Below are 56,391 nucleotides of genomic sequence, written 5' to 3' on the forward strand. Positions count from 1 at the left end.
CCTTCTTGCATTCCATCATCGGGGCGTCGGTCTTGCCACGCAGTTCGGCGACCATGCTTGCGGTAATTGCAGTCATTTTCTTTACTCCGTCTTCAAATCAGTTCAATGGGGGATGGGGCTAAAAAAAAGGGGCAGAAGAGCCCCTTTCTATGCGCCCGGGGAAACTCAAGCGGAAGCGTTTTCCACTTCCACGAATTCGTCGGCGTCGTCAGCCGCCGCGACGGCCTTGACAACGTCTTCAACGGCGTTGGCGCGGCCTTCGAGGATCGCGTCGGCAATGCCGCGGGCATACAGGGTGACCGCCTTGGCCGAGTCATCGTTGCCAGGGATCACATAGTCGATGCCTTCGGGCGAGTGGTTGGTGTCGACCACGCCGATCAGCGGAATGCCCAGCTTCTTCGCTTCGGCGATGGCGATCTTGTGGTAGCCCACGTCGATCACGAAGATGGCGTCCGGAAGCGCGTTCATGTCCTGAATGCCGCCGATGTCGCGCTCAAGCTTTTCGATCTCGCGCTTGAACATCAGCTGTTCTTTCTTGCTCAGGGAGTCCAGGCCGGCTTCCTGCTGGGCCTTCATGTCCTTCAGGCGCTTGATGGAGGTCTTGACCGTCTTGAAGTTGGTCAGCATGCCACCCAGCCAGCGCTGGTCCACATAGGGCACGCCCGCACGTTGGGCTTCACCGGCGACCGTTTCGCGGGCCTGGCGCTTGGTGCCGACCATCAGGATCGTGCCGCGATTGGCCGACAGCTGCTTGGCGAACTTGGCCGCGTCCTGGAACATCGGCAGCGATTTTTCCAGGTTGATGATGTGGATCTTGTTGCGATGGCCGAAGATGAACGGGGCCATCTTGGGGTTCCAGAAGCGGGTCTGGTGGCCGAAATGGACACCGGCTTCCAGCATTTCGCGCATGGTGACTGACATGGTATTTACTCCAAAGGTTGGGTCTAAAATCCAGCCCATCCATCACAACTCGTGTGACCCTGCGTCACAGGGATAACAAGTTGCAACACCTTGTGGGGCTGGTTTGCGATTTGTCTTGACAGACGGCAAAACACCGTTCTTCAAAACCTGAAGAGTATAGCACGACCGACTGAACCCAATCATGCCCTCAGACCTCCTTGCCACCCGGCAGCGCATCCTTTCCGGCGAGTGGACCGCCTCCCGCGCCGTGGACGATGCCGTCGCCCGCGCCCAGTCGCCGGCAGGCCGTGATGCCTTCGTGTTTCCCCGGTTAGACGAGGCCCGCGCCGACGCAGCCCGGTTCGATCGCGAAACGGCACTGGCCGCGCATCGGCCATTGGCCGGGCTGCCCTTCTCCGTCAAGGACCTGTTCGACGTCGAGGGGCAGGTCACCGCAGCGGGTTCCACGGTCCTGGTCGACCACCCACCCGCGACGGCCGATTGCCCGGCCGTGGCGCGCCTGCGGGCGGCGGGCGGCAGCCTGATGGGGCGCACGCACATGGTGGAGTTCGCGTTCTCGGGCATGGGCACGAATCCGCACGTCGCCACGCCCGCGGCCTGGGATGGCCGGCACGACCGGCCGGTCGGCAGCCCTGACACGCCGCGGGTACCCGGAGGCTCGTCATCCGGCGCCGCGGTATCGGTGGCCACGGGCGCCGCGTTCATCGGGCTGGGCTCGGACACGGGCGGATCGATCCGGATTCCCGCCGCCCTGAACGGCATCGTCGGCTTCAAGAACACTGCCAGCCGGGTCCCGACCGCCGGCGCGGTGCCCCTGTCGACGACGCTGGACACGGTGTGCGCCCTGACCCGCAGTGTGCGTGATGCCATCCTTGCGCATGAGATCCTGGCGGCGCGCACGGTCACCCTCAGCCCGGCGCCCTTGTCTGCCTACCGGCTGGCTGTCGCCCGCACCGTGATGCTGGACGCGCTGGAGCCCGCCGTGGCCCGCGCCTTCGAGCGCAGCCTTGCGACGTTGCGTGCTGCAGGCGCGCAGATCGACGAGATCGGCCTGAACGAAACCGCCGAACTGGCCGCGATCCAGGCCACGGGTGGCTTTTCCGCCGCCGAAAGCTACGCCTGGCACCGGGAGCTGCTGGCCACACGGGCAAACGACTACGACCCGCGCGTGGCCACCCGCATCCGGCGCGGCGCGACGATGATGGCCCATGAATACATTGACCTGCTCCAGGCGCGCCAGCGCTGGATCCGCTCCATGGAACTGGCTTTGCGAGCGTATGACGCGGTGTTGTCACCCACGGTGCCCATCCTCGGACCGCTGCTGGCCGACGTGGCACCGGCCACCGGCACGGACCCTGCCGCCGACGCCGCGCGCGATGAGGCCTTCTTCCGGGCCAATGCCCTGCTGCTACGCAACACCAGCGTGGTCAACATGCTGGATGGCTGTGCCCTGTCGCTGCCTTGCCACACCCCCGACGAGCTGCCGGTGGGCCTGATGATCTGGCACGCCGCCGGGCGCGACGACCCGGTGCTGAACGTCGGATTGAGGATCGAAGAATTACTTCAAATACAATAGCAATTAATGACCAAATGACGCCGGGATCGTGGCGTTTTGACTGAAATTTCCATGAAAATTGCCATTGTGGGAGCCGGCATCATCGGCGTGACCACCGCGTACGAGCTTGCCGCCGACGGCCATGAAGTCACTGTTTTCGAGCGCCGCGGCACCGCCGCCGAAGAAACCAGCTTTGCCAACGCCGGTCTGGTCGCGCCCGGCTACGTCACCCCATGGGCTGCGCCCGGCATGCCGCGCAAGGTGTTGGGCCACCTGATGAGCCGCCACGCGCCGGTCAAGCTGGGTTCGGGCCTGGGCGCGTCCGAACTGGCCTGGATGTGGCGCTGGTGGCGCGCCTGCAAGCTGGAGACCTATCTGGCCAACCGCGCGCGCATGCAGCGCCTCGCGTTCTACAGCCGCCAGCGCCTGCACCAGGTCACCGCCGACTTGAAGCTCGAATACGACCGAAGCGACGGCTACATGGTGCTGCTGCGCTCCGAAAGAGACCGCGAGCTCACACGCCCCGGCCTGCAGGTGCTGCGCGACGCGGGCGTGAAGTTCCGCGAGATCGGCCCGGACGAGGCGCGCAAGGTCGAACCCGCGCTGAACCCGGACACCGACTTTGCCGGCGCCATACACCTGCCGGACGACGAAGTCGGCAACTGCCGGCAGTTTGCGCTGCTGCTGAAGGACGAGGCCCGCCGGTTGGGCGCCGTCTTCGAGTTCAACACCACCGTGGCCCGCGTCTCGGCAGACCCGAAGCCGACCCTGACCGTCGCCGGCGAGGCAGCGCCCCGCACCTTCGACGCCGTGGTGATGTGCGCTGGACTCGCTTCGGCGGCCCTGCTGCGCCCGCTCGGGCTGAAGCTGCCACTGGTGGCGGTGCACGGCTATTCGGTCAGCGCCCACATCCGCGAACCGCTCAATGCCCCGCGCAGCGCGGTCATGGACGAACGCTACAAGGTCGCCATCTCCCGCCTGGGCCTGCGCGTGCGCATCGCCGGCAGCGCCGAAGTGGGCGGCTCACCGACCGCCATGCGCGCGGCGTCGCTGCAGACGCTCTACAAGGTGCTGCACGACTGGTTTCCCGGAGCCGCCCAGCTTTCGGCCGGCGTGCAGGAGTGGAAAGGCGCACGCCCGATGATGCCCGACGGCCCGCCCCTGATCGGCCCGAGCGGCCTCCCGGGCATCTGGCTCAACCTGGGCCACGGCTCCAGCGGCTGGGCACTGGCCTGCGGCAGTGCCCGTGCCCTTGGCGACCTGATGGCCCAGCGCGCGCCCGAGGTCGATCTGGAAGGTCTGGGCATCGAGCGGCTGCGCCGCTGAGCGGGCGGTCGCGGCACAATGGCCTCCATGCACCGCGTCACCCCCGCCCGCCGTTTTCCGTTGCACACCATCGAGGCTTCGCGCCGCCTGGAACGCACGGCGGCGGCCGCCCTGCCCTCCCATACGCTGATGCAGTGCGCCGGACTGGCCGTGGCGCGGCTGGCACTGGCCCTGGCCCCGCATGCGCGCACCATCTGGATCGCCTGCGGCCCGGGCAACAACGGCGGCGACGGCCTGGAAGCGGCCGCGCACCTGCAGCGCTGGGGACAGCATCCGGTCGTCACCTGGTTGGGCGACGAGGCCAGCGTACCCGAGGACGCCCGCGCGTCCCTGGCGCGGGCGCGCAGCGCAGGGGTGACTTTCTCCGCCACACCCCCCGCGGGCCTGGGCCCTGACGACCTCTGCATCGACGCCCTGCTGGGCCTCGGTGCCGCCCGGGCGCCCCAAGGCCGGATGGCCGACTGGCTGCGGACCATGCGGGCCAGCCCCGCGCCCGTACTGGCGGTGGACCTGCCCTCCGGCCTGAACGCCGAGACCGGCAATTTTGCTCCTGACTCAATAGCGGGCGACGACCATACGACGCCGGGATCATGGCAAATTCAGGCTCAAAACACCCTCAGCCTGCTCAGCTGCAAGCCGGGCTTGTTCACGGCGCACGGCCGCGATGCCGCCGGCACCGTCTGGTTCGATGACCTGGGGGTGGATGGCAGCGCCGAACCCGCCTGTGCCTGGACCAACGGCATCCCACCGCGGATTCACCGGGCGCACGCGACCCACAAAGGCAGCCACGGCGACGTCGCGGTGATCGGTGGCGAGGGCCTGAATCGGCGCGGCCTGGGCATGACTGGTGCCGCCTTGCTGGCGGCGTCGGCTGCGCTGCACGGTGGCGCCGGCCGGGTGCTGGTGAGCCTGTTCGACGATGGCGCCATGACGCTGGATCCGGCCCTGCCGGAGCTGATGTTCCGCCGCTTTGAGGCGCTGGATCTGCGCCAGCTGACCGTGGTGTGCGGCTGTGGGGGCGGCGATGCGGTGCGGCCGGTGCTGCCGCAGGTGCTGTCCCAGTCCCCGCGCCTGGTGCTGGACGCCGACGCGCTCAATGCCATTGCCGCAGACACCTCCCTGCGCAGCCTGGTGCAGGCGCGCGCCCGGCGGGGGCTTGCCACCGTGCTGACGCCCCACCCGCTGGAAGCCGGGCGCCTGCTGGGCAGCGGCTCCCCGGCAGTGCAGTCAGACCGGCTCGCCGCGGTTCGACGGCTCGCGGACGACCTGGCTTGCACGGTGGTGCTCAAGGGCTCGGGCACGCTGATCGCAACGCCCGGAGAAGCCCCGGCCCTGAACCTGACCGGCAACGCCCGGCTGGGCACTGCCGGCACCGGCGATGTGCTGGCCGGCCTGATCGGCGCACGCCTGGCCGCGGGCGCCGCGCCCTTTCAGGCGGCCTGTGCGGCCGTGTACCAGCACGGAGAAATAGCCGATGCATGGCCGCCCGACGAGGCCCTCACGGCAGGTGCGCTGGCCCGCCGCCTTCGCGACTGATCCGGCACAGCCCGGGCGGCCCGCGGGTCAGCCGCGACCGGCAAACGGCATCTTCGTGGCCATCACCGTGTGGAACATGACATTGGCCTCCAGCGGCAGGCTGGCCATGTGAACGACGGATTGGCCCACGATGGCCACGTCCATCAAGGGCTCCACGGCGATGTCGCCGTTGGCCTGCGGAATGCCCCGCGCCATCGGTGCGGCCAGGTCGGTGGCGGCATTGCCGATGTCGATCTGCCCGACGGCGATGTCGTACTTGCGGCCGTCCAGCGACGCGGATTTGGTCAGCCCGGTGACGGCATGTTTGGTCGCGGTGTAGGCGATGGAATTCGGACGCGGCGTGGTCGCGGAAATCGAGCCATTGTTGATGATGCGCCCGCCCCGGGGCGTCTGCGCCTTCATGGCGCGGAAGGCCGATTGGATGCAATAGAACATCCCGCTCAGGTTGGTGTCGACCACCTGCCGCCAGTGCTCGATGGGCAGGTCCTCCAATGGCACGCCGGGCGCAAACACGCCCGCGTTGTTGAACAGCAGGTCCACGCGGCCCCAGGTACGGAGCACGGTGTCAAACAGGTGCTGAACCGCGGCCGGATCGGCCACATCGGTGGGCACGACCAGCGTGCGTGCCAACGCGCCCGATTGCTCCGCCACGGCCCGCAGGGCCTCCTGGCGGCGCCCCGCCAGGGCCACGTGCCAGCCCGCGTCGAGCAACGCAAGGGCCACGACTTTGCCAATGCCGCTTCCGGCGCCCGTCACGATCGCCGTCTTGGGGGATGTACTCATCCTCTGAACTCCTGAACAGATTGCAGGCGGCATCGACGAAAACCGTCAGCGCCGGGGTTTTCTTGCTTTGGGGTTGCCCTTGCTGGCTGCTTCGCGGTTGCCACCGGCGTTCCTGCCCTTGGACGATGCGCCCGCCTTGCGATCGGTGGCTGACGCACTGCGGTCGCCGCGCTTGGCCGCGCCGCGACCGCCCGCATCGGGTGCAGTCTGCGGCGCACCCTTGTCGCGCTCGCGCGAGGGGCGAGCCGACACCGGCTCGCCGTCGTGCACGAGGCGGAAGTCGATCTTGCGTCCGTCCAGGTCGACCCGGCTGACCTGCACCCGCACCCGCGTGCCGATCGCGTAGCGCATGCCACTGCGCTCGCCCCGCAGCTCCTGCCGCGCTTCGTCGAAGCGGAAGTACTCGCCCCCGAGTTCGGTGATATGCACCATGCCTTCCACGTACAGCTCATCGAGCGTGACGAAGATGCCAAAGCTGGCCGCTGACGTGACCACGCCGCTGTACTCCTCGCCCAGGTGCTCGCGCATGTACTTGCACTTGAGCCAGGCCTCGACGTCGCGGCTGGCCTCGTCGGCGCGCCGTTCGTTGGCACTGCAGTGCAGACCGGCCGCCTGCCAGGCCAGTTGGTCGGATGTCAGCTTCCTCGGTTTCTGGTCCGGTTCGCTGACCTTGCCAGCCAAGCCTTTCTGCAATCGCTTGGCCAATTTGGCGTGGGCCTCGCCGGGTGTTGGCAATTCCGGCAACTGGTAGCGCCGTTTGGCCAGGATGGCCTTGATCACGCGGTGCACCAGCAAGTCGGGATAACGGCGGATCGGACTGGTGAAATGCGTGTACGCCTCGTAGGCCAACCCGAAATGCCCGCTGTTGACCGGGGTGTAGATCGCTTGCTGCATGGAGCGCAGCAGCATGGAGTGGATCTGCTGCGCGTCGGGCCGCTCCTTCGTAGCCTGGGCGATCTTCTGGAATTCACCGGGCTTGGGGTCGTCACTGAGCGTCACGCCCACGCCGATCGCCTTGAGGTAGTTGCGCAGGATCTCTTTCTTCTCCGGCGTCGGCCCCTCGTGCACCCGGAACAGGCCCGGGTGTTTGCCTTGCGCAATGAAGTCGGCACTGCAGACGTTCGCCGCCAGCATGGCTTCTTCGATCAGGCGGTGCGCCTCGTTGCGCGTGCGCGGAATGATCTTCTCGATGCGCCCGCTCTCGTCGCAGACGATCTGGGTCTCGGTGGTCTCGAAATCCACCGCGCCACGCACAGTGCGCGCTGCGAGCAGCGCACGGTAGACATCGTGCAGATTCAGCAAGTCGTTGACCCGTTCCTGGCGCCGCATGGCTTCGGGACCCCGCGTGTTGGCCAGGATCGCGGCCACCTCGGTGTAGGTGAAACGGGCATGGCTGAACATGACCGCCGGATAGAACTGGTAGGCGTGGACCTCGCCGGCCGCATTGACCAGCATGTCGCAGACCATGCAAAGCCGCTCCACTTCCGGGTTCAGGGAACACAGCCCGTTCGACAGCTTCTCGGGCAGCATCGGAATGACGCGACGCGGGAAGTAGACCGAGGTGGCCCGGTCATACGCATCCACATCGATGGCGCTTCCTGTCTCCACGTAATGGCTGACGTCCGCGATCGCCACCAGCAGCCGCCAGCCTTTGGCCCGCCCGACGCGGGCCGGCTCGCAATAGACGGCGTCGTCAAAATCGCGCGCGTCTTCGCCGTCGATCGTGACCAGGGGAATGTCGGTCAGGTCCACGCGGTGCTTCTTGTCCTGGGGACGTACCTTGTCCGGCAGTGTCCGCGCCTGGGCAATGCAGGCATCCGAGAACTCGTACGGCACGCTGTATTTGCGGACCGCAATCTCGATCTCCATGCCGGGATCGTCGATCTCGCCCAGCACCTCCTTGACCCGGCCCACGGGCTGCCCGAACAGGGCGGGCGGCTCGGTCAGTTCGACCACCACCACCTGCCCCGGCTTGCCGGCGCCGGTGGCGGACTTGGGAATCATCACATCCTGGCCGTAGCGCTTGTCTTCGGGGGCCACGATCCAGATGCCGCTCTCGTGCAGCAGGCGCCCAATGATGGGATGAGCAGGGCGTTCGACGATCTCCAGCACGCGACCTTCCGGGCGCCCCTTGCGATCCTGCCGGGCGATCCGCACGCGGACCTGATCCTTGTGCAGCACGGCGCGCATCTCGTTTGGCGGCAGGTAGATGTCGGCGCCGCCGTCGTCGCGGATCAGGAAGCCGTGTCCGTCGCGATGTCCTTGAACGGTTCCTTCGATTTCATCCAGCAGACCGCTGGTGGTGTCGGTATTTTTGATATATAATCCTATCTTTCCTGAAATGCCCAGGTGGCGGAATTGGTAGACGCACTAGTTTCAGGTACTAGCGAGTAACTTCGTGGGGGTTCGAGTCCCTTCCTGGGCACCAAGTTTAAACAAGCCAGTGATGGCTGGTACCAGAAAAGCCGCTGACCCTTCAGCGGCTTTTTTGTTTCTGAATCCCGCTGCCCGGTAGCGGCACTTCGGCTGCTTGCCTGCCTTGCAGGCGATCCGGCGCAGGCGCATCCGTGTGCTCACAGTCACACCGGCAAGGCCACGAGATCGTGTCCCTGCGTTCCCACGATCCGTGCGCGGGTGAACGCCCCGACCTTGAGCGTCTTGCTGACCTTCTCCGGCGCCAACAGATGCACGACCCCGTCAATCTCGGGTGCATCGGCATAGCTGCGCCCCACCCCGCCCTTGCGACCCAGGCCCGGCGCAGAATCGACCAGCACCTGCATCGTCGCGCCCACCCGTTCATGCAGTTTGCGGATGGAAATCGCTTCCGCAACGGCCATGAAGCGCGCACGGCGCTCTTCGCGCACAGGCTCCGGCAGCATGCCGTCGAGATCGTTGGCCGCTGCGCCTTGAACCGGGCTGTAGGCAAAACAACCCGCGCGATCGATCCCGGCTTCGCCCATGAAATCGAGCAGATGCTGGAACTCCGACTCGGTTTCACCGGGAAAACCGGCGATGAAGGTGCTGCGGATGACAAGTTCAGGACACATCTCGCGCCAGCGCTGGATACGCTCCAGATTGCGCTCGCCGCTGGCGGGGCGTTTCATGCGCCGCAGCACGTCGGGATGGCTGTGCTGGAACGGGACATCCAGGTACGGCAGGACCTTTCCGGTCGCCATGAGGGGAATGATGTCGTCCACGCTCGGATACGGATAGACGTAGTGCAGCCTCACCCAGGCCCCGTGGACCTCGGCAATGTCGCCCAGGGCCTGCACCAGTTCAAGCATCCGCGTCTTGACCGGCTTGCCGTCCCAGAATCCGGTTCGGTATCGCACATCGACGCCATAGGCCGACGTGTCCTGGCTGATGATCAGCAGTTCCTTCACGCCGCCTTCGAACAAGGCCCTGGCCTCCTTCAGCACATCGCCGACAGGACGGCTCACCAGATCGCCGCGCATGGAGGGAATGATGCAGAACGTACAGCGGTGGTTGCAGCCTTCACTGATCTTCAGATAAGCATAGTGGCGAGGGGTCAGCTTGAGCCCGGCCGTGCCAAAACTGTTGGGCACGAGGTCCATGAATGGATCGTGCGGCCGCGGCAGATTTGCATGTACCGCGTCCATCACTTCCTGCGTCGCGTGCGGGCCGGTCACCGCCAGCACACTCGGATGCATCTGCCGCACCAGATTGCCGCCGGCGTCGCCGGTTTTGGCGCCCAGGCAGCCGGTCACGATGACGCGCCCGTTTTCTGCAAGGGCTTCACCGATGGTGTCCAGGCTCTCCTTGACCGCATCGTCGATGAAGCCGCAGGTATTGACGATCACGAGGTCGGCACCCTCGAAGGTCTTGGAGGTCTGGTAGCCCTCGGCGCTGAGCTGGGTCAGGATGAGTTCGGAGTCCGTCAGGGCCTTCGGGCAACCCAGGCTCACAAAACCGATCCGGGGCGCAACTCCGGCCGGGGACACGGTGGTGGCTGCAGCAGTGAATGCGTCGTTCATGCCTGCATTGTCCCAGTTCCGGACTGGCTTAACGCTTTAATCCGAACGCTCCAAACATCTGCTCCGCCTGTTTCTGCATTTGCTCGAACATCCCGCGGGACTGGTCCGCGTAGTTGCCCATCATGCCTTGCAGCATGGGCGACTGCAGGCTCATGAACTTGGTCAGCATTTCGGGCGAGAGACCCTTGGATTGTTCGGCCAACCGGGCCTGCATCTCGGTGAAGGCCTCGATGTTCTTCTCGAGATAAGAACCCATGAAACCTTGCATGGCGTGGCCGTAGAAACGGATGATGTTGGCGAGCACGGCCTCGGTGAACATGGGCGCACCGCCCGATTCTTCTTCAAGAATGATCTGCAACAGGATGCTGCGGGTCAGATCGTCATTGGTCTTTGCGTCGCGCACCACGAACGCCTCGCCCGACATCACCAGATCCTTGACCTCCGCCAACGTGATGTAGGTCGACGTTTCGGTGTCATACAGCCGGCGGTTGGGATACTTCTTGATGACGCGCAGCGAGGGCTGTCCACTGGCTGCTGATTTGGGTGACACTGAAAGACTCCTCGGTCGGCTCGCGGGATGGTGGGTGCGTGGTCGCATACTGCACCGCAACACATTCTATGAAAGAGCCAAAGACAAAACGCCCAAGGTTTACCCTGAGCGTCTGTTGTGTGCGAAAAGGAAATTGGTAGGCGCGATTGGACTCGAACCAACGACCCCCACCATGTCAAGGTGGTGCTCTAACCAGCTGAGCTACGCGCCTAAGTTTGTCCGAGACCGCAAGTATAGCAGGAAAGAATGATGCAGCCAGGCCGCGCCGATCTTTTTTCCCTTCACCGAACGAATGGCCTGGCGGCCATCATCGCCGGCGCGCCGAGCGCACGTTCGGCACTTCGCGAACCACGCCCAGCACCTTGGCAAGCTTCGCCGAGTCCTGCACCTCGACCGTGAAGGTCATCCACGCGGTGCCCTTGACCGACTGGGTCTGGACCCCGATCACATTCATCTTCTCCTTGGCAAACACCTCGGAGATGTCGCGCAGCAGCCCCTGCCGGTCGGCGGCCTCGACCGCCACATCCACCGGATAGACGGCAAGTTCGGCACCGCTCGACGTGCCCCATTCGACCGGAATCACGCGCTCCGCATGGCGTGCCGCGAACTCCCTGAAATTGCTGCAGTCGGCCCGGTGCACGCTCACACCCTTGCCCCGCGAGACAAAGCCGCCGATCACATCCGGCGGCGCCGGCTTGCAGCACCTGGCGAGCTGGGTCATCAGCGAATCGACGCCCACCACCAGCACGCCGCCCTTCGGCGTCTTCTCGCCATGGCGAGACTTTTTCAGCAGCAGATAGTCGTCTGGCGCCAGCACCGGTGCCGGCGGCCGCAGCAAGGTCTCGATCGTGCGCAGGGAAAACTCATCCTTGCCGACCACCTCGAACAGCGCATCTGCCGACTTGAAGCCCAGCTGGGTCGCCAGGTCCTCCAGCTTGAAGGCAGTCTTGCCCTCGCGCTGCAGCAGCTTCTCGACGGCCTCACGACCTCGGGCCACGGTCTCGTGCAGGACCTGGGCGTTGAACCAGGCGCGCACCTTGGCGCGGGCCCTGTGGCTGACGAGATAGCCCAGCTCCGCGTTCAGCCAGTCGCGCGACGGGCCGCCTTCGCGAACCGTGGTGATCTCAACGGTCTGGCCGTTTTGCAGCGGAGTGTTCAGCGAGACCATCGCCCCATCGACTCGCGCGCCTCGGCAGCGATGGCCCAGGTTGGTGTGAACCGTGTACGCAAAATCCACGGGTGTGGCCCCCTTGGGCAGCTCCACCACTGCGGCATCCGGCGTCAGCACGTAGATGCGATCGTCAAACAGGCCCTTGTCCTGCACCGAACCGGACAGGTCGCGCTCCCAGGCCAGCAGCTGGCGCAGGACCGCGATCTTGGCGTCGTATTCACCCGCGGCGGTCACGCCCGCGTAGCCCTTGGTGCCGGCCTCCTTGTAGGCCCAGTGCGCCGCCACGCCGTGCTCGGCATGGTCGTGCATCGCCCGCGTGCGGATCTGCACCTCGACCGGCTTGCCGGCCGCATCGCGCACCACCGTGTGCAGCGACTGGTACCCGTTGGGCTTGGGGCGCGCAATGTAGTCATCGAACTCGTTGATGACCGGCGTGAAGCGCGAATGCACCCAGCTCAGCGCCGCGTAACAGTCAGGAATGGTCGGCACCACCACCCGCAGCGCCCGGATGTCGAACACGCGGTCAAAGTCGAGCGCCTTGCCACGCATCTTGCGCACGATGCTGTAGATGTGCTTCGGCCGGCCCTGGACCGTTGCGCGAATACCCTGCCCTTGCAGCTCAGCGGCCAAGCCCTCCCGCAATCGCTCCACACCGCTCTCGCGTTCGGCGCGCTTTTCGTCGAGCAGGCGCGCCACCTGCCGGTACGTTTCGGGCTCGAGAAAGCGAAAGGCGAGATCTTCCATTTCCCACTTGATCTGCCAGATGCCCAGCCGATTGGCCAGCGGCGCAAACACCTGCAGGGATTCGCGCGCCAGTACCGGCGACACCGTCTGGCGGCTGGCAGCGTGATAACGCAGCGTCTGCAGGCGCGAGGCCAGCCGCAGCATCACCACCCGCAGATCGCGGCTGAAGGCCAGCAACATCTTGCGCACGTTCTCGGTCTGCAGCTTCGGATCGTCGACCAGCTGAGCATCGCTCTGCGCTTCCCGGGAAAGGCGCTGGACGCGCACCAGCTTGGCGGTCTCCACCGCCAGGCTGGCAAAGCTCTCGCCAAACGCCTTCGTGATCACTTCCAGCGGATGATTGAGATGTTCCCCCGCATACACCAGGTAGCTGGCCGCCTGCATGGCCTGCGAGCCGCCGATGGACCGCAGAATGGCGGCCACCGCATCGGCATGAGCCATCATGCTCTCGCCGGAATCCAGCGCCTCGTGCGCGATCAATGGCTCCGCAAAACTGCGCGCGCGTGCCAAGGCATCTGCGGATTCCGCCAGCGCGCCGGCCGTCGCCGCCAGCACCTGAGGCAGGGACCGTTGTGCGGACGCCTGACCAAGGGTCGACGGCGGGATTTGCACCGCGGGAATCTTCATGGCCAAACCCGCACTCAAGGATTCAGAAGGAACGAAGCGACCACGTCGATCTGCTCCTGCGCGATGAGCGTGGGCGCATGCCCGACCCCTTCGATCTCCACGAGCCGGGCCTTGGGGCCGCGCCTTGTCATGGCCTCGGCGGTCTGCCGCGACAGCAGATCGGACAGCGCGCCGCGCAGCAGCAGGGTCTCGGACGGCACCGCATCGTAGAGCTGCCAGAGCACCGCCTCGCCTTGCTGCGCCGCTTGCTGCGTCACGGTCCTCAGTGGCACGGCGATGGCGGGGTCGTAGTGAAGCGTGAACCCGCCATCGGGGCTGGGGCGCACCATGGCCTGCGAAAGCGCAAGCCACTGCTCGGGCGTGTGCGGGCCAAAGGTCGTGGACACCAGCCACATCGCATCCGCAGCCTGCTGCACCGAATCGAAATGGCCGACCTGGCCGATGTACTCGCCAATGCGCAGCAACGCCCGCCACTCGATCACCGGCCCCACGTCGTTGAGCACGAGACGACGAACCGGTGCCGGCCGCGGCAGGTCCGGCTGGCCCGCCAGCAGGAGTCCGATCAGCCCGCCCATGCTGGTTCCCACCCAGTCCAGGTTGCCGATCGGCGCCTGTTGATGCAGCTCTGCCAGAAGTGCCAGCATGTCGCCCACGTAGGTCGGTATCTGGTAGCCCATCGGATCTTTCAGCCAGTCGCTGCGCCCGCGCCCGACCACGTCAGGGCAGACCACGCGAATCGGGCCGTCGGCACGGGCCACCAGCTCTCGTGCCAGCGTGTCGAAATCGCGACCCTGGCGCGCAAGTCCGTGTCCGCAAACCAGCAGATGCGGCGCTGAAGCCTGGCCCCACTGCCAGTAAGCCATGCGGTGGCCGCCCGCCGCATCGGGGCACAGTACGTAATTCAGCGTAGGTTCAGTCATGGTGAAATGCGGGTTCCAGATTCGCTCGTCTGCATCGTAATTCAATTGGAGATCACATCATGCTGAAAGGCAAAACCGCCCTCGTTACCGGCTCCACCAGCGGCATCGGCCTGGGGATTGCAAAGGCGCTGGCGCGCCAGGGCGCGAACATCGTGCTCAACGGCTTTGGCGATAACCAGGGTCCGCGCGCCGAGATTGCCGCGTTGGGCGTCAAGGTGGGGTACCACGGCGCCGACATGAGCAAGCCGGGGGAGATCGAGGCCATGATGGCCTACGCCGCCGCCGAATTCGGCCGCGTCGACATTCTGGTCAACAACGCCGGCATTCAGCATGTTGCTCGCATCGAGGATTTTCCCGTCGAGCGCTGGGATGCCATCATCGCGATCAACTTGAGCAGCGCCTTCCATGCCACGCGCCTGGCGCTGCCCGCCATGCGCCAGGCCGATTGGGGCCGCATCATCAACGTGGCCTCGGTGCACGGCCTCGTGGCCTCGGCCGAGAAGTCCGCCTACGTGGCCGCCAAGCACGGCATTGTCGGACTGACCAAGGTGACGGCGCTCGAAAACGCCACCACCGGGGTCACCTGCAATGCGATCTGTCCCGGCTGGGTGCTGACGCCGCTCGTTCAGAAACAGGTGGATGCGAAGGCCGCCGCGCTGGGCATCAGCAATGACGAGGCGAAAAAGGTCCTGCTGGGCGAGAAAGAGCCCTCGATGCAGTTCACCACGCCCGATGAGCTGGGCGAACTGGCCGTCTTCTTCTGCTCGAGCGCCGGCAACAACGTGCGCGGCGTCGCCTGGACCATGGACGGCGGCTGGATCGCGCAATAAGCCGGGGTCAGTTCGCTACGTAAACAATAGCTGACAACGACCATTCCGCGCTGGGAAAGGCTTGGAAAGGCTGGCTTTTGGCCCTCAGCGCATCTGGATCGAGCCGGATACCGTCACCTGCACCGTGCTGCGCCCCGCCTCGACCGGAACGGGCGCGTCGGACGCCGCCTTGGCTTCCATGGCCATCATGCGCGGTCGCGGGAAGCCCCCCTGATCGTTGCTGTTCACGGCAATTTCACGCAGGGTGTAGGCGGAAAAGCCAAAACCCCGCGCCACATCAGCGGCCCGGGCCTTGAACCGGTTGATGGCCAGGGCCTGCGCCTCGCCTTCCACCCGCTCCCGTTGTTCGCGGCTGAGGCTGAATGACGTCTGCGCCACGGCCATGCCCTGGATCTTGCCCGCCGTGGTGCTGATCCGTGTGAAGTCCCGGCCTTCGAGCACCAGTTCGGCCGAGCCCACCCAGTTGCTGATCTTGCCCTCGCGCCCGTAGCGCGGATACAGGCTGAACTGGCCGGTGCGCACATCCAGCTGGCCGGGCAAGGCTGCTTTCCTGGCCTCGGCCAGTGCCGCGTCCAGCGCTGTTTTCAGCTGGGTCTGCACGGTCGTTGGATCCGAACCCTCGCGCGTGGTGTTCAAGGTCATCGCCAGCATGTCCTGCACCACTTCGACCGCTCCGCTGGCGGAGAGTTGAGCGACGTTCTGGGGTGGCGCCACGGCCGTGCCCTGGGCTTGCAGCATGCCGGCGCAGGACATCAGAGCGATCGAGACATACAGGCGCGTGAAGAGTTTCATGACTAATTCAAGGTTGGATAAGGGAAGGAACTGGCGGAATGGGCAAGAAGAGATCACCCGGGCGGTGATCCTTTCACCCTCGGTTCCATGCAGTTTGACTGCAGCGATGCTGGCGGCGCCATCATATTTGTAACAGTGTGAAAAGGCGAGCACCAAACCGGGTCTGGCTGACGCCAACTCGCACAGAATCGGCTCTGTTACAAATTCAGACCCACACCATGAATGCCCATACCGCCCGCACCGACAAGATCCTGGTCGTCGACGACGACGCACGCATCCGGGATCTGCTCCGTCGCTACCTCACGCAGGAAGGATTCGAAGTCATGGTGGCCGAAGACGGCAAGGCCCTGAGCCGCATCCTCCTGCGCGAGACGGTCGATCTGATCGTGCTGGATCTGATGATGCCGGGCGAAGACGGGCTGTCCATCTGCCGGCGACTGCGCGCCGCCAACGACCGCACGCCCATCATCATGCTGACCGCCAAGGGCGAGGATGTCGACCGCATCGTCGGGCTGGAAGTCGGCGCCGATGACTACCTTGGCAAGCCGTTCAACCCGCGTGAACTGCTGGCGCGGATCCACGCCGTCCTGCGGCGCAGGCCGTCGCCGGAGGCGCCAGGTGCGCCCTCCAGCGAGAGCGAAGTCCTGGTTTTCGGCCCGTTCACCTTCGACCTGGGCGCGCGACTGCTGCGCCGCAACGGTGAAGAGCTGCCGCTGACCACCGGCGAGTTTGCGATGCTCAAGGCGTTGGCGCGCCATCCGCGCCAGCCGCTGTCTCGTGAAAAACTGGCCCAGCTCGCGCGCGGCCGGGAGTTCGAGCCGTTTGACCGCAGCCTCGACGTCCAGGTCTCGCGCCTGCGCAAGCTCATCGAGCAGGATCCGGCGGCGCCGCGCTACATCCAGACCGTCTGGGGGGTGGGCTACGTATTCGTGCCGGATGGCGCGGGCTGAACCGGGCACGGCCTTGTTCACGCTGAAACGAAAGACGGCACGTCCAGCATCCGCAGCACGAGCGGACGGGCATTCCGGGGCGATTCCGCTGGAGACGGCGCCAGCGCCACTGGAGTCGCGCCCGCGCATCGGGCTGAACCTCTTCTGGCGCACCTTTTTCATGCTGGCGCTGCTGCTGGTGGGTAGCACGGTGGCGTGGTTGCAGACCTTCCGGGCGCTCGAATACGAACCCCGCGCCATCCTGGCCGCGCAGCAGGTGGCCTCGTTGGTCAACCTCAGCCGCGCCGCGCTGATCCACTCGGACGCCATCGCGCGGGTATCCCTGATCAAGACGCTGGCGGACCAGGAGGCACTGCGCATCCTGCCGCGCGAGCCCGGCGACCGTTGGGACCCATTCACCCAGAACGACCTGGACCAGCGCATCAGCGACGAGCTGGCGCGCCGCCTCGGGCCCGGCACCGTGGTGGCCAGCCGGGTCAACGGCACGGAGGGGCTTTGGGTCGGATTCCTGATCGAGAGGGACAGCTACTGGCTGCAGGTGGACCGCTCACGCGTCAGCCCGCTCGGCAGCAAGACCTGGATGATCTGGCTGGTGGTGGCCGCGGCCCTGTCGCTGACCGGCGCGGCCTTCATCGCTCGGCTGATCAACCAGCCGCTGAAGCAGCTGTCTTTCGCGGCCAGCCGGGTGCGCGGCGGGGACTTCGACGCCAGCCACCTTGACGAACAGGTTGCCACCAGCGAGATCCGCGAGGTCAACATCGGCTTCAACCGCATGGCCGAGCAGTTGGCCAAGATCGAGCAGGACCGCGCGGTGATGCTGGCCGGCATCTCGCATGACCTGCGCACGCCGCTCGCGCGCCTGCGGCTGGAGACCGAGATGAGTGTGGCTGACGAGGAAGCGCGAGAGCACATGGTGGCTGACATCGCGCAGCTCGACGCCATCATCGACAAGTTCCTCGAATACGCCCGTCCCGGACTGGCGGCACTGACCGCCGTCTCTCTGGCCGAGGTGGTGGAGGCCTGCGCCTACCCGTTCCGGCACGCGGACGATATCATCGTGCGCACCGACGTGCACCCGCAGCTGCGCGTGATGGCCGACGAGGTGGAGCTGGCACGCGTGCTGTCCAACCTGCTGGAGAACGCCCGGCGCTACGGCAAGTCGCCGCAGACGGGGGTGGCGGTGGTGGAAATCGCCGCGCGCCAGCGCGAGGACTGGGTGCTGATCAAGGTGCGCGACCACGGTATCGGCGTGTCCCCGGAGGCGTTGGACAAGCTGACCAAGCCCTTCTTCCGCGGCGACGCGGCCCGCACCGCGGCCACCGGCGCCGGCCTCGGGCTGTCGATCGTCGACAAGACGGTGCAGCGCATGGGCGGCAGTTTCGCGCTGGCCAACAGCAGTTCGGGCGGTCTGGCGGCGCACATCAAGCTGCAAGCCGCCAAATAGCCGTCAGCAAGGGAAATTCGGCACTTTATTGGCAGATACCCAGCGTCAGGTGGTCGTATTATGCTATCGATAAATGAGCGAAATGGCGTGCGCCTCGATGCTCTGGCCCTGCCCCACCGGCCCCAGTTTTTCAGCGGTCTTGGCCTTCACGTTGACCTGCCCGGGCTCGATGCCCAGGGCCCGGGCAATGGCGTCGCGCATGGCCTCGCGGTACGGCGCCATCCGGGGTGCCTGGGCCACGACGGTGCAATCGATATTGCCGACCTGCCACCCCTCCTGGCGCACCCGCCGGACGGCCTCGGCAAGCAGGCGCAACGAGTCGGCACCCCGGAAAACCGGGTCGGTATCGGGGAAATGCGCGCCGATGTCGCCCAGCGCGGCCGCCCCCAGCAGCGCGTCGGTGATGGCGTGCAGCAGCACGTCGGCATCGGAGTGGCCGAGCAGGCCCACGGGATGCGGGATGGTGACCCCGCCGATGACCAGCGGGCGGCCCGGCACCAGAGCGTGGACGTCCCAGCCCTCGCCGATACGGAAATTGATGGGTGTGTTCATGCGGCTCGGTTATTCAGGATGGCTTCGGCCAGGGCAAAGTCCTCAGGATAGGTCACCTTGAAGTTGTGCGCGCTGCCGCGCACGAGCATCGGCTGGTGGCCCAGGACTTCCATGGCACTGGATTCATCCGTGATGCCAGCTCCGGCAACGGCAAGGGCGCGACGCAGGGCCACCGACAGTGCGCCCACGCGGAACATCTGGGGCGTCTGGGCCAGCCACTTGTCGGCCCGATCCACCGTGCCGGACACGCGCTCGCCCTGCGCGTTCTTGAGCGTGTCCGCCAGTGGCAGCGCCAGCAGCCCGCCGACCGCATCGCCTTGGCAGGCGTCGATCAAGGCATTGATCTGCGCCGGTGTCACGAGGCAGCGCGCCGCATCGTGCACCAGCACCCAGTCCTGCGCTCGAACGCCGTGGGCCAGAAGATGCTCCAGGCCGTTCAGCACGCTTTCGGCACGGGTGGCGCCGCCACAGGGCACCACCACCGTGCGCTGGTCATCGACGTTCAGGACGCTGTCGCTCGGCGCCACGACCACCAGGCAGCCGGTCAGCCGCGCCACGCCACTGAAAGCGGCCAGCGTATGCAGCACCATGGGCTGTCCGGCGATCACCTGGTATTGCTTGGGCTGGGCGGTGCCGGCGCGCGAGCCGCTGCCGGCGCACGGAATCAGGGCGAACAGGCGGACGGCGTCGGCAGGCGACGTGGAATGGAGCGGTTCGGTCATGAGCGGGTACCCATTCTAGAATCGACATCCTTACAGAACACCTGCACCCCCCGCCAATCCCGGCCGGGGGGTGCTTGGCTTTTTCGGTTTCCATGGACCTACCCAAACTTGTGCCCGGCAGGCGCTACACCCTGCCCCGCCCGGCCGGCTCGGCCGATTCCCTGCTGCTGGCGCAGCTGGCCACCCGCGAAAAGGCGGCCCGTCGACTGACGGCCATCATCACCGCCGACGCCACCGACGCGCAGCGCCTCATCGACGAAATGGCCTTTTTTGCGCCGGACCTGCGCTGCGCGCTGTTTCCGGACTGGGAGACCCTGCCCTATGACACCTTCTCGCCGCACCAGGACCTGATCAGCGAGCGCCTGGCCACGCTGTGGCGCATCCAGCAGCGCGACAAAGAGACAGGCGCTGACGTGGTGGTCGTGCCGGCCACCACGGCCCTGTACCGGCTGGCGCCACCCGCCTTCCTGGCGGGCTACACCTTTCACTTCAAGGTCAAGCAGAAGCTCGACGAGGCCCGGCTCAAGGGCCAGCTGACCCTGGCCGGCTACAGCCACGTCACTCAGGTGGTAAGCCCCGGCGAGTACGCGGTGCGCGGCGGGCTGATCGACCTGTTCCCCATGGGCAGTGCCGTGCCCTACCGCGTGGACCTGTTCGACGACGAGATCGACAGCATTCGCACCTTCGACCCCGACAGCCAGCGCAGCCTGTACCCGGTGCCCGAGGTCCGCCTGCTGCCCGGCCGCGAGTTCCCTATGGACGACGGCGCGCGGGCCAAGTTCCGCAGCCGCTGGCGCGAGCTGCTTGAAGGCGACCCCACCAAGAGCCGCATCTACAAGGACATCGGCAACGGCGTGGCCACGGCCGGCATCGAGTACTACCTGCCGCTGTTCTTCGACGACACCGCCACCGTCTTCGACTACCTCGGTGCCGACGCCACGGTGGTGCTGCACGGCGACCTGGAGCCGGCGTTCCAGCACTTCTGGCAGGACACCAAGGAGCGCTACCGTCTCGTGCAGGGCGACCCCGAACGCCCGGTGTTGGCGCCCGAGGCGCTGTTCCTGGGCATCGAGCCCTTCTACGCCCGCGCCAACGAACACGCCCAGCTCGCCATCCGTCCGTCTGCCCCCACGCTCCCCGCTGCGCGTGGTTCGCTGCCCCCCGAGGGGGCGCTCGCAGGCTTGGGGCGGCCCGGCGCCGGCTCGGGCGTCAACGACGTCGAGGACAGTGCCTATTTCCAGAAGCTCGGCGACCTCACCGTCGTGCGCGGCGCCGACGAGCCGCTGGCCCGGCTGCAGGCCCACCTGCGCGCCACGCCGAACCGGGTGCTGCTGCTGGCCGAAAGTGATGGCCGCCGCGAGAGCCTGCTCGATTTCCTGCGCGCCAGCGGCGTCAACCCGCCGGCCTTCGACTCGCTGGCCGAATTCCAGGCCAGCAGCGAACCCGTCGGCATTGCCACCGCCGCGCTGACCGCCGGCTTCGCCTGGCTGGAAGACGGCCTGGATCTCGTCACCGAGACCGAACTCTTCGCCGCCGGCCCCACCGCGCGCCGACGCAAGAAGCAGGAACAGGTCAGCGACGTCGAGGCCCTGATCAAGGACCTGGCCGAGCTGAACGTCGGCGACCCGGTGGTGCATGCCGCCCACGGCATCGGCCGCTACCGGGGCCTGATCAATCTGGACCTGGGCGAGAAGGACGCGAACGGCGAACCTGCACTGCAGGAGTTCCTGCACCTCGAATACGCCGACAAGGCCGTGCTGTACGTGCCGGTCAGCCAGCTGCAGCAGATCAGCCGCTACACAGGCGTCAGCGCCGACGAGGCGCCGCTGCACAAGCTCGGCAGCGGTCAGTGGGAAAAAGCCCGGCGCAAGGCCGCCGAGCAGGTGCGCGACGCCGCCGCCGAGCTGCTGAACATCTACGCCCGCCGCGCCGCCCGCGAAGGCCATGCCTTCCGCTACTCGCCGCACGACTACGAGGCCTTTGCCGCCGATTTCGGTTTCGAGGAAACCGCCGACCAGAACGCCGCCATCCACGCCGTGATCCAGGACATGATCAGCCCGCGCCCGATGGACCGCCTGGTCTGCGGCGACGTCGGCTTCGGCAAGACCGAGGTGGCCCTGCGCGCCGCCTTCGTAGCCGTCACCGGCGGCAAGCAGGTGGCGCTGCTGGCACCCACCACCCTGCTGGCCGAGCAGCACTACCAGACGCTGGTGGACCGCTTCTCGAAGTGGCCGGTCAAGGTGGCCGAGGTGTCGCGCTTTCGCTCCGGCAAGGAGGTCAACGCGGCGCTCAAAGGCCTGGCCGACGGCAGCGTGGACATCGTGGTCGGCACGCACAAGCTGCTGAGCGAATCCACCCACTTCAAGAACCTGGGCCTGCTCATCATCGACGAGGAACACCGCTTTGGCGTGCGCCACAAGGAGCAGATGAAAGCCCTGCGCGCCGAAGTGGACGTGCTCACGCTGACCGCCACGCCGATTCCCCGCACGCTGGGCATGGCGCTGGAGGGCCTGCGTGACCTGAGCGTCATCGCCACGGCGCCGCAGCGTCGCCTGGCGATCAAGACCTTCGTGCGCAACGAGGGCAACGGCGTGATCCGAGAGGCCGTTCTGCGGGAGTTAAAGCGCGGCGGGCAGATCTACTTCCTGCACAACGAGGTGGAGACCATCGAAAACCGGCGCCAGAAACTCGAAGAGATCCTGCCGGAGGCGCGAATCGCCGTGGCCCACGGCCAGATGCCCGAGCGCGAGCTCGAGCGCGTGATGCGCGACTTCGTGGCCCAGCGCAGCAACCTGCTGTTGTGCTCCACCATCATCGAGACCGGCATTGACGTGCCCACCGCCAACACCATCGTGATGGCCCGCGCCGACAAGTTCGGCCTGGCCCAGCTGCACCAGCTGCGCGGGCGCGTGGGCCGCAGCCACCACCAGGCCTATGCCTACCTGATGGTGCCTGACACCCAGGGCCTGACCAAGCAGGCCCAGCAGCGGCTGGACGCGATCCAGTCGATGGAAGAGCTCGGCTCCGGCTTCTACCTGGCCATGCACGACCTGGAAATTCGCGGCGCCGGCGAGGTGCTGGGCGAGAAACAGAGCGGCAACATGCTCGAAGTGGGCTTCCAGCTCTACAACGAGATGCTGGCCGAGGCCGTGCGCTGCCTGAAGAACGGCAAGGAGCCCGACCTGCTGGCGCCGCTGTCCGTCACCACCGACATCAACCTGCACGCCCCGGCCCTGCTGCCCAACGACTACTGCGGCGACGTGCACCTGCGCCTGTCGTTTTACAAGAAGCTGGCCACGTCGAAGACGGCGGACCAGATCGACGCCCTGCTGGAAGAAATCGTCGACCGCTTCGGCAAGCTGCCGACCCAGGCCCAGACGCTGATCGACGTGCACCGCCTGCGGGTGCTGAGCCAGCCCTACGGCGTGGTGAAGGTGGACGCGGCGCCGGGGGTCATCCACATCACGTTCAAGCCCAACCCGCCGGTCGATTCGATGCGCATCATCGAACTGATCCAGAAGAACCGGCACATCAAGCTGGTTGGCAACGAGAAATTGCGCATCGAGCGCGAACTGCCTTCCGCAGTAGCCCGCGCGCAGATGGTGCGCGATGTGCTGAGATCGCTAGGCACACCCGTGGCGGCCGCGCCGTAGGCGCACACCCGTCTCTCTGCGTGATACATCAACACGGACAGTCAACTTTCATACTGGGATCGATATGGATTTCTCAAACGCATTCAAGCAATACTGGCCGTTTCTGGCGCTGGCGCTCTGGTTTGGCTACAAATGGTGGAACGCCCGAAAAGTCGCCGGCCTGCTGCCCGAACTCAGACAACGCGGCGCCACCCTGGTGGACGTGCGCAGCGCCGGCGAATATGCCAGTGGCCACGCCCCCGGCACCCTGAATATCCCCTTGCAGGAACTGAGCAGCCGGCTGGGCGAAATACCCAAGTCGTCCCCCGTCGTCGTCGGCTGCGCCAGCGGATCGCGCAGCGGCATGGCGAAACTGCTGCTGAAGAAAAACGGTTATCCCGACGTGTACAACATCGGCACCTGGCGGAAGTTTCTGCCCTGAGGAGGCTGTTTCAGCATGCCCGAACGGCATATGCAGGCCCCTCCCACGGCTGAGGCTGGCTAAGAGAGCCTTTCCGAGCCATTTTCAGCATCAAAATGGCATCATCCCAGCACGGAATGGTCATCATGCGCTATTTATTCGGGAGTGATTGTGAGTCCCTGCCGGCAGATTCCAGCGCCATCGCGCCCGCCTCATGCTGTCAAAGGCCCAGAAATCGACGGACGCCACGGCCCCGGACTCTGCTTGGCGCGTCGCTGGCTTGCCAAAGTCGATCCAAATTGACCTTGCCCAGCGAGGACAAATCATCTGAGTCTGCCGGGGGGCCGCCAGGATAGACGACTGGTTAATGCGGTCCTGGGCTGCAATCGGCGAGTCTGGAAACGGTGCTACGCATGGCCTCCCTGCTATGCCGACGGAAAAAGCCAGGACCTTCAGACTGGGGTCCAGGGGATATCCCGTCGCCTATACTGGCCAACCAGATTTGGCGGTCGCCTGAATTGCGTCAGGCCTCACAGTTGGGCACGCCCTTCCGATTCCACACTCCAAGAGCTTCAGTACACCCGAGGAGATGCAGTTGGCCCTTCCAAACTACGTCCACAAGCTCACTGCCAGTTGGGCAGACATGGATTTCAATGCGCACATGGCGAACACGGCCTACCTTAACCGGGCTGTCGACGCTCGCATGGCATTCTTCACCGAGAACGGCTTATCGCTTCCAGAACTCATGCGCCTGCGCATCTCGTGGGTCGTGATGAAGGACGAAGTCGAGTACCGTCGAGAGATCCAGTGGATGGAGGAGATCTCCATCACGGTTGCTCTGGCCGGTCTTGCCCCGGATGGTAGTCGGTTCAAAGTCCGAAACGACTTCCTCCGCGCCGACGGCCAACTGGCAGCCAGAGTGACAAGCACAGGCGGCTTCCTCGATCTGGACGCCAGGAAACTTGTCATCCCGCCGATCGAGGTTCTCACGACCTATCAGGCCATGCCACGAACGGACGACTACGAAGCCTTGCCATCCAGTTTCAAGGCGAAGGCGGGGCTGTAGCAATTCCAAACCCTTCGTTCAAGCGGAGCACCAACGGCGGGCCACCCGGCCCCGGCCTGGCATTCTGCCGTCGTCGCCCGCTTCGCTCGAACGTTGCACTTGCTTGATCGAGTACCCTTTCCAGCTGAACAGATAGAATTTATGGCAAGAATGGCTACATGCCAGCGCCAAATGGTCATTTTCCGCTATCAACTTTGAAGCCACCGCCCATCATGCCCGCCCGCATCGAATTCGCCCCCGGCCTTGTGATCCAGGGTTTCAAGCCCCCGCTGCGCCTGCGCGACTTCAAGCTGATCGCGTTCGACATGGACTCCACGCTGATCAACATCGAGTGCGTGGACGAGATTGCCGATGCCGCCGGGCGCAAGGCGGAGGTGGCGGCCATCACCGAGGCCGCCATGCGCGGCGAGATCACCGACTACAAGGAGAGCCTGCGCCGGCGCGTGGCGCTGCTCAAGGGCGTGACCGAGGCGCACCTGGCCCACGTCTACCGCTCGCGCCTGCAGCTCAACCCTGGCGCGGCCGAGCTGGTGCTGGCCTGCAAGTCGGCCGGGCTGAAGGTGTTGCTGGTCAGCGGCGGCTTCACCTACTTTGCCGAACGCCTGCGCGAGCGCCTGGCGCTGGACTTTGCGCGCAGCAATCGGCTGGAGATCGTGAATGGCGTGCTGACCGGGCGCATGCTGGACCAGAGCTGGGGCGACATCTGCGACGGCGCGATGAAGAAGGAAACCCTGCTGCGCACCTGCAGCCTGATCGGCTGCGACCCCGCGCAGGCGATTGCCATGGGCGATGGCGCCAACGACCTGGAGATGATGGGCGTGGCGGGCCTCTCGGTGGCCTACCGCGCCAAGCCCCGGGTGCGCGCCCAGGCCAAGGTGGCCATCGACATGGGCGGGCTGGACCGGCTGCTCGAAGTGTTCCGGGCATAAAAAAACGCCGCGGATCCGCGGCGTTTTCCGTTGGTGCGCCGCCCGCTCAGGCGGGTTCGGGCACGCTGGGCAGGCCCGACAAGGCCATGGCCAGTTCCTTCTCGTCGTACTGCTCGTCCTTCAACTCGCCGGCAAAGTACTTCTGGTAGGCCGTCATGTCGAAGTGGCCGTGACCGCAGAGGTTGAACAGGATGGTCTCGCTCTTGCCTTCACGCTTGCAGCGCAGGGCTTCCTCGATGGCGCCCTTGACCGCATGGTTGGCCTCGGGCGCGGGCACGATGCCCTCGGAGCGGGCAAACAGCACGCCGGCCTCGAAGCACTGGCCCTGGGTGTAGGCGGTGGCTTCCAGCAGGTTCAGCTCTTTCAGGTGCGACACCAGCGGCGCCATGCCGTGGTAACGCAGGCCGCCGGCGTGGAAGCCCGGCGGGGTGAAGGTGCTGCCCAGCGTGTGCATCTTGGTCAGCGGCGTCATGTGGCCGGTGTCGCCGAAGTCGTAGGCGTACTTGCCGCGCGTGAGCGACGGGCAGGCCGCCGGCTCCACCGCCACGATGCGCGGCTTGGCGCCGCCGCGCAGGCCGTGGCCGATGAACGGGAAGGCGATGCCGGCAAAGTTGGAGCCGCCGCCGGTGCAGCCCACCACCACGTCGGGCCACACGTCGGCCATCTGCATCTGTTCCATGGCTTCCAGGCCGATGATGGTCTGGTGCATCAGCACGTGGTTCAGCACCGAGCCCAGCGCGTACTTGGTGTCTTCGCGCTGCACGGCCAGCTCCACCGCCTCCGAGATGGCAATGCCCAAGCTGCCCGGATGGTCCGGCCGCTGGGCCAGCACGCTGCGGCCGTAGACGGTTTCGGTGGAGGGCGACGGCAGGCAGCGCGCGCCGTAGGTTTCCATGACGGCACGCCGGTACGGCTTCTGGTCGTAGGACACGCGCACCTGGAAAATCAGCACCTCCAGCCCGAAAACGTTGCCGGCAAAGGCCAGCGAGGTGCCCCACTGCCCGGCGCCCGTTTCGGTGGTCAGGCGCTTGACACCGGCCGCGGCGTTGTAAAAGGCCTGCGGCACCGCGGTGTTGGGCTTGTGGCTGCCGGCGGGGCTGACGCCTTCGTATTTGTAGAAGATCTTGGCGGGCGTGCCCAAGGCCTTTTCAAGACGGTGCGCGCGGTAGAGCGGCGCGGGGCGCCAGAGCTTGTAGATGTCACGCACGGGCTCAGGGATTTCAATCTCGCGCTCGGTGCTGACCTCCTGCAGGATCAGCTCCATCGGGAACAGCGGAGCCAGATCGGCCGGCCCGATCGGCTGCAGCGTGCCGGGGTGCAGCACCGCCGGCAGGGGCTTGGGCAGGTCGGCCTGGATGTTGTACCAGAACTTGGGCATCTGGCTTTCGTTCAGCAGGTACTTGGTTTGCATGCTCATGGACGCTTCTCCTGGGTTGATGACGGTGGGCGCGGCGGCGCGAAGGGCCGACAGGCGCTGGACGCAGCAAGTATCCACCCGTTTGGGACCGCCACCGGCCCGGCACGACCCGGGGATTTCCCGAAGGCCGCTCAGCCAGGCGGCAGGGCCGGCGGCAGACCCGGCGAACGCGCGAGCGGGCGCTTCAGCGGGTGCAGTGTCTGCGCGTCCTGGGTGGCCACCAGGTCCGCCAGGGTGGCGCCATCGAGCACCTGCAGATAGGCCTGGAGCGCGGCATCAAGCACGCCCTTGAGGCGGCAATGGCCGTCCAAGCGGCACTGGTTGCTCGCCCCGTCGAAGCATTCCACCATCGTGAAGTCACTTTCGCTCAGGCGCACCACCTCCCCCACCACGATCTCAGCAGCCGGCTTGAGCAGCCGCAGCCCGCCGCCGCGACCCCGGGTCGTCCCGAGCAGGCCGTGGGCTGCGAGCTCTACCACCACCTTGGTCAGGTGGCTGCGCGAGATGCCGTGCGCCTGGGCGATCTCGCTGATCGTGACCGGGTTGGCGCGCCCCTCGCTGGCGGCGCAATACATCAGGACGCGCAAGCTGTAGTCGGTCCATTGGGTCAGGCGCATGGTGGGCAGGATCTCCGGTCAGTGGCAGCGTCGGCATTGGTATGACCCGACCGCGCACAGGGTTAAAGATTCACACGGAATGCATTTTATAGAACAATATATGCATCTTAAATGAATCTTAAAGAAAGCCATGCCATGAACGCACGAATCGAGACCCCGGTCATTGAAGTCCCCTCCGCGCTGGTGGACCAGCCCATTGGCCAGATCGCGGTCGCCCTGCCGGGCGCCACGGCGATCTTCCGTCGTCTGAAGCTGGACTTCTGTTGCGGCGGCCAGATCAGCCTGCGCCAGGCCGCGCTGGACAAGCAGATCGACCTGAGCACGCTGGTCCAGGAGCTGGCCGCGCTGGACCGCAGCGACGATGCGCCGCCCGCCGGCACTTCCCCCGAACTGATCGACCACATCCTGGAGCGTTACCACGCCGTGCACCGCGAGCAACTGCCCGAACTGATCCGCATGGCGCGCCGTGTCGAAGCCGTGCATCGTGACCACCCGGCCGTGCCCACCGGATTGGCGGACTTGCTGGAGCAGGCCCAGGTAGAACTGCTCGACCACATGGAAAAGGAAGAACAGATCATCTTCCCCAACCTGAGGGCCGGCGGCACCGCGATGATTGCCTATCCCATCGGCGTCATGCGCCAGGAGCACACCAGCCACGGCGAAATGCTGGAGCACCTGATGGGGATGACCCAGGACGCCACCCCGCCGGACGGCGCCTGCAACACCTGGCGCGCGCTGTATGCCGGCATCGCCCAGCTGCACGACGACCTGATCAACCACATCCACCTGGAAAACAACGTGCTGTTCCCCCGCTTTGAACCCCAGCCCATGGCCCAGGCCGGTTGTGGTTCGGGCAGCGGTTGCGGGTGCGCGGGCTGAGCTCGAGACACGCCGCGCGCAAAAAAAAGGCCGCCCGTCAAGAGCGGCCTTTTTGCCGGGACCGATCTCGTTGGCGCCGGGTCAGTACGGCATCGCCAGCAGGCGCTCGCGCGCCTCGCGGTACTCGCGCTTGAAGCGGGCGACCATGTCCGCGGTGCTCACCACCTCGGTGATCGCGCCGATGCCCTGGCCGCAGCCCCAGATGTCTTTCCAGGCTTTGGCCGTCTTGCCGCCCTCACCGGTCGAGAAGTTCATCTTGCTCGGATCGCTCACCGGCAGGTTGTCCGGGTCCATGCCGGCATTGCGGATGCTGCCCTTGAGGTAGTTGCCGTGGATGCCGGTGTAGAAGTTGGAGTAGACGATGTCGTCGGAGTCGCTCTCGGTGATCATCTTCTTGTAGCCCTCGACCGCGCGCGCCTCGTGCGTCGCGATGAAAGCCGAGCCGATGTACGCGAAGTCCGCGCCCATGGCCTGTGCGGCCAGGATGGCGCCGCCGCTGGCGATCGAGCCCGACAGCGCCAGCGGGCCGTCGAACCACTGACGCACCTCCTGCACCATGGCAAACGGGCTCTTCACGCTGGCATGGCCGCCCGCCCCTGCTGCCACCACGATCAGGCCGTCGGCGCCTTTCTCGATGGCCTTGTGGGCAAACACGTTGTTGATGACGTCGTGCAGCACCACGCCACCCCAGCCTTGCACCGCGCGGTTCACGTCCTCGCGCGCGCCCAGGCTGGTGATGACGATCGGCACCTTGTACTTGGCGCACAGGGCCATGTCCTGCTCCAGCCGGTCGTTGCTCTTGTGCACGATCTGGTTGATGGCAAACGGGGCCGAGGGTGCCTGCGGATGCGCCGCGTCGTACGCAGCCAGCGTCTCGGTAATCTCGGCCAGCCAGTCGTCGAGCTGGGCCGCGGGCCGGGCATTGAGCGCCGGCATTGACCCCACCACGCCGGCCTTGCATTGCTCGATCACCATTTGCGGGTTGCTGATGATGAACAGGGGCGACCCGATGACCGGAAACGGCAGGCGGTTCAAAGGCGGTGGCAGATGGGACATGGCAGGCGTCTGGGAAAGAAAATATGAATGAAAAACAGGCTATCCCAGCGTCAACTGGTCATAGCCTGCTATTGAAAGATGATCTTTCGGGTGGTCTTAGAACGCTTCCAGCGCCAGGGCGGTCACGCTGTCCGCCCCGTCCACCACGCTGTCGCGCTGGCCCGGCACGCGACTGAGGATGTGGTCGGCGTAAAAACGGGCCGTGGCAATCTTGGCCTTCATGAAATCCACGTCCTTGCCCTCGGCGATCTGTTCCTGGGCAATCAGCAGGGCACGCCCCAGTTGCCAGCCCGCCACCAGGTTGCCCGCCAGCAGCAGATAGGTCACGCTGCCCGCGTACACCGCATTGGGGCTGGCCTTGCTGTTGCCGGCGACGAAATCCACGACGTCAAGGAAGGCCCGGCGCGCCGCGCGCAGCCGCTTGGCCACGGCTTCGGCGTCGCCACTGCCATTGCGCATCAGTTCGGCCTCGGTGGCCTCGATCTGTGACGCGATCGCCTTGGCGGTCTGCCCGCCATCGCGCGCCGTCTTGCGGCCCACCAGATCGTTGGCCTGGATCGCCGTGGTGCCTTCGTAGATGGTCAGGATCTTGGCGTCGCGGTAGTACTGCGCAGCGCCCGTTTCCTCGATGAAGCCCATGCCACCGTGCACCTGCACGCCGAGCGAGGTCACTTCCAGGCTCATCTCGGTGCTGTAGCCCTTGATCAGCGGCACCATGAATTCATAGAAGGTCGCGTTCTGCTTGCGCACCTCGGCGTCCGGATGGTGGTGCGCAGCGTCGAAAGCCGCGGCCGCCACGCTGGCCATGGCCCGGCAGCCTTCGGTGAAGGCGCGCATGGTCATGAGCATGCGCCGCACGTCCGGATGGTGAATGATGGGCGCGCTGGTGTTCATCGAGCCGTCGACGGGGCGGCTCTGCACCCGGTCCTTGGCGTAGTTGACGGCCTTCTGGTAGGCGCGCCCGGCCACCGCAATACCCTGCACGCCCACGCCATACCGGGCTGCGTTCATCATGATGAACATGTATTCGAGGCCGCGGTTCTCCTGGCCCACCAGGTAGCCCACGGCACCGCCGTGGTCGCCGAACTGCAGCACGGCGGTGGGCGAGGCCTTGATGCCCATCTTGTGCTCGATGCTCACGCAGTGCACGTCGTTGCGCGCACCCAGGCTGCCATCGCCCTTGACCATGAACTTGGGCACGACGAACAGCGAGATGCCTTTCACGCCCTCGGGTGCGCCGACGACCCGGGCCAACACCAGATGGACGATGTTTTCGGCCATGTCGTGCTCACCGTAGGTGATAAAGATCTTGGTGCCGAACACCTTGTACGTGCCGTCAGGCTGGGGCTCGGCGCGGGTGCGCACGGCGGCCAGGTCGCTGCCGGCCTGCGGCTCGGTCAGGTTCATGGTGCCCGTCCAGTGCCCGGAGATCAGCTTTTCCAGGTAGATGGCCTTGAGATCGTCGCTTCCGGCGGTCAACAGGGCCTCGATGGCCCCGTCGGTCAGCAGCGGGCACAGGGCAAAGCTCATGTTGGCCGCCTGCAGGATCTCTCCGCACGCCGCACCGATGATCTTCGGCAGGCCCTGGCCGCCGAATTCCGCCGGATGCTGAAGACCCTGCCAGCCGCCTTCGGTGTACTGGCGGTAGGCCTCCTTGAAGCCTGGCGTGGTCGTGACCTTGCCGTCATGGAAGGACGAAGGGTATTTGTCGCCCTCCCAGTTCAGCGGCGCGATCACGCTCTCGTTGAGCTTGGCGCACTCCTCCAGCACGGCCTGGGCCGTTTCGAGCCCGGCGTCCTCGAATCCGGGGATCTGCGCGATCTGGTCGATGCGTGCCAGATGCTCGATGTTGAACAGCATGTCCTTGACGGGTGCGATGTAGCTCATGGTGTCTCCTGGGAAATTCGGTATCCAAATACGAAAATGGCATCGCGAACGATGCCATTTTCAGCGCGACCGGTGTCAGATCGCTTTGACCAGTTCCGGCACGGCCACGAACAGGTCGGCCTCCAGGCCGTAGTCGGCGACGGAGAAGATCGGCGCTTCGGGGTCCTTGTTGATCGCCACGATCACTTTCGAATCCTTCATGCCGGCCAGATGCTGGATGGCGCCGCTGATGCCGGCGGCGATGTACAGCTGCGGCGCCACGATCTTGCCGGTCTGCCCGACCTGCAGGTCGTTGGCGGCGTAGCCGGCATCCACCGCAGCGCGGCTGGCGCCGATGGCCGCGCCCAGCTTGTCGGCCAGCGGCGTCATCACTTCATTGAATTTCTCGGCGCTGCCCAGCGCGCGGCCACCCGAGACGACGATCTTGGCCGCGGTCAGGTCGGGGCGGTCGTTCTTGGCAATCTCGCTGCCCAGGAACGTGCTCTTGCCGCTGTCGGCCGCACCGGCGACGGTTTCCACGGCCGCACTGCCGCCCGTGGCGGCGGCTGGGTCGAAACCGGTCGTGCGCACGGTGATGACCTTGGTGGCATCCGCGCTTTGCACGATGGCCATCGCGTTGCCGGCATAGATCGGGCGCTCGAAGGTGTCGGCGGCTTCAACCTTGGTGATGTCGCTGATCTGCGCGACGTCCAGCTTGGCGGCCACGCGCGGCGCCACGTTCTTGCCACCCGCAGTGGCGGGGAACAGGATGTGCGAATAGGCACCGGCAATCGCCAACACCTGGGCGGCGACGTTTTCCGCCAGCCCATGCGCGAACGGCGCGCCGTCGGCGTGGATGACCTTGCTCACACCGGCGATCTGCGCCGCCTGCGCGGCGGCCGCGCCGGCATTGGCGCCGGCGACCAGCACGTGGACGTCACCGCCACAGGCCAGGGCCGCGGTCACGGTATTGAGGGTGGCGCCCTTGATCGAGGTGTTGTCGTGTTCGGCAATAACGAGGGATGTCATGTGGGTTTCTCCTTGTCTTTGTTGTTGTTTCAGATGACCTTGGCTTCGTTCTTCAGCTTGTCCACCAAGGTGGCGACATCCGGCACCTTGATGCCGGCGCCGCGCTTGGGCGGCTCGGACACCTTGAGCGTCTTCAGGCGTGGCGCGACGTCGACGCCCAGATCGGCCGGTGTGACCGTGTCGAGTTGCTTCTTCTTCGCCTTCATGATGTTGGGCAGGGTGACATAGCGTGGCTCGTTCAGGCGCAGGTCGGCTGTGATGACGGCCGGCAGGCTCATGGAGAGGGTTTCCAGGCCGCCGTCGATCTCGCGGGTGACCTTGACCACACCGCCTTCGACTTCGACCTTGCTGGCAAACGTGCCCTGGGGCAGGTCGGCCAGCGCGGCCAGCATCTGGCCGGTCTGGTTGCAGTCGTCATCGATGGCCTGCTTGCCCAGAATCACCAGACCCGGCTGCTCCTTGTCCACCAGCGCCTTGAGCAGCTTGGCCACGGCCAACGGCTGCAACTCGACGTCGGTCTGCACCAGGATGGCGCGGTCGGCGCCAATGGCCATGGCGGTGCGCAGCGTCTCCTGGCACTGGGCCACACCGCATGAGACGGCGATGACTTCCGTCGCCACGCCTTTTTCCTTCAGCCGAACCGCCTCTTCGATCGCAATCTCATCGAAGGGGTTCATGCTCATCTTGACGTTGGCGATATCCACCCCCGTGTTGTCCGACTTCACCCGGACTTTGACGTTGTAGTCAACCACGCGTTTGACGGGGACAAGAACTTTCATGAGTGTGTGCTCCAGATAGTGATGCTGAAAGAGGTGCAAGGTTGAACGCAAGACCGGCTGCGCGCGAACTGCGACAGAAAATCGAACGATCGTGCTTTTTATTATAGGCACGGGCAGCTGCAAGTTTAGACGCAGGCACCCAATCCTTCTGTCAACGGAACGACAAATGATTAACCGACCGCAAGGTTGGTTAATTCGGGTAAGTCTGGACATCGGCGGTCCATAGAGTCGATTACAGTCTGCAGCGCAACAAAACCGCCCCTGGAGTGCCCTGATGAAATCATTTGCCCTTTCCCTTCTCGCCGCTGCCGCTGCCATGACCACCGGAATGGCCCGTGCCGACACGGTATTCACCGTTTCGAGCTGGCTGGCCCCGACGCATACCGCCAGCATGGCCCAGAAAGAATGGTGTGACTTGCTGGAGAAAAACACCTCCGGCAAGATGAAGTGCAACTTCCTGCCCCGCGGTGTCACCGCTGCACCGGGGACCTACGATGCCGTCAAAAACGGTCTGGCCGACATCTCCTTCACCGTGCATGGCTACACGCCGGGCCGCTTTGTCTACACCCAGATGGCCGAGATGCCGTTCCTGGGCAACACCTCGGAGCCCCTTTCCATCGCGTACAGCCGCATCGCCGCCAAATACCCGGAGTTCACCGCTGAGCACCAGGGGGTCAAGGTGCTGGCCTTCTTCACCCACGGCCCCGGCATCGTGTTCAACACCAAGCGGCCGATTGCCAAGGTGGACGACCTGGGAGGACTGAAATTCCGCGTGGGCGGCGGCATGGTGAACGAGATTTCCAAGTCGCTGGGCATGAACGTCACGCTCAAGCCGGCGCCGGACTCGTATGAGCTGCTTGCGGGCGGCGTCATGGACGGCACCCTGTTCCCCGCCGAATCGACCGAATCCTTCAAGATCGACAAGATCATCCGCCATGCCACCACCTTCCCCGGGGGCCTGTACAACACCAGCTTCGTGTTCATGATGAACCAGGCGAAGTACGACAAGCTGACCCCGGAAGAGAAAAAGGCCGTGGACGCCATTTCGGGCGAGACCGCTGCCCGCATCTTCGGCCGCGGCTGGGACAAGGTCGACACGCGCGCCCTGGCTCTGATGCAGGCCAACGGGGTCGTGGTCACCAAGGCCGATGCCAAGTTCGTAGCCGACGTCAAGGCAAAGACCGCTCCCCTTGAGCAGGCCTGGATCAAAAGCGCCGAAGCCAAGGGCATGAAGAACCCGGCCAAAGTGCTGGCCGAATTCCGCGCGGAAATCGCCAAGCTCGAGAAGTAAAATCAGCGACATACTCGGCTGACCGGGCGGCCCCCACTGACGGTGGGCGCCGCCTTTTTTCTGTTTGACCAGGTGATTCCAACTTGAAAAAGCTCCTCGAAACCATTTGCGGCGTGCTGGCCGGCGTGGCCTTGTTCGGCATCATGGCCCTGACCTTCTTTGATGTGGGCGGGCGCAAGCTCCTTTCCCATTCGATCACCGGTTCGCTGGAATTGACCGAGTTGCTAATGGTCGTGGTAATTTTTGCTGCCTTGCCCCTGGTGTCCCTGCGTGGTGAACATGTCGTCTTCGACTCACTCGATCCCTACCTGCCGGATGCCGTACGCCTGGTGCAACGTGTGCTGGTGCACCTGTTGTGCGGTGCCGCGCTGATGGGACTGGGCGTCCTGATGTGGCAGACCGGTGGCAACTTCCTGGAGAGCGGCGAAACCACGGCGCAATTGAAGATCCTCAAGGCACCTTTCATTTACGGCATGAGCGTGCTGTGCATGTTGACCGGACTGGTGCACCTGGCATTCACGATCCGGCCCTCGCAAGGAATGGAAGAAAGCGAAGGGGGCACGCTATGACCGAGGCCCTGATCGGATTCATCGCCATCTTCGCGCTGGCGCTGCTGCGCGTGCCGCTGGCTTTTGGCATGGGGCTGGTCGGCATCGTCGGCATCGGCCTGACGCGCAGCTGGGGGGCCGCCCTGGCCAGCACGGCGCAGGTGGTCCAGGAAACCGGATTTGCCTATACGCTGTCAGTCATCCCCTTGTTCATCCTGATGGGCAACTTCGTCGCAAGAGCGGGACTGGCTCATGAGCTGTTTCACGCGGCCTACGTGTTCATCGGCCACCTGCGCGGCGGCCTGGCCCATGCCACGATCGCGGCTTGCGCCGGGTTCGGCGCCATTTGCGGCTCGTCGATCGCCACCGCGGCCACCATGAGCAAGGTGGCCTATCCGTCGATGAAAAAACTGGGGTACAGCGACTCGCTGTCGACCGGCGTGATCGCCGCCGGCGGCACCCTGGGCATCATGATTCCTCCGAGCACGATCATGGTCATCTACGGCATCGTGACGGAAACGAACATCGGCAAGCTGTTTGCGGCTGGCGTCATCCCCGGCCTGCTGACGGCCGCGCTGCTGATGGTCACCGTGGTGATCATGACCTCGCGCGACCCGGAGCACGCCCCGGCCGGCGAGAAATTCAGCTGGGCGGAGCGCTGGAAGGCCTTGCGCGGCATATGGGGGGTGCTGCTGCTGGTGATCGTCGTTCTGGGCGGCATCTACGGCGGCGTTTTCACCGCGACCGAGGGCGCTGGCATCGGTGCCGCCGGCGCCTTCCTGTTCGCCGTCGCGCGCCGGGCTCTCACGGTGCGCTCCACCCTGGACGTGCTGATCGAGTCCGCGCGCACCACGGCCATGCTGTTCACGCTGCTCATCGCTGCGACGATCTTCGCCAACTTTGTCAACTTCACGAGCATGCCTGGCGACCTCAAGGAATGGATCACCCACCTCGGCCTGTCGCCGGTGATGATCGTGGGCGCGATGATGGTGATCTACGTGATCCTGGGAACGGTCATGGAAGAGCTGACCATGGTGCTGCTGACCATCCCGCTGTTCTTCCCGATCGTGGTGGCGCTGGGCTTTGATCCGGTCTGGTTCGGCGTTCTGATCGTGATGGTGATCCAGATCGGGCTGATTTCGCCGCCAGTCGGCATGAACCTGTTCGTCATCAACACCTTGTTGCCGCGAGTGGGTCTGGGCAACATCTTCCGAGGCGTGTGGTCCTTCGTGCTGGTTCAGGTCATGATGCTGGCCATCCTCGTGGCTTTTCCGCAGCTGAGCCTGTGGCTGCCCTCGTTCATGAACTGAGCAAGCGGGGCGACCGCCTCATTCCCGCGCGGCCTGGTGAATGACGCGCTGCGGGAACGGGATCTCGATGTGGTTCTGCTGAAAGGCGTCCAGGATGGCGACGTTGATCGCCGAGCGCACATTGAGCTGTCCGTTCTCCGGATCTTCGATCCAGTAGCCCAACGTGAACTCCAGCCCGTCGGCGCCAAAGGCCGATAGCGCCGCGCTGGGGGCCGGGTTGCGCAGGACGCGCTCCTGGGCCAGGGCCGCGTCGGTCAACAGGCGGCTGACGAGCGCCACATCACTGTCGTACGCTACAGACACCACGGTGGACTGCCAGACCTTGGAATCAGCCAGGGACAGGTTCTCCACCCGGTTGTTGATCAGCATCTCGTTCGGTACGATGGATTCGCGTCCGGTCACTGCCCGGATTACCGTGTAGCGCGCATTGATGTCGGTGATCCTGCCCTCAAAGTTGTCCACCCGCACGTTGTCACCGATGCGCATGCTGCGCTCGGCCAGGATGACAAAGCCGCTGACGTAGTTGGCGGCCAGCTTCTGCAGGCCCAGCCCGATGCCGACGCCGACCGCGCCGCCCAGAACCGACAAGGCGGTCAGGTCGATGCCGACCGCCGACAGCGCCAGCAGCAGGCCCACGAACATGAGCAGGGCACGGATCGCGTTGCTGACGGCCTTGCGCAGCGACAGCTGCCCGCCCGTCGCCGAGCGCAGCAGCCGTGCCTCGATCGCGGACGAGATCCATAAGGTCAGGATCAGCACCGCACCAGCGGTCAGGCCCCCTTCGATGATGTTGCGGATCGAGAGATTGCTGGACCCGACCTTCCAGTGAATCTGGTCGAGCTCGTGCAACACCAGCGGCAGCAGTCCACTGACCCACAGGACCATGGCCAGCCAAGCCACCCAGGAGATCGTGCGCTCCAGCCAGCGCACCCACGGTGTCTGATGGAAGGCCACCTGCAGCACCTTCACACCCGTTCGGATGGCGGCCAGCGAGACCAGCGCGGGCACAGCGATCCGGAACAGCGCCAGCGGAAGCCAGGTGGCGAGCATCAGCTGAACGACATACGCAAGGCTGAGCCAGATGAGCGGAAACAGGACACCATCGATGACGCGACGACCGAACAGGACCGATGGCCCTTGCGGTTCGGCCGCGCGACGCGCCACCCACACGATGGCCCAGGCCAGTGCACCACAGGCAAACAGCACGCCCAGCTCCGTCAACGTCGACGTCTGCATCAGGGCCGCGAACCAGCTGTCCAGATCCTGGGCCCGCGGCAGGTGGGGTTTCAGGTCGGCCATTGCGGCTCCCGCTTGTCGATAAAGGCCTGCACGCCTTCCTGCGCCACCGGATGCACCATGTTGTACGCCATGGTCTGGCTGGCCAGCTGGTAGGCGCCAGCCACACCCATCTCCCGCTGCTGGTGGAACAGCTGCTTGCCCATGGCCAGCGCCTCACGGGGCTTGGACAGGATCGCACCCACCAGACGCTCGACTTCCGCGTCAAGCTGCGACGGTTCGACCACCCGGTTCACCATTCCGCGGACCTTCGCCTCGGCGGCCGTGATGAACTCGCCGGTCACGAGCATCTCCATGGCCAGCTTGGGCGCCATGTTGCGCACCAGCGGCACACTGGGCGTCGCACAGAACAGGCCGGCATCGATGCCGTTGACGCCGAAACGCGCCGTGTCGACAGCCACCGCCAGGTCGCATTGCGCCACCAGCTGGCAGCCAGCCGCGGTCGCGAGGCCCTGAACACGGGCAATCACGGGCACCGGCAATTGCTGGATCGCCAGCATGAAACGGGAACACCGCGCGAACAGAGACTGGAAATAGTCGAGGTCCGTGTGGGCCTTCATCTCCTTGAGGTCATGGCCGGCGCAAAAGGCCTTTCCAATGGCGCCCAACACCACGACTCGGGCCGCGTTGTCAGTGCGAACCTGCTCAAGCGAAGACTCCAGGGCACCCAGCATGGATTCTCCGAGCACATTGAATCGAGCGGGGGTGTTCAGCGTGAGGACATGCACGCCACGCGCATCGCGCCTGTGCAGCAGCGGCGCATCCGCTTCGGGCAGCGCATTCTTTGGTTGGTTCATGGCCGCATTCTGGCTGAATCAGCGGGAGGGTTGAAGCGGCCACCCGGCAGGCTCGCCGCGCTTTCAGAACGAAGGAAATTACAGGCCGGCCAGCACCCGGACATGGGCTTCCGCACTGCGTGCCAGGGCGCCCAGGTTGTAGCCGCCCTCGAGGCAGCTCACGATCCGCCCGCCGGCATGGCGCCGGGCCACGTCCATGATGCGCGACGTGATCCAGACAAAATCCTGCTCCATCAGGCCCATCTGCCCGAGGTCATCGCTGCGGTGGGCGTCGAAGCCGGCGCTGATGAAGATCATCTGCGGCGCATGCGCCTCAAGCCGGTGAATCCACATCATCTCGACGATCTCGCGCACATCCATGCCCCGGGTATGGGCCGGGACCGGCACGTTCACCAGGTTCGGAGCATTCGAGCGGGCACCCCCGACCGGATAGAAGGGATGCTGGTAGAAACTGGCCATCAGGATGCGCTCGTCCCCGGCGACGATGTCTTCGGTGCCGTTGCCGTGGTGGACGTCGAAGTCGATGATGGCCACCCTTTGCAGCCCATGGCGCTCCAGCGCGTACTTGGCCGCAATCGCCACGTTGTTGAAAAAGCAGAAGCCCATCGCCTTGTCACGGCACGCATGATGGCCCGGCGGTCGGACGGCGCAGAAGGCGTTGTCCAGCTCCCCCGCCATGACCGCATCGGTCGCTGCCAGCGCGGCGCCGGCCGCGCGCAATGCGGCATCCCAGGTGTGGACATTGAGGGAGGTGTCGGGGTCGACTTGGGTGTGGGTCGGTCCACCCGCCTCGATCTCTTCGCGCAGCACGTCGCTCAGGCCGCGCAGGGCCGCCACATGCATGCGGCCATGGGCCAGTTCGATGTCCGCAAGCGAAGCCGGATCGGCCTCGCGTCGGTCCAGGGAATCGCGCAGGCCGGTCGCATGGAAGTGGTCGTCAATGGCTTCGAGCCGCTCGGGGCACTCGGGATGGCCCGCCCCCATTTCATGTTTGCGGCAATCGGGGTGCGTGAAATAGCCTGTTTTGTTCACGGGAGGCCCATGTCTTCAGTTTTTCGGATAACGTCCTGCCATGGATGCACGACAGAAAATCATTTCAATTCTCGATCAGCTTAACACGGTGCTGGTGGGCAAATCCGCCCAGGTCCAGGACTGCGTGGCCTGCCTGCTGGCCGGCGGACACCTGTTGATCGAAGACGTCCCGGGGGTGGGCAAGACCACCCTGGCCCACGCGCTGGCGCGCACCTTCGGTCTGCAGTTCTCGCGGGTGCAGTTCACCGCCGACCTGATGCCCAGCGATCTCTCGGGCGTTGCCGTCTTCGAGCGCGGCAAGGAGGCCTTTGTGTTTCACCCGGGGCCGGTCTTCGCGCAGGTGCTTCTGGCCGACGAAATCAACCGCGCCAGTCCCAAGACCCAGAGCGCCCTCCTGGAAGCGATGGAGGAAAAACAGGTCACGGTCGAAGGCGAAACCCGCGCCCTGCCCTCGCCTTTCTTCGTGATCGCCACCCAGAACCCGCACGACCAGCTCGGCACTTACGCGCTGCCGGAGTCCCAGATGGACCGCTTCCTGATGCGGATTTCGCTCGGCTATCCCGACCGGCAGGCTGAGCGCCAGCTCCTGGCGGGGAGCGACCGTCGCGACATGGTCACGCAACTGCAGCCACTGCTTGCGGCCGACGAGCTGCAACAACTGCAGCTGGCGGTCCAGCAGGTCCACGTTGCCGACCCGTTGCTGGACTACGTCCAGGACCTGATCGCGGCCACCCGATCCGGCCACTGGTTCCTGCAGGGCCTGTCGCCGCGCGCCGGCATCGCCCTGGTGCGTGCCGCGCAGGCGCAGGCGCTGATCAGCGGGCGCGACTATGTGGCGCCCGACGACGTGCAGGCCATCCTGCCGCAGACCGCGGCCCACCGTCTGATCCCGGTCGGAGACGCCGGGCGCGGCGCGGTGGAGCAGGTGCGTGCCATGCTCGAGGCCGTGCCCCTGTCATGAGCGGAGCGCCGGGCTGGAGCACGGGGCCATCGAACGGGGGCCCCAGCCTCTTGGGGGCCCGTTCTCCTGCCACCGCCAGGCCAGGGCGCCTGCGCTCGAGGTTCCAGCGCTGGTTCCAGTCGCGCCTGCCGCTGGCCGACACGTTGACGCTGACGCAGCGCAACGTCTACATCCTGCCCAGCCGGCCCGGACTCATGCTCGGCGCCACACTGCTGGTGCTTCTGGTCGCCTCCATCAACTACCAACTGAATCTGGGCTACCTGCTGACCTTCCTGCTGGCGGGCAGCGCCGTGGTCGGCATGCACGTCTGCCACGGCACCCTGCGCGGGTTGCGCCTGCACCTCCTGGCGCCGGAACCCACCTTCGCGACGGCTACGACCACCCTGGAGATCCAGCTCACCAATGAGCGGCGACGTCCGCGGCGCGCCATCGCCCTGAGCGTGCTGGGCACGGGGCACTGGACCTGGGCCGACGTCCCCGCGCAAGGTGAATCCCGTCTGCAGGTGGCTTTCCAGCCGGGACAGCGGGGACGCCACCGCGTGCCGGCGCTGACGGCCGAAACCCGATATCCGCTAGGCACCTTCCGGGTCTGGACGGTCTGGTGCCCGGCGGCCGAGGTCGTGGTCTACCCCTTGCCCGAACTCCGTCCGCCCCCCTTGCCGCCGGGCGAGCCCCGCTCTGGCGGCGCCCATGCCGCCAACGCACAGAGCAGTGGCGAGTTCGACGGGGTGCGCGCCTACCGCCGCGGCGACCCCCGCAAACTCGTCCTCTGGAAAAAGCTGGCCAAGGCCGACGAACTCATCAGCCGCGACACCCAGCAGGCGCAACGCCATGAGCTCTGGCTCGACTACGAGCAGACCGGGTTGCCCGGCAAGGAAGCCCGGCTGTGCCGGCTCTGCGCATGGGTGCTCGCGGCCGACCGACTGGGCGTGGACTTCGGCCTGCGCCTGCCCGCCCTGCAACTCAGACCGTCCAGCGGGCCCGCGCACCGGCTCGCTTGTCTGGAGGCCCTGGCGCTGTGTTGAACCGCCTCACCACGTTGCCCCGGGACACAAGGGACACCCTGTTCCTGCTGGTCGTGATCGCCTGGGTGATGATGCCGCAGGTCAGCCATCTGCCCCTGTGGTGCACGGCCTTGGCTGGCGGCGTGCTGGTCTGGCGCGGCTGGCTTGCCGTCGCGGGCCGCCACCTGCCCAGCCTGGGCTGGCGGCTCGCCTTGCTGGCCCTCACGATGGGCGCCACGCTGTGGACCCACCGCACCTTGCTCGGGCGCGACGCCGGCGTCACCCTGATCGTGGTGCTGCTGGCGCTCAAGACCCTGGAGTTGCGCGCCCGCCGCGACGCCTTTGTGATCTTCTTCCTGGGCTTCTTCACGATGCTCACGAACTTCTTCTTCTCCCAGTCCCTGCTGACCGCTGCGGCCATGCTGATCGCGTTGCTCGGGCTGCTGACCGCACTGGTCAATGCCCATCTGGTCGTCGGCCGCCCGCCGCTGACGACGGCGCTCAAGACCGCCAGTTGGATGGCCCTGCTGGGTGCCCCCATCATGGCGGTGCTGTTTGTGCTGTTTCCCCGTCTGGCGCCGTTATGGGGTATCCCCTCGGACGCCATGAGCGGGCGCAGCGGGCTGTCGGCCACGATGCAGGTTGGCAACATCGCCAGCCTGGCGCTGGACAGCAGCATCGCGATGCGCATCAAGTTCGAGGGCCAGCCGCCGCCGCAATCCGTGCTGTATTTCCGCGGCCCGGTGCTGAGCCGCTTCGACGGCCGCGAATGGCTGCCGCCGACCCCGCGGCCCGGTATTCGCGAAATGCCTGCGAACTTGAACGTCCTGGGACCGCCGTTGAACTACGAAGTCACTCTGGAGCCCAGCAACCGGCCCTGGCTGTTCGTCGTCGACGCCACCGCACAGGCGCCGCGCCTGCCGGGCTTCGAGCTGCGCCAGACGCCGCAATTGCAGTGGCTGACCAGCCGGCCCCTGACCGACATCGTGCGATACGGCGCGTCCAGCCACCCGGACTTCCGCTATGGACCGACCCGCGCCAGCGGTGCGGCGCTGATCACCCTGCGTGACGATGTGGCCCTGCCGGCGGGCTTCAACCCGCGCACGATCGCGCTGGCCGCCGAACTGCGCCGCGACCCCGCGCTGGCCACCGCACCTGCGCCAGTGCTGGTGCAGGCCGTGCTGCAGCGCCTGCGCAGCGGCGGCTACCGCTACACCCTCGACCCTGGGGTCAGCGGCCAGCACAGCGCAGACGAATTCTGGTTCGACCGCCGCGAGGGCTTCTGCGAGCACATTGCCTCGGCCTTCGTGATCCTGATGCGCGCGCTGGACGTGCCCGCGCGCGTGGTCACCGGTTACCAGGGTGGCGAGGTCAACAGCGTTGACGGCTTCTGGACCGTTCGTCAGAGCGATGCGCATGCCTGGGCCGAAGTCTGGGAAGACGGTGCCGGCTGGGTGCGTGTGGACCCCACCGGCGCGGTGTCGCCCGGACGCATCGGTACGTTTCAGCGCCTGCAGGCGCCCCAGGGGGTGATTGCGACGGCGCTGGTCACGCTCAGTCCCGATCTGCTGGCGCGCCTGCGCGAGAGCTGGGAAGCCGTGAACAACAGCTGGAACCAGTGGGTGCTGAACTACACCCAGAGCAAGCAGCTGAACCTGCTGAAGAACCTGGGTTTTGAGTCCCCCAGCTGGGAAGACCTGGCCCGCCTGCTGATGGGCATCTTGGTGCTGGCCAGCCTGGTCGGCGCCGCCTGGACACTGTGGGAACAGTCGCAGCACGACCCCTGGCTGCGCCTGCTGTCGCGAGCCCGGCGCAAGCTGGCCGCCGCCGGCGTGGCGGCTCCCGCGCAGGCGCCGCCCCGGGAACTCGCTCGACTGGCCGGTCAGCACTTCGGATCCGGACCACGGGCGCTGGCGCTTCAGCAGTGGCTGCTGCAACTGGAGCAGCTGCGCTACGCCCCCGTTGCGTCCAAGGCAGCCTCGCGCCAGCAACTGGCTACACTGGGACGCGAATTCAATCACCTGGCCTGGCCTGACCGATGAAGAAACTGTTTGCGACAACTCTTTTTTTGATAGCAGCTATCGGCCTTCCGACGCTGGGGACAGCCAAAAATACCTCAAAAAACAAGGCGGGCGGCAGTTCGCGGCCTGTCGCGGCCCGCATCCCGGTGCAAGGGCCGGCCTATGCCACACGCGAGGACGTCATGCGCTGGGCCGACGACATGGCTTCGCGCCGCGACCTGGACCGCGACTGGGTGCGCCAGGCCATCGGGCAGGCGCATTTCCTGCCTGGTGTTCCGCGGCTGATGCTGCCGCCTCCCACCGGCACCGCCAAGAACTGGCGGGTCTACCGCAGCCGCTTCATCGACCCGATCCGCGTCCGCGCCGGAGTGGCCTTCTGGCAAGCGAACCGCGCCGCGCTGGAGCGCGCGGCCAAGGAGTATCTGGTCCCGGTCGAGATCATCGTCGGCATCATCGGCGTGGAAACCGTGTACGGGCAGCAGATGGGCAGCTACCGCGTGATCGACGCACTGGCCACGCTGGCCTTCGACTTCCCCACCAGCCACCCCCGCGCCGCCGCGCGCCAGGAGTTCTTTCGCGGTGAACTGGAACAATTCCTGTCGCTGAGCCAGCGAACCGGCGCCGACCCGATGACCCCCGTGGGCAGCTACGCAGGCGCCATGGGTATGCCCCAGTTCATGCCGTCCAGTGTGGTCAGGTACGCGGTGGACTTCGACGGCGACGGCCGGATCGACCTCAGCAGCAGCCCGGCCGACGTCATCGGCTCGGTGGCTAGCTACTTCAAGGCGTTCAACTGGCAGCCCGGCATGCCCACGCACTACGCGGTGCGCTTCGACCCGGAGCGCCTCGACAAGGAAGCCCTGCTTGCCCCGGACATCCTGCCTACCTTCAGCGTCGAGACCTTCACCGCCAAAGGGGCTGTGCTCGACGGCGTGGCCCTCAACCACAAGGGGCCGCTCGCGCTGGTGGAATTGCAGAATGGCGATGCGCCGCCCAGCTACGTGGCAGGCACGGAGAACTTCTATGCGATCACCCGCTACAACTGGAGCAGCTACTACGCCATGGCGGTGATCGAGCTTGGCCGCGAGGTGGCGGCCGCAATGCCCGCCGCAAGCACTGTGGCGCGCTGAGCGAGCCGCCCGACCCCGCTCAGCGCGGTGGCAGGTACTTGGCCGGATCCACCGGCTTGCCCTGGCGGCGGATCTCGAAGTGCAGCTTCACCCGGTCAGCGTCGCTGTTGCCCATCTCAGCGATCTTCTGGCCCTTGCGCACCGTCTGGTCTTCCTTCACCAGCAGCGTCTGGTTGTGGGCGTAGGCGGTGAGGTAGGTGTTGTTGTGCTTGAGGATCACGAGATTGCCGTAGCCCCGCAGGCCCGCGCCGGCATAGACCACCCGCCCGTCGGCCGCGGCCACCACCGGGTCGCCGGCCTTGCCGCCAAGGTCCAGCCCCTTGTTCTTGGCTTCGTCGAAGCCGGCAATCACCGCGCCCGTGCCGGGCCAGATGAAGACGATCTCGTCCTCGCCCGCCGTCGCGGTCGCTGGGGCTGTCGATGCGGATGCAGCCGGCGCAGCCGCGGCGGCGCTGGCCGCTGGTGCCGCCTGGCCCGCCGGCGCCACGGATGACGACGCCACCGGCCTGGACACGGCGCCTGTCACAGGGCTCGCAGCAGCCGTGGCTGCCACCGGCGGCACGACCCGCAGCACCTGCCCCACTTCGATCAGGTTCGGGTTCTCCAGGTTGTTCCAGCGCACGATGTCGCGCCAGGCCTGCCCGGTTTCCAGGCCGATGCGCATCACCGTGTCGCCACGCTTCACGGTGTAGTAGCCCGGCTTGCCGGCGTTCTCGGCCCCGGGCAGGGGCTTGGCGTCGGCCGCGCCGGCAGGCTGCGTCGCCGTGGCGGAGCGGTCCTCCACGGGCGCCTTGGTCTGCGGCTTGCTGGAACAGGCGCCCAGCGCCATGGCCAGCGCCAGGCAGACGGCAAGAACCCCGATCCGATTCATTCGACCAGCCATGTCAACTCCCATTAGGCAATGCCAGATTTTAGGGGGACGAAGTGAACCGCCTCCAGCACCGTCTGCTGCAACCCCTGCACCGTCTTGTCCACCACCACCAGCGCCTGCTGGCCTGCCGCCGTCACCATCGGCGCCACCAGCCGCCCGCCCACCGCCAGCTGCTCCAGCCAGGGCTGCGGAAGGGCCTCGCCCCCGGCCGCAGCAATGATGGCCGCATAGGGTGCGCCCTTGGGAAACCCGGCCATGCCGTCGCCGAACAGCAGGTGCACATTGGCCAGACGAAACGGGCGCAGGTTGTCGCGCGCCTTGTCATGCAGGCCGCGCAGCCGTTCGATGCTGTACACCTCCGTGGCCAGGTGGCTCAGCACGGCCGCCTGGTAGCCGCAGCCGGTGCCGATCTCCAGCACCCTGCCCAATTTGCCGGGCTGCCCGTGGCGCAGCAGCTCCATCATGCGCGCCACCACGTTCGGCTTGGAAATCGTCTGGCCCAACCCGATCGGCAGACTGGTGTCTTCATAGGCCTGGTTCACCAGCGCCGGGTCCACAAAGCGGTGGCGCTCCACCGCGTTCATGGCCTGCAGCACCCACTTGTCCGCCACGCCCTGCGCGGCCAGCTTCTGCACCATGCTGGCCCGCACCGCCACCGAATCCATGCCCAGGCCCTGGGGGCCCACCGGGGCGCGCGCCGCCGCGCCTGCGCGTGGCGCCGCCTTCGACCCCGCGCCCGCCGGGCGCGCGGCAGTGGGCTGGCCGTGCGAAAAGTCGATCCGCGCGGGAAAGCTGGGGCGTCGCGTCATTCGGGGGTCCGTAAGGAGGCGCCCAGCTCGGCGGCCGTCTGCGCCCAGTTGCCCAAGTTGTCGTGGTCGGTCAGGTCCACCTTCAATGGGGTCACCACCACATGGCCGTGCTCCGTGGCGTGGAAATCCGTGCCCTCGGCCTCGTCCAGCGCGGGGCCGGCGGCGCCGATCCAGTACATGGTCTCGCCACGCGGATTGACCTGCGTGATCACAGGCTCGGCCGCGTGCCGGCGGCCCAGGCGGCACACCTTGAGCGGCTTGATCTGCTCCAGCGGCAGGTTGGGAATGTTGACGTTCAGCAGCCAGGGCCGGGCGCCGATCATCTGCTGCTGCGCCAGCTGCAACACGATTTCGCGCGCCTTGGCCCCCGCGGCGTCGAGGTGCGTCCAGCCCCGCTCGATCTGCGAGAACGCGATTGCCGGGATGCCGAACAGGTAGCCCTCCATCGCCGCGCCCACGGTGCCGGAGTAGATGGTGTCGTCGCCCATGTTGGCGCCGTTGTTGATGCCAGAGACCACCAGGTCGGGCCGGTAGCCCAGCAGGCCGGTCAACGCGATGTGCACACAATCGGCCGGCGTGCCGTTCACGTAGCGAAAACCGTTGGCGGCCGTCTGCACGTAGAGTGGCGCATGCAGTGTCAGCGCGTTCGATTTGGCGCTGTTGTTCTGCTCCGGCGCCACCACTTCGACCTCGGCCACGGTCCGCAGCGCCTCGTACAGCGCCACGATGCCGGGAGCCTGGTAGCCGTCGTCGTTGGAAATGAGGATTTTCATGGGGGTTCGGGGTTGTGACGGATTGTAGGTGGCGCACCCCCGCGCACGCGGCGCAACCCCTCTGGCGCCGGGGTCGCTGGTGAGACAAGGGCCGGGCGCCCCGGCCCCCTATGATCGCGCTCTTGTTCTGAAGGAGACCTCCCCGTGCATGCCTGGCTTTGTGAAAACCCCGTGGGCGTCGATGCCCTGACCTGGAAAGAACTGCCCACCCCCGCGCCCAAGGCCGGCGAGGTGCTCATCGAGATCAAGGCCGCCAGCCTGAACTTCCCCGATCTGCTGATCGTGCAGAACAAATACCAGATGAAGCCGCCCCTGCCCTTTGTGCCGGGCTCCGAATACGCCGGCGTGGTCGCAGCGGTGGGTGAAGGCGTGACGAACCTGAAGGTGGGCCAGAACGTCGCCTGCCTGTCGGGCACCGGCGGCTTCGGCACCCACACCATCGCCCCGGCCGCGCTGTGCATGCCGCTACCGCCCGGCTTCTCGCACGTGGATGCCGCCGCCTTCATCATGATCTACGCCACCAGCCACCACGCGCTGGTGGACCGGGCCCAGCTCAAGGCTGGCGAAACCGTGCTGGTGCTGGGCGCTGCTGGCGGCGTGGGCACCGCCGCGATCCAGATCGCCAAGGCCATGGGCGCCAAGGTGATTGCCGCCGCCTCCACCGACGAGAAGTGCGCGCTGTGCAAGACCCTGGGCGCCGACGCCACCATCAACTACAGCAAAGAAAACCTGCGCGACGCGCTCAAGGCGCTGACCGACGGCAAGGGACCGGACGTGATCTACGACCCGGTGGGCGGCGACTTTGCCGAGCCCGCCTTCCGCGGCATTGCCTGGCGCGGGCGCTACCTGGTGGTGGGCTTCGCCGCAGGCCCGATCCCCTCGCTGCCGCTGAACCTGGCGCTGCTCAAGGGCGCGTCCATCGTCGGCGTGTTCTGGGGCGACTTCGCCCGCCGCGAACCCAAGGCCAACGCCGCCATGATGGCCGAGCTGGCCCAGTGGTACGCCCAGGGCAAGATCAAACCCGTGATCGACCGCGCCATGCCCATGAGCGAACTCAAGGCCGCCTTTGCCCACATGGGCTCACGCGGCGTGATGGGCAAGCTGGTGATGGTGAACTGAGGGGGGCCCGACGACTGGGCGCGCTTACCGGGCGACCCAGCCCCCACACACCGGGAACACCTGGCCGACAAAACAGTCGGCCGCGCTGCTGCACAGGTAGGCGGCGAACTGGGCGTCTTCGCGCGCGCCGACCAGGCGACCCAGTGGCACCTCGCGGGCCAGCCGTTCCTGGAACCGCGGATTGGCCTGCACCTCGACCGGGAAGTAGGTGGGGTTGTCCACGAAGTTCTGGGCGATGGCATTGAGCTGGACCTTGTGCGGCGCCAGCTCCACGCCTACCGCCTGCGCATAGGCCAGCTGCGCGCCGCGCGCCGCGCTGTAGGTGGAGGCGCGCTTCATGCCGCGCAGGGCCGATGCGCTGCCCATCACCAGGATCTTGCCCGCGCGCCGCTGGATCATGGCGGGTGCAGCAGCCCCGACCAGATGCGGCAGCGGGTCCACCAGCGCGGCAAACACGGCGCGCCATTCGGCCTCACTCACCTCCACCGCCGCCGTCGTGGGTGCCCGGATGGCCAGATTGGCCACCAGCACGTCGATGGGCCCGGCCTCCTCCACCACCCGGCGGGCCGCGCCGGGCTGGCTGAGGTCGGCTGCGCTGGCCACCACCTCCGCTCCCTGCTCGGCAAACACCTCGCACAGCATGGGGCCCATGAACTCGGTGGCCTGGGTGATGAGCACCCGCTTGCCAGTCAAAGCGTTCTGCACGATCCGTCTCCTGAAGAATGGGTTGGCCGGAGTGTGCTCCGGACCGCTTCAGGCAGTCAACGCGGCCTTGGGTCGAGTCCTCCCGGCACGACACCAGGGCGTCTTCATCGTCGGCGTGTTCCAGGGTGACCTGGCCGCGAGACTGAAGCGCACCGGCTGCTGGTAGCGGGCCAATCGCCGCGCTGCAGCCTGCGGGCACCCCCCGAGCACCGATTCAATCGCCCTCTCCCGTCAAGGTCACTTGGCGACGGGCTCGATGATGGGCTTGCCCTTGTCAACCACAAAGACGATGTGCAGACGGACCGGGGTGTCGCCTGCATTCTTCGCCTCATGGATCAATCCTCTCGGGTTATGGAAGGCGTCGCCAACCGTGACGCGCCGGGTTTCGCGTCCCTCGGCAACCAGTTCAAGGGTGCCCTGCAGGACAAACGCATATTCATCGCCATGATGGAAATGGCGTCCGGTGGTGCCGCCCGCGGCGATCTCAACCGCCAGCATGACGGTGTCCTTCGAGGTGTCGTCGCTCAGGCTGGTGCGAAGAAGCGGCTTGGCCGACATTCCACTGGCTTGAGCCCATGCGACCGGGGATGCCAACACGGTCACGAGGACAGCAAGCGTGACGGCGAACACAGCGCCAAGTTTGCGGGAAGTGTGTGTCATGGTTTCACCTTTTCCTTCGAGTGCGATCGAATCAGGGACCGGCCGGAGGCGACCACGAATGATGCTGCACGATGCGCCAGCCATTCGCGGCATCGACGCCGGTCCTCCTTCTGCCGTTCCCAGCTTACCCGGCCGTTTTGACGTCGATTTGAGCCAGATCAACGCCGCGATGATGTTGGAACTGGCCCGGCGGCACCCTCAGCAAATGCCCAAGGCGGTGATCGATCGCGCCATGCCCATGAGCGAACTCAAGGCCGCCTGTGTCCACATGGGCTCACACGGGGTAATGGGCAAGCGGGCGATGGTGAACCCGATTCAATGCCCGTGCGCCAGTCCGCTGACCAGCGTGACCAGCGCGATGCCCGCTCCCAGCCAGGCAATCTGCGCGATGGTCTCCCGCGCGGACAGGCGTTTTTGCAGCTGCGGGATCAGGTCGGCCAGCGCGACGTAGATGAAGCTGCTGCTGGCCACCGCCAGAAAATACGGCAGGCAGTCCTGCAGTCGCTCCACCAGGAAATAGCCCAGCGTGCCGCCCAGAGCGGTCACCGCGCCGGCCAGCGACACCTTGACCAACGCCATGCGCCGGTTGCCGCTGCCGCCGCGCAGCACGACCAGATCGCCCATGTGGTGCGGCACCTCGTGCGCCAGCACCGCCAGGGAGGCGATCACGCCCAGGCGCAGGTCGGCCATGAAGGCCGAGGCGATCAGGATGCCGTCGCCGAAACAATGCACGCTGTCACCGGTGAGTACGGCCCAGCTGCCCGGCTTGTGGGCATGGGCATGGGCATGGGCATGAGCGGGATCGTGGGCCAGGGCGTGCCCGTGGGCATGCGCGTGGCTTTGCGGGTGCTCATGGGCGTGGTGATGCGGCGCTGCGGCCGCCACCTCGTGGTGGTGTTCGTGGCCGTGGTGCCACAACTCGGCCTTGTCCAGCAGGAAAAAGAACACCAGCCCCACCAGCAGAGTGAGGAACAGGTCGTGGGCACCGGCCTGGCTCTCGAACGCCTCGGGCAGCAGGTGCAGGAAGGCGGTGGCCAGCAAGGCGCCCGCGGCCAGACTCAGCATGTGCTGGGTGTAGCGCGCCAATGCGCCAAAGCTCAGGGCCGCGGCAATCCAGACGCTGCCGATGCCGGCGGCCAGGGTGCCGATCCAGATCGCTACCAATAACATAGCTAAATATGACCATTCCACGCTGGGATGTAGCCAATTTTTTCAGATTTTCAGCAAAAAAGGCGGCCCGGGAGGTCGGTCGGGCCGATCGGGGACGCCGCGAGTGCCCGTTGTGGGCGCCCAAGGCGGATTCATCTTAGCAAGCGTGTCAAGCGCTCGCCACGCGGGCGGCGCATCGCGCTATTCCACGAACAGCAGGCCCGGTGCCTCCAGCATGCCGCGCACCGCCTGGATGAAGGCCGCCGCATCCGCGCCATCGACCACGCGATGGTCGAACGAGGACGACAGGTTCATCATCTGGCGCACCACGATAGCGCCGCCCCGCACCACCGGGCGCTCGACCATGCGGTTGACGCCGACGATGGCCACCTCAGGGTGGTTGATGATGGGCGTGTTGGCGATGCCGCCCAGGGCGCCCAGGCTGGTCAGCGTGATCGTCGAGCCGCTGAGTTCCTCGCGGGTGGCCTTGCCGGCGCGCGCCGCCTCGGCCACGCGGGCGATCTCGCTGGCGCAGGCCCAGAGGTCCAGCGCCTCGGCGTGGCGCAGCACCGGAACCATCAGGCCGTTGCCGGTCTGGGTCGCAATGCCCAGGTGCACCGCCCCGTGGCGCGTGACGACGCCCACCTCGTCGTCGAAGCGGGCGTTGATCTGCGGAAACTTCCGCACCGCCAGCACCATGGCGCGCACCAGCAGGGGCAACAGCGTGAGGCGCGCTCGCTGGCCTTCCCAGCGCGCATTGAGCTGCCGGCGCAAGGCTTCCAGTTCGGTGACGTCGATTTCCTCCACGTAGCTGAAATGCGGGATGCGGCGCTTGGCGTCCTGCATCTTGATCGCTATCTTGCGGCGCAGGCCGATCACGGGGATGGTTTCGGTGGTGTTGATTTCTTCAAACCTGTTGACCCGAACCGGCACCGCCACCACCGCCTTCACGGGCGCACCGGACGCCTCGCGTGCGGGCACGGGTGGCGCCAAGCCAGGGTGGGCGCGGGCATGGGCGTCCAGGTCCGCCTGCACGATCCGCCCGGCCGGACCGGTCGCACGCACCCGCTCCAGCGGGATGCCCAGTTCCCAGGCGCGCCGGCGCACGGCGGGTGAAGCGATCGGGCGCTCGAAGGCGTTGCCTTGCGTGACTCGCGCCGCAGCTGCCGCCTCGATGGCCTGCCGCACGCGCTCGCCGGCATCGAGCGGAGGCGGCACCGCAAAGGTCGGACGAACCGGGACGGCGGGCAGTTGGGCCGGTTGGGCTGCGGGGCGAGCGGTTCCAGCGGCCGGTGCGGCACCCGCCTTCAGGTTGCCTTCGCCCTCCACTTCGAGGCGGATCAGCTCGGAACCCACGGCCACGGCCCGCCCGATGCTCCCGCCCAGCGTCAGCACCCGGCCCGCCACGGGCGAGGGAATTTCCACCGTGGCCTTGTCCGTCATCACGTCGGCCAGCACCTGGTCGGCGACCACGGTGTCGCCCTCCTTCACATGCCAGGCGACCAGTTCCACCTCGGCAATGCCTTCGCCGATGTCCGGCGTCTTGATGATGTACGTGCCCATCATGCCTCCATGGCGCGAAGAAAGGCCGCGCCCACGCGGGCGGGGCCGGGGAAATACAGCCACTCCTGGGCGTGCGGATAGGGTGTGTCCCAGCCGGTGACGCGCTCGATCGGCGCCTCCAGATGGTAGAAGCAGTGCTCCTGCACCAGCGACAGCAGCTCCGCGCCAAAGCCGCAGGTGCGCGTGGCCTCGTGCACCACCACGCAGCGCCGGGTCTTTTTGACCGAAGCGACGATCGTGTCCAGGTCCAGCGGCCACAGGGAGCGCAGATCGATGATCTCGGCGTCGATGCCGGTCTCGCGCGCGGCCGCCTCGGCCACGAACACCATGGTGCCGTAGGCCAGCACGGTGAGCTGGCTGCCGGCGCGAAACACCGAGGCCGACTCCAGCGGCACCGTGTAGTAGCCCTCGGGCACTTCACCCAAGGCGTGCTGCGACCAGGGCACGACCGGGCTCTCGTGGTGGCCGTCGAACGGCCCGTTGTACAGGCGCTTGGGCTCCAGGAAGATCACCGGGTCGTCGTTCTCGATAGCCGCGATCAGCAGCCCCTTGGCGTCATAGGGGTTGGACGGCATCACCGTGCGCAGGCCGCAGACCTGGGTGAACAGCGCCTCCGGGCTCTGGCTGTGCGTCTGCCCGCCGTAGATGCCGCCGCCGCAGGGCATGCGGATGGTGATGGGCGCGGTGAACTCGCCGGCCGAGCGGTAGCGCAGCCGCGCCGCCTCTGAGACGATCTGGTCCGACGCCGGGTAGAAATAGTCGGCAAACTGGATCTCCGGCACCGGGCGCAGGCCGTAGGCGCCCATGCCCACCGCAGCGCCCACGATGCCGCCCTCGGAAATCGGCGCATCGAACACCCGCGATTTGCCGTATTTTTTCTGCAGGCCCTCGGTGCAGCGGAACACCCCGCCGAAGTAGCCCACGTCCTGGCCGAAGATCACCACGTTGGGGTCGCGCTCCAGCATCACGTCCATGGCCGAGCGCAGGGCCTGAATCATGCTCATCGGCGTGGTCTTCGCGCCTTCGTTCGCCTGTGTCTTCATGAGCGTGCCTCCAGTTCCGCCAGCTGCCCACGCAGGTGCGCGGGCATGTCCTTGTAGACGTCCTCGAACATTGAGGCCGCGCTGGGAATGTGGCCGTCGAGCAGCGTGCCGTAGGACTCCGCCTCTTTCTGGGCCGCGGCCACCTCGGCCTCCAGCTCCGCCTGAAGCTTTGTGTGCTCTTCCTCGGACCAAAGCTTTTCGCGGATCAGGTGCTGCTTGAGCCGCGCAATCGGGTCGCCCAGCGGGAAATGCGCCCAGTCGTCGGCGGGCCGGTATTTGCTCGGGTCGTCCGAAGTCGAATGCGGCCCGGCGCGGTAGGTCACCCACTCGATCAGCGTCGGCCCGTGGTTGCTGCGCGCGCGCTCGGCAGCCCAGGTGGAGGCCGCATAAACCGCCAGGAAGTCGTTGCCATCCACCCGCAGCGAGGGGATGCCGCAGCCGATGCCGCGCGCCGCAAACGTCGTTCCCTCCCCCCCGGCAATCGCCTGGAAGGTGGAGATGGCCCACTGGTTGTTCACCACATTCAGGATCACCGGCGCGCGGTAGACATGGGCGAAGGTCAGCGCGGTGTGGAAATCGGCCTCGGCGGTGGCGCCGTCGCCGATCCAGGCCGAGGCGATCTTCGTGTCGCCCTTGATCGCCGAGGCCATGGCCCAGCCCACCGCCTGGATGAACTGCGTGGCCAGGTTGCCCGAGATCGAGAAGAAGCCGGCGTCGCGCATCGAATACATCACCGGCAGCTGCCGGCCCTTGAGCGGGTCGTGCGAGTTCGACATCAGCTGGCAGATCAGCCCGACCAGCGGCACCTCACGCGCCATCAGCAGGCTTTGCTGGCGGTAGGTGGGGAAACACATGTCGCCTGCGGCCAGCGCCAGCGCATGGGCGGCGCCGATGGCCTCCTCGCCCAGGCTCTGCATGTAGAAGGACAGTTTCTTCTGCCGCTGCGCGATCAGCATGCGGGCGTCGAACACGCGCGTCTTGAGCATGGCGCGCAGACCCTTGCGCAGCAGAGCTGGCTCCAGCTTCGGCGCCCAAGGGCCGACGGCCTGGCCCTCGTCGTCGAGCACCCGCACCAGGTTAAAGGCCAGGTCGCTGGTCTGCGCCGGCTTGACGTCCAGCGGCGGGCAACGGGCCGCGCCGGCCGGCGCCAGATGCAGGTAGGCGAAATTGGTCTCATGGCCAGGCCGGGCCGAGGGCTCCGGCACGTGCAGGCGCAAGGGTTGATGGGATTTCATGGACAGGTCTCCTCGCAAAGGCAGGCGCAAGCATGGCACTGAACCGCGCCCAGGGCAATGGCGTTGCCACACCCCGGCGTGCGCGGACAGTGGGGATGTGGGTCCGCAAGACTCTTGACTTGATAGCGCCTGATGACCCGTCGACGCCGGGTTCTGGTTGATTTGATCTGAAAGTGATCGTTGAGATGGCCCCACGGCATCCCCAAGGCCACGGCCCAGGCCTCCTTGAATGCCGGAAGCCGCAAGGGCTGGTCGTTGCCGGGGTTGGGCGAACGCCAAGGCCGGCCGCAAGCGCCTTGACGAGGTCAAGCCTCGCGATAAACTGAATTCATGCTGACCCCGACCGTTGCGTTCTTCTCCCCCGTGTCGGGCCGGGGTGCGGGCGGGCCACCGTGAAAATCCGGCGCGCCAGCCAGGTCACCACCGCGGCGATCGTCCTGGTGTCATTGATTGCATTCGTCTGCCTGCTGGTGGCACGGCAATCCTGGATCGTCTCGCGCGGGGCCTACGAAGCCCGCCTGGCGATGCTCGCCCACACCGACCGGCTGGTCGCCGCCAGTGATCGCATGACCGACGCGGTGCGCGCCTTTGCCACCACCGCGGATCGGCGCCATTACGACAGCCTTCTGCAGGCCTTGCAGGCCGAGCGCAAGCAGGAGTTGTCGGTGGACGGCCTGCGCCGGATGGGGTTCACCGATGACGAGTTGGCGCTGCTGGCGCGTGCCCGGCACCAGACCGAGCGGCTTGCCGGGCTGGACCAGCAGGCCATTGCCGCGGTCGACGCGGGCAAGCTGGGCGAGGCCATCCGCATCGTGTATGGCCCCGAGTACGGTGCCGCGAAGAACGCCGTCATGGAACCGATCGCCGAGGCCCGGCGCCAGCTGGAGCAGCGGCTGGCCGACAACGCCGCCGAACTGGCCCAGCGCGGGAAGGTCCTCAACGACCTGGCCTTGCTGGCACTCCTGGTCAGTGCGGCCATCGTCCTGGCCGTGCTGGTGCTGTTCTACCAGCGGCGCGTCGTGAATCCCCTGGTGGACATCGATGCCAGCCTCAGGGCACTCATCGCGCGCCAGGACGGCGCGGCCATCGGGCACCAGAAGGACACCTCAGAAATCGGCGAGCTGGCGCGCTCGATCGAGCAATACCGGCTGACCGTGGCCGAGGCCGACCGCCAGCGCTGGGTCAAGACCAGCCTGGCGGAGATTGCCGATGGCCTGCTGGGCATCGAGCAGCCCACGGAGATGGGCGGCCCACTGCTGTCGTCGCTGATGCCGCTGCTGGGCGGCGGCCGTGGCGCCTTTCATCTGTTTGATGAGGCCGACGGGCGCTACCACTTTGCCGGAGGTTACGGCCTGGAGGCCGGCCCGACGGCGACCGCGTTTGCGGCCGGCGAAGGTATGGCAGGGCAGGCGGCAGCCGAGCGCCGGACCATCCGCCTCACCGACCCGCAAGATGGCAACCTGTACCTCGGCTCGACCCCGGGTCAGGCGCCGCCGCGCCTTCTGGTGGCCGTGCCTTTGCTGACCGATGACACCGTGCCCGCGGTGCTGGAGATCGCCATCTTTGGCGCGCTGACCCCCGAGCAAAACAGCTTGCTCGACGACGTCGCCCCGATGGCGGCGCTCAAGCTCGATGTGCTGCAACGCAGCCTGCGCACCCGCCAGTTGCTGGACCAGGTGCAGGCCAGCGAGGCCGAGCTGCGCCACATCAACTTCCTGGCCGACAGCGCGCTGGACCTCACCAAGGCGGGCTACTGGCATGTGCCGCTCGACGGCACCGGCTGGTACAACTCCTCCGAGCGTGCCGCCCGCATCTTCGGCGACCTGCCGGCGCCGGGCCACCGCTACCAGATCGCCGAGTGGTCGCAGAACGTCTTTGCCGGCGACGAAGAGGCCGCCAAGGCCACCATGGAGCACTTCAGCGCCGCGATCGCCGGGACGATTCCGGTGTACGACTCGACCTATG

General features: G+C 66.3%; 50 protein-coding genes and 2 tRNA genes (2 of these 52 cut by a window edge). 22 read left to right on the plus strand and 30 right to left on the minus strand.

What is annotated here, in order from left to right; all coding sequences use genetic code 11:
• Together tsf and rpsB are read right to left on the minus strand one after the other, a co-directional pair.
• Positions 1–76, minus strand: the 5' end (the start) of a protein-coding gene (gene tsf, locus ACMUOY_RS00830; protein WP_413890092.1) for a translation elongation factor Ts. It extends 848 nt beyond the left edge of the window; 76 of the gene's 924 nt are visible here — the first part of the coding sequence; the start codon lies at positions 74–76; the stop codon falls past the left edge of the window.
• 89 nt (positions 77–165) lie between these two features.
• Positions 166–921, minus strand: a complete 756-nt coding sequence (gene rpsB, locus ACMUOY_RS00835) for a 30S ribosomal protein S2 (protein WP_413890094.1) — start codon at positions 919–921, stop codon at positions 166–168.
• 181 nt (positions 922–1,102) lie between these two features.
• Here rpsB and ACMUOY_RS00840 point away from each other — a divergent pair, with 181 nt between their 5' ends.
• From ACMUOY_RS00840 to ACMUOY_RS00850, 3 genes are read left to right on the plus strand one after another with little or no spacing between them, the layout of a single operon-like run.
• On the plus strand, positions 1,103–2,497 hold the full coding sequence (locus tag ACMUOY_RS00840) for an amidase (RefSeq protein WP_413890096.1): 1,395 nt from the start codon (positions 1,103–1,105) through the stop codon (positions 2,495–2,497).
• Between the two features lie 51 nt (positions 2,498–2,548).
• Positions 2,549–3,802 (plus strand): D-amino acid dehydrogenase, encoded by a 1,254-nt coding sequence (locus tag ACMUOY_RS00845; protein WP_413890098.1) that lies wholly within the window; start codon positions 2,549–2,551, stop codon positions 3,800–3,802.
• Between the two features lie 27 nt (positions 3,803–3,829).
• Complete coding sequence (locus ACMUOY_RS00850; protein ID WP_413890100.1) at positions 3,830–5,338, plus strand: NAD(P)H-hydrate dehydratase; 1,509 nt, start codon at positions 3,830–3,832, stop codon at positions 5,336–5,338.
• A gap of 27 nt (positions 5,339–5,365) precedes the next feature.
• On the opposite strand, the gene ACMUOY_RS00855 is transcribed toward ACMUOY_RS00850, so the two are convergent.
• Positions 5,366–6,121, minus strand: coding sequence for an SDR family oxidoreductase (locus tag ACMUOY_RS00855; protein WP_413890102.1), 756 nt, complete (start codon positions 6,119–6,121; stop codon positions 5,366–5,368).
• A 45-nt stretch (positions 6,122–6,166) separates the two neighbouring features.
• The gene (rnr, locus tag ACMUOY_RS00860; protein ID WP_413890236.1) at positions 6,167–8,359 is read right to left on the minus strand and encodes a ribonuclease R; all 2,193 of its coding nucleotides are present in this window, start codon (positions 8,357–8,359) and stop codon (positions 6,167–6,169) included.
• On the opposite strand from rnr, the gene ACMUOY_RS00865 reads away from it, so the two are divergent.
• Both ACMUOY_RS00865 and ACMUOY_RS00870 read left to right on the plus strand, forming a co-directional pair.
• A complete protein-coding gene (locus ACMUOY_RS00865; protein WP_413890104.1) occupies positions 8,294–8,446 on the plus strand; it encodes a hypothetical protein in 153 nt (50 codons plus the stop codon). The genes rnr and ACMUOY_RS00865 overlap by 66 nt on opposite strands.
• 18 nt (positions 8,447–8,464) lie before the next feature.
• Positions 8,465–8,549: transfer RNA gene (locus ACMUOY_RS00870), tRNA-Leu, on the plus strand.
• Positions 8,550–8,700: 151 nt separating this feature from the next.
• On the opposite strand, the gene rimO is transcribed toward ACMUOY_RS00870, so the two are convergent.
• The 5 genes from rimO to ACMUOY_RS00895 form a co-directional block, all read right to left on the minus strand.
• Positions 8,701–10,116 carry a 30S ribosomal protein S12 methylthiotransferase RimO gene (gene rimO, locus ACMUOY_RS00875; RefSeq protein ID WP_413890106.1) on the minus strand — a complete coding sequence of 472 codons (1,416 nt, stop codon included), beginning with the start codon at positions 10,114–10,116 and terminating at the stop codon, positions 8,701–8,703.
• Between the two features lie 28 nt (positions 10,117–10,144).
• Positions 10,145–10,666: a polyhydroxyalkanoate synthesis repressor PhaR gene (gene phaR, locus ACMUOY_RS00880; RefSeq protein ID WP_413890108.1), complete on the minus strand. Its 522-nt coding sequence runs from the start codon at positions 10,664–10,666 to the stop codon at positions 10,145–10,147.
• 134 nt (positions 10,667–10,800) lie between these two features.
• Positions 10,801–10,877, minus strand: a tRNA-Val gene (locus ACMUOY_RS00885).
• Between the two features lie 96 nt (positions 10,878–10,973).
• The gene (locus tag ACMUOY_RS00890) at positions 10,974–13,208 is read right to left on the minus strand and encodes a RelA/SpoT family protein (RefSeq protein WP_413890110.1); all 2,235 of its coding nucleotides are present in this window, start codon (positions 13,206–13,208) and stop codon (positions 10,974–10,976) included.
• A gap of 14 nt (positions 13,209–13,222) precedes the next feature.
• Positions 13,223–14,128 (minus strand): alpha/beta fold hydrolase, encoded by a 906-nt coding sequence (locus ACMUOY_RS00895; RefSeq protein WP_413890112.1) that lies wholly within the window; start codon positions 14,126–14,128, stop codon positions 13,223–13,225.
• A 59-nt stretch (positions 14,129–14,187) separates the two neighbouring features.
• On the opposite strand from ACMUOY_RS00895, the gene ACMUOY_RS00900 reads away from it, so the two are divergent.
• The gene (locus ACMUOY_RS00900) at positions 14,188–14,958 is read left to right on the plus strand and encodes a 3-hydroxybutyrate dehydrogenase (protein WP_413890114.1); all 771 of its coding nucleotides are present in this window, start codon (positions 14,188–14,190) and stop codon (positions 14,956–14,958) included.
• An 84-nt stretch (positions 14,959–15,042) separates the two neighbouring features.
• Here ACMUOY_RS00900 and ACMUOY_RS00905 read toward each other — a convergent pair whose 3' ends face one another.
• A complete protein-coding gene (locus ACMUOY_RS00905; protein ID WP_413890116.1) occupies positions 15,043–15,750 on the minus strand; it encodes an SIMPL domain-containing protein in 708 nt (235 codons plus the stop codon).
• Between the two features lie 218 nt (positions 15,751–15,968).
• Between ACMUOY_RS00905 and ompR the strand changes: the two genes are divergently transcribed.
• Together ompR and ACMUOY_RS00915 are read left to right on the plus strand one after the other, a co-directional pair.
• Positions 15,969–16,700 (plus strand): two-component system response regulator OmpR, encoded by a 732-nt coding sequence (gene ompR / locus ACMUOY_RS00910; protein ID WP_413890118.1) that lies wholly within the window; start codon positions 15,969–15,971, stop codon positions 16,698–16,700.
• Between the two features lie 82 nt (positions 16,701–16,782).
• Entirely contained in the window at positions 16,783–18,144 is a 1,362-nt protein-coding gene (locus ACMUOY_RS00915) for an ATP-binding protein (RefSeq protein ID WP_413890238.1), read from the plus strand.
• Between the two features lie 63 nt (positions 18,145–18,207).
• On the opposite strand, the gene ispF is transcribed toward ACMUOY_RS00915, so the two are convergent.
• Positions 18,208–18,684 carry a 2-C-methyl-D-erythritol 2,4-cyclodiphosphate synthase gene (ispF, locus tag ACMUOY_RS00920; RefSeq protein ID WP_413890240.1) on the minus strand — a complete coding sequence of 159 codons (477 nt, stop codon included), beginning with the start codon at positions 18,682–18,684 and terminating at the stop codon, positions 18,208–18,210.
• Between the two features lie 8 nt (positions 18,685–18,692).
• Positions 18,693–19,418, minus strand: coding sequence for a 2-C-methyl-D-erythritol 4-phosphate cytidylyltransferase (ispD, locus tag ACMUOY_RS00925; RefSeq protein WP_413890120.1), 726 nt, complete (start codon positions 19,416–19,418; stop codon positions 18,693–18,695).
• A gap of 92 nt (positions 19,419–19,510) precedes the next feature.
• Here ispD and mfd point away from each other — a divergent pair, with 92 nt between their 5' ends.
• From mfd to serB, 4 genes are all read left to right on the plus strand, one after another.
• Complete coding sequence (gene mfd / locus ACMUOY_RS00930) at positions 19,511–23,071, plus strand: transcription-repair coupling factor (protein WP_413890122.1); 3,561 nt, start codon at positions 19,511–19,513, stop codon at positions 23,069–23,071.
• A gap of 64 nt (positions 23,072–23,135) precedes the next feature.
• Positions 23,136–23,492 (plus strand): rhodanese-like domain-containing protein, encoded by a 357-nt coding sequence (locus ACMUOY_RS00935; RefSeq protein WP_413890124.1) that lies wholly within the window; start codon positions 23,136–23,138, stop codon positions 23,490–23,492.
• A 574-nt stretch (positions 23,493–24,066) separates the two neighbouring features.
• Entirely contained in the window at positions 24,067–24,537 is a 471-nt protein-coding gene (locus tag ACMUOY_RS00940) for an acyl-CoA thioesterase (protein ID WP_413890126.1), read from the plus strand.
• 212 nt (positions 24,538–24,749) lie between these two features.
• Positions 24,750–25,466: a phosphoserine phosphatase SerB gene (gene serB / locus ACMUOY_RS00945; RefSeq protein WP_413890128.1), complete on the plus strand. Its 717-nt coding sequence runs from the start codon at positions 24,750–24,752 to the stop codon at positions 25,464–25,466.
• A gap of 46 nt (positions 25,467–25,512) precedes the next feature.
• Here serB and ACMUOY_RS00950 read toward each other — a convergent pair whose 3' ends face one another.
• Together ACMUOY_RS00950 and ACMUOY_RS00955 are read right to left on the minus strand one after the other, a co-directional pair.
• Complete coding sequence (locus ACMUOY_RS00950) at positions 25,513–26,883, minus strand: TrpB-like pyridoxal phosphate-dependent enzyme (RefSeq protein ID WP_413890130.1); 1,371 nt, start codon at positions 26,881–26,883, stop codon at positions 25,513–25,515.
• 131 nt (positions 26,884–27,014) lie between these two features.
• Positions 27,015–27,500 carry an Rrf2 family transcriptional regulator gene (locus ACMUOY_RS00955; RefSeq protein WP_413890132.1) on the minus strand — a complete coding sequence of 162 codons (486 nt, stop codon included), beginning with the start codon at positions 27,498–27,500 and terminating at the stop codon, positions 27,015–27,017.
• 135 nt (positions 27,501–27,635) lie between these two features.
• Here ACMUOY_RS00955 and ytfE point away from each other — a divergent pair, with 135 nt between their 5' ends.
• Positions 27,636–28,379, plus strand: coding sequence for an iron-sulfur cluster repair protein YtfE (gene ytfE / locus ACMUOY_RS00960; RefSeq protein WP_413890134.1), 744 nt, complete (start codon positions 27,636–27,638; stop codon positions 28,377–28,379).
• 81 nt (positions 28,380–28,460) lie between these two features.
• On the opposite strand, the gene ACMUOY_RS00965 is transcribed toward ytfE, so the two are convergent.
• The 4 genes from ACMUOY_RS00965 to ACMUOY_RS00980 all read right to left on the minus strand — a co-directional run bounded on the left by ACMUOY_RS00965 (position 28,461) and on the right by ACMUOY_RS00980 (position 33,109).
• The gene (locus tag ACMUOY_RS00965; protein WP_413890136.1) at positions 28,461–29,435 is read right to left on the minus strand and encodes an NAD(P)H-dependent flavin oxidoreductase; all 975 of its coding nucleotides are present in this window, start codon (positions 29,433–29,435) and stop codon (positions 28,461–28,463) included.
• A 96-nt stretch (positions 29,436–29,531) separates the two neighbouring features.
• Positions 29,532–31,322, minus strand: coding sequence for an acyl-CoA dehydrogenase (locus tag ACMUOY_RS00970; RefSeq protein WP_413890138.1), 1,791 nt, complete (start codon positions 31,320–31,322; stop codon positions 29,532–29,534).
• 75 nt (positions 31,323–31,397) lie between these two features.
• Positions 31,398–32,330 (minus strand): electron transfer flavoprotein subunit alpha/FixB family protein, encoded by a 933-nt coding sequence (locus ACMUOY_RS00975; RefSeq protein ID WP_413890140.1) that lies wholly within the window; start codon positions 32,328–32,330, stop codon positions 31,398–31,400.
• Positions 32,331–32,359: 29 nt separating this feature from the next.
• Positions 32,360–33,109 (minus strand): electron transfer flavoprotein subunit beta/FixA family protein, encoded by a 750-nt coding sequence (locus tag ACMUOY_RS00980; RefSeq protein WP_413890142.1) that lies wholly within the window; start codon positions 33,107–33,109, stop codon positions 32,360–32,362.
• Positions 33,110–33,383: 274 nt separating this feature from the next.
• Here ACMUOY_RS00980 and ACMUOY_RS00985 point away from each other — a divergent pair, with 274 nt between their 5' ends.
• From ACMUOY_RS00985 to ACMUOY_RS00995, 3 genes are all read left to right on the plus strand, one after another.
• A complete protein-coding gene (locus ACMUOY_RS00985; RefSeq protein ID WP_413890144.1) occupies positions 33,384–34,400 on the plus strand; it encodes a TRAP transporter substrate-binding protein in 1,017 nt (338 codons plus the stop codon).
• Positions 34,401–34,483: 83 nt separating this feature from the next.
• The gene (locus ACMUOY_RS00990; RefSeq protein ID WP_413890146.1) at positions 34,484–34,969 is read left to right on the plus strand and encodes a TRAP transporter small permease; all 486 of its coding nucleotides are present in this window, start codon (positions 34,484–34,486) and stop codon (positions 34,967–34,969) included.
• Entirely contained in the window at positions 34,966–36,258 is a 1,293-nt protein-coding gene (locus tag ACMUOY_RS00995) for a TRAP transporter large permease (RefSeq protein ID WP_413890148.1), read from the plus strand. The genes ACMUOY_RS00990 and ACMUOY_RS00995 overlap by 4 nt, the downstream gene beginning before the upstream one ends.
• A gap of 18 nt (positions 36,259–36,276) precedes the next feature.
• On the opposite strand, the gene ACMUOY_RS01000 is transcribed toward ACMUOY_RS00995, so the two are convergent.
• The 3 genes from ACMUOY_RS01000 to ACMUOY_RS01010 all read right to left on the minus strand — a co-directional run bounded on the left by ACMUOY_RS01000 (position 36,277) and on the right by ACMUOY_RS01010 (position 39,383).
• A complete protein-coding gene (locus ACMUOY_RS01000; protein ID WP_413890150.1) occupies positions 36,277–37,557 on the minus strand; it encodes a mechanosensitive ion channel family protein in 1,281 nt (426 codons plus the stop codon).
• Positions 37,545–38,351: an enoyl-CoA hydratase gene (locus tag ACMUOY_RS01005; RefSeq protein WP_413890152.1), complete on the minus strand. Its 807-nt coding sequence runs from the start codon at positions 38,349–38,351 to the stop codon at positions 37,545–37,547. Before ACMUOY_RS01005 ends, ACMUOY_RS01000 begins: the two co-directional genes overlap by 13 nt.
• 78 nt (positions 38,352–38,429) lie before the next feature.
• Positions 38,430–39,383, minus strand: coding sequence for a histone deacetylase family protein (locus ACMUOY_RS01010; protein ID WP_413890154.1), 954 nt, complete (start codon positions 39,381–39,383; stop codon positions 38,430–38,432).
• 40 nt (positions 39,384–39,423) lie between these two features.
• On the opposite strand from ACMUOY_RS01010, the gene ACMUOY_RS01015 reads away from it, so the two are divergent.
• From ACMUOY_RS01015 to mltB, 4 genes are read left to right on the plus strand one after another with little or no spacing between them, the layout of a single operon-like run.
• Positions 39,424–40,344 (plus strand): AAA family ATPase, encoded by a 921-nt coding sequence (locus ACMUOY_RS01015; RefSeq protein WP_413890156.1) that lies wholly within the window; start codon positions 39,424–39,426, stop codon positions 40,342–40,344.
• Positions 40,341–41,369, plus strand: a complete 1,029-nt coding sequence (locus ACMUOY_RS01020) for a DUF58 domain-containing protein (RefSeq protein WP_413890158.1) — start codon at positions 40,341–40,343, stop codon at positions 41,367–41,369. The genes ACMUOY_RS01015 and ACMUOY_RS01020 overlap by 4 nt, the downstream gene beginning before the upstream one ends.
• Positions 41,363–43,390 carry a transglutaminaseTgpA domain-containing protein gene (locus tag ACMUOY_RS01025; RefSeq protein WP_413890160.1) on the plus strand — a complete coding sequence of 676 codons (2,028 nt, stop codon included), beginning with the start codon at positions 41,363–41,365 and terminating at the stop codon, positions 43,388–43,390. The genes ACMUOY_RS01020 and ACMUOY_RS01025 overlap by 7 nt, the downstream gene beginning before the upstream one ends.
• On the plus strand, positions 43,387–44,499 hold the full coding sequence (mltB, locus tag ACMUOY_RS01030; RefSeq protein ID WP_413890162.1) for a lytic transglycosylase domain-containing protein: 1,113 nt from the start codon (positions 43,387–43,389) through the stop codon (positions 44,497–44,499). The genes ACMUOY_RS01025 and mltB overlap by 4 nt, the downstream gene beginning before the upstream one ends.
• Positions 44,500–44,518: 19 nt before the next feature.
• On the opposite strand, the gene ACMUOY_RS01035 is transcribed toward mltB, so the two are convergent.
• The 3 genes from ACMUOY_RS01035 to surE are packed head-to-tail and all read right to left on the minus strand — an operon-like array spanning position 44,519 to position 46,952.
• The gene (locus ACMUOY_RS01035) at positions 44,519–45,382 is read right to left on the minus strand and encodes a peptidoglycan DD-metalloendopeptidase family protein (RefSeq protein WP_413890164.1); all 864 of its coding nucleotides are present in this window, start codon (positions 45,380–45,382) and stop codon (positions 44,519–44,521) included.
• Positions 45,383–45,393: 11 nt separating this feature from the next.
• Complete coding sequence (locus ACMUOY_RS01040) at positions 45,394–46,179, minus strand: protein-L-isoaspartate(D-aspartate) O-methyltransferase (protein WP_413890166.1); 786 nt, start codon at positions 46,177–46,179, stop codon at positions 45,394–45,396.
• Complete coding sequence (gene surE / locus ACMUOY_RS01045) at positions 46,176–46,952, minus strand: 5'/3'-nucleotidase SurE (protein ID WP_413890168.1); 777 nt, start codon at positions 46,950–46,952, stop codon at positions 46,176–46,178. The genes ACMUOY_RS01040 and surE overlap by 4 nt, the downstream gene beginning before the upstream one ends.
• 144 nt (positions 46,953–47,096) lie before the next feature.
• Between surE and ACMUOY_RS01050 the strand changes: the two genes are divergently transcribed.
• Complete coding sequence (locus tag ACMUOY_RS01050) at positions 47,097–48,071, plus strand: NADPH:quinone oxidoreductase family protein (protein ID WP_413890170.1); 975 nt, start codon at positions 47,097–47,099, stop codon at positions 48,069–48,071.
• 24 nt (positions 48,072–48,095) lie between these two features.
• On the opposite strand, the gene ACMUOY_RS01055 is transcribed toward ACMUOY_RS01050, so the two are convergent.
• The 6 genes from ACMUOY_RS01055 to ACMUOY_RS01080 form a co-directional block, all read right to left on the minus strand.
• Positions 48,096–48,776, minus strand: coding sequence for an SDR family oxidoreductase (locus ACMUOY_RS01055; RefSeq protein ID WP_413890172.1), 681 nt, complete (start codon positions 48,774–48,776; stop codon positions 48,096–48,098).
• A 237-nt stretch (positions 48,777–49,013) separates the two neighbouring features.
• Positions 49,014–49,598, minus strand: a complete 585-nt coding sequence (locus ACMUOY_RS01060; RefSeq protein ID WP_413890174.1) for a cupin domain-containing protein — start codon at positions 49,596–49,598, stop codon at positions 49,014–49,016.
• Positions 49,599–49,751: 153 nt separating this feature from the next.
• A complete protein-coding gene (locus tag ACMUOY_RS01065) occupies positions 49,752–50,606 on the minus strand; it encodes a ZIP family metal transporter (RefSeq protein WP_413890176.1) in 855 nt (284 codons plus the stop codon).
• A gap of 180 nt (positions 50,607–50,786) precedes the next feature.
• On the minus strand, positions 50,787–52,148 hold the full coding sequence (locus ACMUOY_RS01070; protein WP_413890178.1) for a dihydrolipoamide acetyltransferase family protein: 1,362 nt from the start codon (positions 52,146–52,148) through the stop codon (positions 50,787–50,789).
• A complete protein-coding gene (locus tag ACMUOY_RS01075) occupies positions 52,148–53,191 on the minus strand; it encodes an alpha-ketoacid dehydrogenase subunit beta (RefSeq protein ID WP_413890180.1) in 1,044 nt (347 codons plus the stop codon). Before ACMUOY_RS01075 ends, ACMUOY_RS01070 begins: the two co-directional genes overlap by 1 nt.
• Positions 53,188–54,426 carry a 3-methyl-2-oxobutanoate dehydrogenase (2-methylpropanoyl-transferring) subunit alpha gene (locus ACMUOY_RS01080; RefSeq protein WP_413890182.1) on the minus strand — a complete coding sequence of 413 codons (1,239 nt, stop codon included), beginning with the start codon at positions 54,424–54,426 and terminating at the stop codon, positions 53,188–53,190. Before ACMUOY_RS01080 ends, ACMUOY_RS01075 begins: the two co-directional genes overlap by 4 nt.
• A gap of 392 nt (positions 54,427–54,818) precedes the next feature.
• Between ACMUOY_RS01080 and ACMUOY_RS01085 the strand changes: the two genes are divergently transcribed.
• On the plus strand, positions 54,819–56,391 hold the start of the coding sequence (locus ACMUOY_RS01085) for a response regulator (protein WP_413890184.1). Its footprint extends 2,363 nt past the window's final position; the window shows 1,573 of its 3,936 coding nt (coding positions 1–1,573); its start codon is at positions 54,819–54,821; its stop codon lies off the right edge, out of view.

The organism is Candidatus Skiveiella danica (assembly GCF_022705245.1).
Taxonomy (GTDB): domain Bacteria; phylum Pseudomonadota; class Gammaproteobacteria; order Burkholderiales; family Burkholderiaceae_C; genus Skiveiella; species Skiveiella danica.

Excerpts from the sequence above, each read along its gene's own strand:
- ACMUOY_RS00995 (WP_413890148.1), top strand. The coding sequence starts at position 34,966 with ATGACCGAGGCCCTGATCGGATTCATCGCCATCTTCGCGCTGGCGCTG.
- ACMUOY_RS00905 (WP_413890116.1), bottom strand. The coding sequence starts at position 15,750 with ATGAAACTCTTCACGCGCCTGTATGTCTCGATCGCTCTGATGTCCTGC.
- mfd (WP_413890122.1), top strand. The coding sequence starts at position 19,511 with ATGGACCTACCCAAACTTGTGCCCGGCAGGCGCTACACCCTGCCCCGC.
- ACMUOY_RS00840 (WP_413890096.1), top strand. The coding sequence starts at position 1,103 with ATGCCCTCAGACCTCCTTGCCACCCGGCAGCGCATCCTTTCCGGCGAG.
- ACMUOY_RS01015 (WP_413890156.1), top strand. The coding sequence starts at position 39,424 with ATGGATGCACGACAGAAAATCATTTCAATTCTCGATCAGCTTAACACG.
- ACMUOY_RS01020 (WP_413890158.1), top strand. The coding sequence starts at position 40,341 with ATGAGCGGAGCGCCGGGCTGGAGCACGGGGCCATCGAACGGGGGCCCC.
- ACMUOY_RS00955 (WP_413890132.1), bottom strand. The coding sequence starts at position 27,500 with ATGCGCCTGACCCAATGGACCGACTACAGCTTGCGCGTCCTGATGTAT.
- ACMUOY_RS01080 (WP_413890182.1), bottom strand. The coding sequence starts at position 54,426 with ATGAAATCCCATCAACCCTTGCGCCTGCACGTGCCGGAGCCCTCGGCC.
- ACMUOY_RS00900 (WP_413890114.1), top strand. The coding sequence starts at position 14,188 with ATGCTGAAAGGCAAAACCGCCCTCGTTACCGGCTCCACCAGCGGCATC.
- surE (WP_413890168.1), bottom strand. The coding sequence starts at position 46,952 with ATGAAAATCCTCATTTCCAACGACGACGGCTACCAGGCTCCCGGCATC.
- ompR (WP_413890118.1), top strand. The coding sequence starts at position 15,969 with ATGAATGCCCATACCGCCCGCACCGACAAGATCCTGGTCGTCGACGAC.
- ACMUOY_RS00965 (WP_413890136.1), bottom strand. The coding sequence starts at position 29,435 with ATGTCCCATCTGCCACCGCCTTTGAACCGCCTGCCGTTTCCGGTCATC.
- rimO (WP_413890106.1), bottom strand. The coding sequence starts at position 10,116 with ATGAACGACGCATTCACTGCTGCAGCCACCACCGTGTCCCCGGCCGGA.
- serB (WP_413890128.1), top strand. The coding sequence starts at position 24,750 with ATGCCCGCCCGCATCGAATTCGCCCCCGGCCTTGTGATCCAGGGTTTC.
- ACMUOY_RS00855 (WP_413890102.1), bottom strand. The coding sequence starts at position 6,121 with ATGAGTACATCCCCCAAGACGGCGATCGTGACGGGCGCCGGAAGCGGC.
- ACMUOY_RS00850 (WP_413890100.1), top strand. The coding sequence starts at position 3,830 with ATGCACCGCGTCACCCCCGCCCGCCGTTTTCCGTTGCACACCATCGAG.
- ACMUOY_RS01035 (WP_413890164.1), bottom strand. The coding sequence starts at position 45,382 with ATGGCTGGTCGAATGAATCGGATCGGGGTTCTTGCCGTCTGCCTGGCG.
- ACMUOY_RS01065 (WP_413890176.1), bottom strand. The coding sequence starts at position 50,606 with ATGTTATTGGTAGCGATCTGGATCGGCACCCTGGCCGCCGGCATCGGC.
- ACMUOY_RS01070 (WP_413890178.1), bottom strand. The coding sequence starts at position 52,148 with ATGGGCACGTACATCATCAAGACGCCGGACATCGGCGAAGGCATTGCC.
- ACMUOY_RS00895 (WP_413890112.1), bottom strand. The coding sequence starts at position 14,128 with ATGACTGAACCTACGCTGAATTACGTACTGTGCCCCGATGCGGCGGGC.
- ACMUOY_RS01040 (WP_413890166.1), bottom strand. The coding sequence starts at position 46,179 with ATGACGCGACGCCCCAGCTTTCCCGCGCGGATCGACTTTTCGCACGGC.
- ACMUOY_RS00950 (WP_413890130.1), bottom strand. The coding sequence starts at position 26,883 with ATGAGCATGCAAACCAAGTACCTGCTGAACGAAAGCCAGATGCCCAAG.
- ACMUOY_RS01000 (WP_413890150.1), bottom strand. The coding sequence starts at position 37,557 with ATGGCCGACCTGAAACCCCACCTGCCGCGGGCCCAGGATCTGGACAGC.
- ACMUOY_RS00980 (WP_413890142.1), bottom strand. The coding sequence starts at position 33,109 with ATGAAAGTTCTTGTCCCCGTCAAACGCGTGGTTGACTACAACGTCAAA.
- ACMUOY_RS01075 (WP_413890180.1), bottom strand. The coding sequence starts at position 53,191 with ATGAAGACACAGGCGAACGAAGGCGCGAAGACCACGCCGATGAGCATG.
- ispD (WP_413890120.1), bottom strand. The coding sequence starts at position 19,418 with ATGACCGAACCGCTCCATTCCACGTCGCCTGCCGACGCCGTCCGCCTG.
- ACMUOY_RS01005 (WP_413890152.1), bottom strand. The coding sequence starts at position 38,351 with ATGAACCAACCAAAGAATGCGCTGCCCGAAGCGGATGCGCCGCTGCTG.
- ytfE (WP_413890134.1), top strand. The coding sequence starts at position 27,636 with ATGAACGCACGAATCGAGACCCCGGTCATTGAAGTCCCCTCCGCGCTG.
- ACMUOY_RS00975 (WP_413890140.1), bottom strand. The coding sequence starts at position 32,330 with ATGACATCCCTCGTTATTGCCGAACACGACAACACCTCGATCAAGGGC.
- rpsB (WP_413890094.1), bottom strand. The coding sequence starts at position 921 with ATGTCAGTCACCATGCGCGAAATGCTGGAAGCCGGTGTCCATTTCGGC.
- ACMUOY_RS00935 (WP_413890124.1), top strand. The coding sequence starts at position 23,136 with ATGGATTTCTCAAACGCATTCAAGCAATACTGGCCGTTTCTGGCGCTG.
- ACMUOY_RS00985 (WP_413890144.1), top strand. The coding sequence starts at position 33,384 with ATGAAATCATTTGCCCTTTCCCTTCTCGCCGCTGCCGCTGCCATGACC.
- ACMUOY_RS00845 (WP_413890098.1), top strand. The coding sequence starts at position 2,549 with ATGAAAATTGCCATTGTGGGAGCCGGCATCATCGGCGTGACCACCGCG.
- mltB (WP_413890162.1), top strand. The coding sequence starts at position 43,387 with ATGAAGAAACTGTTTGCGACAACTCTTTTTTTGATAGCAGCTATCGGC.
- ACMUOY_RS00890 (WP_413890110.1), bottom strand. The coding sequence starts at position 13,208 with ATGAAGATTCCCGCGGTGCAAATCCCGCCGTCGACCCTTGGTCAGGCG.
- ACMUOY_RS00970 (WP_413890138.1), bottom strand. The coding sequence starts at position 31,322 with ATGAGCTACATCGCACCCGTCAAGGACATGCTGTTCAACATCGAGCAT.